Consider the following 57,671-nt stretch of genomic DNA (forward strand, 5'->3'; position numbering starts at 1 on the left):
GACCAGGGCACCGGCGCGGGCGACGCGGACGCCGACTACGGCCGCCCGTTCAGCGCCGCCCAGTCCGTCGACGGCGTCGCCGACACCGGCTGGGAGAACCTGCGCGGCAACTACAACCAGCTGCGCAAGCTCAAGGCGAAGTACCCGAACCTGAAGGTGCTCATCTCGCTCGGCGGCTGGACCTACTCGAAGTACTTCTCCGATGCGGCCGCCACCCCGGCCTCGCGGGAGAAGCTGGTGCGCTCCTGCATCGACATGTACCTCAAGGGCAACCTGCCGACCTACAACAACGCGGGCGGCGCGGGCTCGGCCGCCGGCATCTTCGACGGCATCGACCTGGACTGGGAGTGGCCCGGCGCCGAGGGCCACGCCGGCAACCACTGGGGCGCGCAGGACAAGGCCAACAACACGCTGCTCCTCGCGGAGTTCCGCAGGCAGATGGACGCGCTGAGCGCCACCTCCGGCAAGCGCTACCTGCTGACCGCCTTCACCCCCGCCGACCCGGCGAAGATCGCGGCCGGCTGGGACATCAGCCGCACCGACGGCACCCCGAGCGTCTTCGACTACATGGACTTCGCCAACGTCCAGGGCTACGACTTCCACGGCGCCGGCAGCGACAACTCCTGGGAGCCCAACCGGACGGGCCACCAGGGCAACCTGTACGGCGACGCCCAGGACCCGTACTCCTTCACCTTCAGCGTCCAGAACGCGGTGGCGGCCTACACCTCCGCAGGCGTCAACCCCCGCCAGCTGACCGTCGGCTTCGCCTTCTACGGCCGAGGCTGGCAGGGCGTCGCCGCCGGCTCCACCAACGGTGAGTGGCAGACGGCCACCGGGGCCGCACCCGGCCAGTTCGCCGAGGAGGCCGGCACCCGCGGCTACGCCAACCTCCTGGCGATGGTGCCCAACTGCACCGTCTACCACGACGTGCAGTCGATCGCCACGTCCTGCTACACCGGCCCCGGCGGGCAGTGGTGGACCTTCGACGACACCTGGTCCATCGCGCAGAAGACCGCCTGGGTGAAGCAGCAGAACCTGCTCGGCGGCATGATCTGGGAGATGTCCGGCGACACCACGTCCGGCACCCTGATGACCGCGCTCAACTCGGGCCTCTGACGCCCGCGACCGGCCCGCGGAGAGCGCGCTCCCCGCGGGCCGGTCGTAACACGCCGATAACGGGGCGGGGTTAGCGTGGCGCATGCCCGGACCCCGGCGTCGGTCGGCGCTGATCTCGCGGCTCGCGGGGAAGCCGGCGGGCAGCGGCCTCGGCGACTTCGAGCGGCCATGACCCGTCAGGCCGGCACCTTCGGCAGCTGCGCCACGGCGGCGGCGACCGCGTCGTCGGAGAGCTCCTTGTCGACCATGTCGCCGGCGAGGTAGCGGCCGTAGGCGGGGAGGTCGAGGTGGCCGTGGCCGCACAGGGCGGTCAGGATGACCTTCTCCTCGCCGGTCTCCTTGCAGCGCAGCGCCTCCTCGATGCAGGCGGCCAGGGCGTGGGTCGGCTCCGGGGCGGGGATGATGCCCTCGGTGCGGGCGAAGCGCACCCCTGCCTCGAAGCACTCGCGCTGGGTCTTGCTGGCGGCCTCGATGAGGCCGAGGTCGTAGACGTGCGAGATGAGCGGCGCCATGCCGTGGTACCGCAGGCCACCGGCGTGGATCGGGTCGGGGATGAAGTCGTGGCCGAGGGTGTGCATCTTCATCAGCGGCGTCATGCCGGCGGTGTCGCCGAAGTCGTAGGCGTAGACGCCCTTCGTCAGCGACGGGCACGCGGCGGGTTCGACGGCGCGGATGACGGGGGCCATCCGGCCGGCCAGCTTCTCGCGCAGGAACGGGAAGGCGAGGCCGGCGAAGTTGGAGCCGCCGCCGGTACACCCGACGATGACGTCCGGCGTGGCACCGACCTTCGCCAGTTGGAGCAGCGCCTCCTCGCCGATGATCGTCTGGTGCAGGAGCACGTGGTTGAGGACGCTGCCGAGGGCGTAGTTGGTGTCGGGGCGGGCGGCGGCGACCTCGACCGCCTCGCTGATCGCGATGCCAAGGGAGCCGGGCGAGCCGGGGTCGGCGGCGAGGACGCGGCGGCCCGCCTCGGTGCGGTCCGAGGGGGACGGGTGGATCGTGCCGCCGAACGTCTCGATCATCATCTTGCGGTAGGGCTTCTGGTCGTACGACGCGCGCACCTGCCAGATCTCCACGTCGAGGCCGAACTGCGCGCCCGCGAACGCCAGAGCCGTGCCCCACTGGCCGGCGCCGGTCTCGGTGGTGAGCCGGCGGATGCCCGCGGCCGCGTTGTAGTACGCCTGCGGGACGGCGGTGTTCGGCTTGTGCGAGCCGGCCGGCGACACGCCCTCGTACTTGTAGTAGATCCGGGCCGGCGTGCCGAGCGCCTTCTCCAGGCGGTGCGCGCGGAACAGTGGCGACGGGCGCCAGAGGCGGTACACCTCCAGCACGTCGTCGGGGATGTCGACGTACCGCTCCTGGGTGACCTCCTGCTCGATCAGCGCCATGGGGAACAGCGGCGCCAGGTCCTGCGGGCCGACCGGCTCCAGCGTGCCGGGGTGCAGGACCGGCGGGGGCGGCGCCGGCAGGTCGGCCATGAGGTTGTACCAGCGACGCGGCATCTCGTCCTCGTCCAGCATGATCTTCGTGGCGGTCATGCCGTCGAAGCTAAACCGCACCGCCGGCGCCGAGGGCCGCTTTCACCCGGCCGTCACCCGGGGCAGGCGCGGCATCAGAGATGACACGATGTAGCCTGTCAACCGCTGTCGCCGTAAACTCTGCGAAGTCTGTGCAGTGTCCTGTCGCGTCGCGGCGGCCCGGGTGCGCCGAGGCAGAATCCTGGGATGGTGACGACGCTGACGATCGACTGCGGGGGCGGTGGGCTCAAGGCCGCCGTGGTCGACGACACCGACACGCTGTGCTGCGAGCCGGTGCGGGTGCCGACGCCGTACCCGCTGCCGCCCGCCCGCCTCGTCGAGGTGCTGCTCGGCATCGCGGAGGGCCTGCCGGCGGCGGACCGGGTCACCGTCGGGCTGCCGGGGATGATCCGGCACGGGGTCGTCGTCGCCACCCCGCACTACGTCAACGAGGCCGGCCCGCACACCCCGGTCGACCCGGAGCTGTTCGCGCTGTGGAAGGGGTTCGACGCGCGGGCCGAGCTCGGGCGCGCCTTCGCCCGGCCGGTCCTGGTCCTCAACGACGCCGAGGTGCACGGCGCGGCGCTCGTCGAGGGGCGCGGCCTGGAGCTGGTGCTCACGCTCGGCACCGGGCTCGGCAGCGCGCTGTTCGACGAGGGGCGGCTGGCGCCGCACCTGGAGCTGTCGCACGCGCCGTACTCGAGGGGCCGCACCTACGACGACTTCCTCGGCGAGCTGGAGCGCCGGCGGCTCGGCGACCGGCGGTGGTCGCGGCGGGTGCTGCGGATCGTCGACGGGCTGCGGCCGGTGTTCCGCTGGGACCGGCTGTACCTCGGCGGCGGCAACGCCGAGCGTCTCGTCGTGGCGATGCCGGACGACGTGCGGCTGGTCGCCAACCAGGCGGGGGTCCGCGGCGGGTCCCGCGCCTGGACGCTCATCGGCGTGTAATGCCGGTTATGCCCGAAAGGTACCGTACCGTGATGCGGTGACCACGGTATGTGACGATGTGCTGGAGACCGCCCGGGGTGCCGTGTCGGCGCTGCGCGCGCTGCCGCCGCCGGCCGCCGACACCGGCGTCCCCGTCGTCCTGTGCCCGGGCCTGATCGGCTCCAAGGAGGACTTCCTCCCGCTGCTGCCGGCCCTGGCCGCCGCCGGCTACCGCGCCTACGCGTACGACTACCGCGGCCACTATCACGACGACCGCACCGACGACCACAGCATCCGCCGGCACGCCGAGGACCTGATCGCCGTCCTGGACGCCGTCGGCGGCGCCGACCCGCCGCACGTCGTCGGGCACTCGTACGGCGGGTTCGTGGTCCGGGCCGCCGCGCTCGCCCAGCCGCGCCGGCTCGGCTCCGCCGCGTTCATCGGCAGCGGCCCCGGCATGGACGGCCCGAAGCACCGCAAGATCCTCGGCGGCTTCGACCACACGCTGTCGCTGGAAGGCAACGCCGTCATGTGGCCGGTCGTGCGGCGGCTCGTCCCAGAGGACGACGTCGCCCGGCGCGAGTTCTGGCGGACCCGGCTGCGGCTGATGCGCCCCGCGTTCGTCCGCGGCGCCCTCGCCGCCCTGGCCGGGGAGTCCGACCGCGCCGGCGAGCTGCGCGCCACCCGGCTGTCGCTGCTGGTCATGCACGGGCACCGGGACCGGAAGCTGTGGTCGGCGGCCGAGTTCGCCGGTTACGCCGAACGGGCCGGCGCGACCCTCGCGGTCATCGACGGCGCCTCGCACAGCCCCAACCTCGAGCGGCCCGGCGTCACCGCCGAGGCGCTGCTGCGGTTCTGGGCCGGGACCGACCGGCGGCGCGCCCTGCGGACGTTCGTGGACCTGGTCCGCCCGTCCGCGCACGCCGACCCGTACCCGGCCTACGAGCGCCTGCGCCGGGTCGCCCCGGTCCTGCCCGTGCAGCTGCCCGGCAAGACGGAGGCGGTGGTGCTCACCCGGTACGCCGACTGCGCCCGCCTCCTGCAGGACGCCGCGTTCGTCAGCGCCGGCGAGGCGCCCGAGCTGCTCACCCCCACCTGGCGCGACCACCGGCTCGTCCGCTGCCTCTACCAGTCGTTCGGCTGGCGGGAAGGCCCCGCGCACCTGCCGCTGCGCACCGCCCTCGCCCGGCGGCTCACCCCGCGCCGCTGTCCCGTGCAGCAGGCCGACGTCGTCGCCGTCGCCGCGTCGGTACTGGACGACTTCGCCGCACAGTTGGCGGGCGGGGCGACGGTCAACCTCGCCGACGCGGTCGCGGTGCCGTTCGCCTCGCTGGTCACGGGGCGGCTGCTGGGCATTCCGGACGCCGACGCGCTGCGCCTCGGGGCCGCCGCCCGCGCCGGGAGCGCCGCGTTCGAGCCGTTCATGACGCCCCGGCAGCGCGCCGCGATGGCCGCGGCCGGCGACACGATCATCGACACCCTGTCGTCGCTCGCCGGCGACGGGCTCCCCGGGCCGGCCCACGAGCAAGGGCTTCCCGGGTCGGTCCGCGAGCAAGGACTTCCCGGGTCGGCCCACGAGCAAGGCCTCCTCGGGCTGGTTCGCGAGCACCGGCCGGGCGGCGGGGAGCAGTACCAGGGCGACCTCGCCCTGCTCTACGGCGCCGCCTACGACTCCCCGGCGAGCCTCATCACGCTCGGCGCGCGGCTGCTGCTGGAGCACCCCGCGCAGGCGGCGGCGCTGCGCGACGACCCGGCGCTCGCCGACCGGGCCGTCGAGGAGATCCTGCGCTTCGACCCCCCGGTGCAGGTGGCGGTGCGGATCGCGACCGAGCCGTGCGAGTTCGGCGGCGTGCCCGTCCCGCCCGGCACGGCGCTGCTCGGCATCCTCGGGGCGGCCAACCGCGACCCCTCGTACACCGGGAACCCCGACGCGTTCGACATCACCCGGCGCACCGCCCGGCCGCCGCTGTCGTTCGGGACCGGACGGCACTACTGCCCCGGCTCGGCCCTCGCCCGCACGCACGCCCGGGTGCTGTTCCCCATGCTGCTGCGCCGCTTCCCGGGCCTGCGCCTGGCCGGCCCGCCGCGCTTCCGCGCGCCCGGCACGATGCTGCGCGGCATCGAAGATCTCCCCGTCGTGAACCGAGAGGCATGCTGATGCGGGTGCTGTTCACCATCAACCCGGCGCCGGGGCACCTGTACGCGCTGGCGCCCCTGGCGTGGGCGATGCACCTGCGCGGCCACGACGTCCTCGTCGCCGCGCCCCAGTCGATGGGCCAGCAGATCCGCCGGGCCGGGCTCAGCCACGTCGTCGTCGGCGGCGACGCGTCGTTCTTCGAGCTGTGGCCGCCGCACCTGCGCCTCGGCGGCAACGACACCCTCGACCTCGCCGTCTTCGCCGCCATCGCCGAACGCACCGGCCCCGACGTCGTCGCCCTCGCCCGCGCGTGGCGGCCCGACCTCATCGTCACCGAGCCCGTCGAATACGCCGCGCCCCTCGCCGCCACGCTGCTGCGCATCCCGTGGGTGCTGCACCACTGGGGGCTGCCCGTCCCCGACGCGGTCCACCGCGCCGCGCTCGCCGACATCGCCGACCCGCTGCTGCGCCTCGCCGACACCCTCGGCGTGGCCCAGCCGACCGACGCGCCCCTGGCGACCGTGGACACCTGCCCGCCGTCGCTGGGCCCGTCGTCGGCGGATCCCGGTGTACGGCTGCCGATGCGGTACATCCCGTACAACAGCGCCAGCACGCTGCCGGAGTGGCTCTTCGCGCCGCGCGTGCGCCCCCGGGTCTGCGTCTCGATGGGCACCGTGCCGATCCCGGAGGGCGTCGACGGGCTCACCGCCGCCGTCGAAGGCATGCGGGACCTCGACATCGAGGTCGTCGTCAGCGGCGCCGGCGTGCACGGCATCGAGGACCTGCCGGCCAACGCCCGCCGCGCCGGCTGGCTGCCGCATCACGTGCTGCTGCCGACCTGCGACCTGTTCGTGCACCACGGCGGCTCGGGCAGCTCGATGGCCGCGCTCGGTGCGGGCCGTCCGCAGCTGGTGCTGCCGCAGATGTGCGACCAGTTCAGCATCGCCGACCGGCTGACGGCCGCCGGGGTCGCGCGCACCGTCGCCTTCGCCGACCGGTCCCCGGCCGCGGTCCGCGCCGCCGTCCGGGCGCTGCTCGCCGACTCCGCCGTCACCCGCCGCGCCGGGCGGATCCGCGACGAGATCGCCGCCATGCCCGCGCCGCCGGACGTCGCCGCGACCCTGGCGGGTCTGACGGCCGGCCCGCGACCTGGCATGGTGGAGGCATGTGCAGGAACATCCGGGTACTGAACAACTTCGAGCCGCCGGCGACCGAGGACGAGATCGAGGCCGCCGCCATCCAGTACGTGCGCAAGGTCGCCGGCATGACCCGCCCCTCGCAGGCGAACCAGGCCGCGTTCGACGCCGCCGTCGCCGCCGTCACGGCCGCGACCCGCGAGCTGCTGGGCCAGCTCGTCACCAACTCGCCGCCGCGCGACCGCAAGATCGAGGCCGCGAAGGCGAAGGTCCGCGCCGCCGAGCGCTACGGCCCCCGCTGAATCCTGTTCGACCGGCCGCTTTGGCCGGTCGCGCGGCAGTTCCAACGTTGACATAGGGGCGTCGCAAAATTTCATAGGGCAGTCAGCATCTTGCGGTGAAGGATCGACCAAGTTACGGTTCGATCCTTCATCGTTGCCGTTCCCCGCCAGGAGCGTGTCATGCGTCGTGCCCTCATCCGCCTTCTGCCGGCAGCGCTGACGCTGTCCGCATTGGTGGTCATCGCGCCCCAACCGTCCAATGCCGACATCACCACCGTCTCGGTCGACAACCTGCGCACCGGCTGGGACAGCAACGAGCCCGGCCTGGCGCCGTCGGCCGTGTCCGCCTCCGACTTCGGGCAGCTGTTCTCGGCGACCGTCAACGGTCAGGTGTACGCGCAGCCGATCGTCGCCGGTGGCACCCTGATCACCGTCACGGAGAACAACTGGGTCTACGGGCTCAACCCGGCGACCGGCGCCGTGAACTGGTCGCGCAGCGTCGGGCCGGCGTGGCCCGCGTCGGCGATCGGCTGCGGCGACCTGGTGCCCAACATCGGCATCACGAGCACGCCCGTCTACGACCCGGCGACCAACGCCGTGTTCTTCATGGCGAAGGTCAACGACGGCCCCGACGCCGACCACCCGCACTTCTACCTGCACTCGGTCAACCCCGCGACCGGCGTCGAGCGGGCCGGCTGGCCGGTGACGATCCAGGGCTCGCCGACCAACGACCCGGGCAACACGTTCAACCCGAAGACCGCCGCGCAGCGCCCCGGCCTGCTGCTGCTCGACGGCGTCGTCTACGCCGGGTTCGCCAGCCACTGCGACTACGGCCCGTACGTCGGCTACGTCGCGGGCGTGCGCACCACGACGCCGCAGATGACGACGCTGTGGTCCACCGAGGCGGGCCGCAGCAACGGCATGGCCGGCATCTGGCAGTCCGGCGGCGGCCTCGTCTCCGACGGCCCCGGCCGGATCATCGTCTCCACCGGCAACGGCGTCTCGCCCGCGCCCGGCCCCGGCACCAGCCCGCCCGGCACCCTCGCCGAGTCGATCATCCGGCTGCAGGTCAACGGCGACGGCTCGCTCACCGCGAAGGACTTCTTCAGCCCGTTCAACAACAGCCGCCTCGACCAGGACGACACCGACTTCGGCTCCGGCGGCCCGATGGCGCTGCCCGCCGGCTTCGGCACCCCCGCCCACCCCAAGCTGCTGGTGCAGACCGGTAAGGACGGCCGCGTGTACCTGCTGGACCGCGACAACCTGGGCGGCAACGCGCAGGGACCGGGCGGCGGCGACGCGTCCGTCGGCCCGCCGGCCGGGCCGTACAACGGCGTCTGGGGGCACCCCGCGTTCTGGGGCGGCGACGGCGGCTACGTGTACCAGGTCGAGAACCAGGGCTTCCTGCGCGCGTTCAAGTACGGGGTCAACGGCGCCGGCCTGCCCGTGCTCACCTCCGCCGGGACCAGCGCGTCGACCTTCGGCTACACCTCGGGCTCACCGGTCGTGACGTCCACCGGTACCACCTCCGGAAGCGCCGTCGTGTGGGCCGTCTACAGCGACGGGTCCAGCGGCGCCAACGGCCAGCTGCGCGCCTACGACGCGCTGCCGGTCAACGGCCGGCTCAACCTGCGCTACAGCGCGCCGATCGGGGTCGCGACCAAGTTCGTCACCCCGGCGACCGACGGCGGGCGGGTCTTCGTCGGCACCCGCGACGGGCACCTCATCGGCTTCGGCCGGCCGACCACGGCGGCGCTGACCAGCGGGCCCACCGACTTCGGCAGCGTCGAGGTCGGCAGCACCGCCACCGCGACCGTCACCGTCACCGCGACCCGCGCCGTCTCGATCACCGCGATCGCGACCGCCGCGCCCTTCGCCGCGACGGTGCCCACGCTGCCGGTGAACCTCACGACCGGCCAGACCCTGGCGGTGCCGGTGCGCTTCACGCCGACCGCGACCGGCGGCGTCAACGGCAGCCTGACCTTCACCACGAGCGCCGGCACGGTCCCGTTCGACCTGCACGGCGTCGGCACCCGGACCGGGCTCGGCGCGACCCCGTCGACGCTGTCCTTCGGCACCGTGCCGACCGGGGCCAACAAGACCCTCGGCGTCAGCGTGACCAACACCGGCACGTCCGCGGTGACGATCACCGGCTTCACGCCGCCGGCCGCGCCGTTCACCGCCACCGGCGTCCCCGCCACCGGCACGACCCTCGCCGCGGGCGCCTCCGTGTCGGTCTCCGTCCGGTACGCGCCTGTTGCTTCTGGGGCGGCGAGCAGCACGTTCATCGTCACCAGCAGCGCCGGCTCCGTCACCGTCCCGGTCACCGGCACCGCCGTCACCGGCGCGCCGCAGCTGACGATCACGCCCAACCCGGTCCAGTTCGGTCAGGTGCCGGTCGGGCAGACGGCGACCGCGGTCTTCGACATCGCGAACACCGGCAACATCACGCTGACCCTGACCAAGGCGGCGCCGCCGGTCGGCGCGTTCAACACCACCACGCCCGTGTCCGAGGGGCAGCAGCTGTCGCCCGGCGACATCATCCACCAGACGGTGACGTTCACGCCCACTACGCAAGGGGCGCAGTCGGCGGTGTACTCGATCACCGGCGACGACGGGCAGGGCGCGGTCCTCGTGCAGCTCACCGGCACCGGCGTCACCGCCGGCACCACGAATCTGGCGCTGGGCAAGCCGGTGACCTCGTCGAGCGCGCAGGGCGGCTACCCGGCGACCAACGCGGTCGACGGCGACGTCAACTCGTACTGGGAGAGCGCCAACAACGCGTTCCCGCAGTGGATCCAGGTCGACCTCGGCACCACCTCGACGGTCGGGAAGGTGACGCTTCGTCTTCCGCCCGCCGCCGCGTGGGCTGCCCGGCGGCAGACGGTCGCGGTCCTCGACGGCGCCACCGGTGCGATCCTCCGGCCCGCGGCTGACGTGGTGTTCGACCCCGCTTCTGGGAATATGGCGGACATTCCGGTCACCGCCTCGGTGCGCTACCTGCGGCTGCAGGTCACCGGGAACACCGGCTGGCCGGCCGGGCAGGTGTCGAGCCTGGAGGTGTACGGATCCGGCGGCGGGACCCCCGCGCTGACGCTCAGCCCGACGTCGCTGTCGTTCGAGGACACCACGGTCAACGACAACAGCGACTGGCAGACGGTGCTGGTCACCAACACCGGCACCGGCCCGGCGACGGTCTCCGGGATCACCGCCACCGGCGACTTCACCCGGACGACCACGTGCGGCGCGGTCATCGCCGCCGGCGCCAACTGCACGGTCACCGTCACCTTCCACCCGGCCGCGGCCGGCAACCGGACCGGTTCGCTGACCGTCGCGTACGGCGGCTCGTCGGCCTCGGTGGCGCTGTCCGGCAAGGGCGTGTCGGCGGGCACGGCGACGCTGACCGCGAACCCCGCGTCGCTCAGCTTCGCCGCCACGACCGTCGGCTCGTTCAGTGGGGCGCAGGCCGTGACGATCAGCAACACCGGCACCGCCGCGGCGTCCGTCGCCTCGATCACCGTCGCCGGCGACTACACGATCGCGAGCGGCTGCGGCACGTCGATCGCGGCCGGGGCGAACTGCACCGTCAACGTCACCTTCCGGCCCACCGCGACCGGCACCCGGACCGGCTCGCTGACCGTCACCTACGGCACGTCCACGCTGAGCGTGGTCCTGTCCGGGCAGGGCGCCTCGGCGAGCGGGCAGAACCTGGCGCTGGGCCGGCCGACCACGCAGTCGTCCAACACCCAGGCGTACGGCTCCGCCAACGCCGTCGACGGCAACGCCAACACCTACTGGGAGAGCGTCAACAACGCCTTCCCGCAGTGGATCCAGGTCGACCTCGGCTCGTCCGTGTCCGTCGGCAAGGTCACGCTGCGCCTGCCCCCGTCGACGGCGTGGGCGGCCCGCACGCAGACGGTGACGATCACCGACGGCGCGACCGGCGCGATCCTCCGGAGCTCGGCGGTCGTGGCCTTCGACCCGGCGACCGGAAACACCGCGATCCTCTCCTTCCCGGCGGGGAACGTGCGGTACCTGCGGATCACCATCACCGCGAACAGCGGCTGGCCCGCCGGCCAACTGTCCGAAGTGGAGGCATACAGCCTTTAGCCCACTGCTGTTTGCCATCTGGCACGAATAGCCCGAGGTCGTGGTCTGACCTCGGGCTATTCGGCGGATCGAACCATACTTTGGGTTGTGATATAAGTCATCCGTGCGTCCTGGGTTATCCCCCGGATGACGCAGTTGATCGAACCGGACGTTCATCACCAAACGACTTCCGTGAGCACTAGGTTCACTCGACAACATGAGTGACCCGGATTCGCCCGCCAGCGAGGCCACGGAGGTTCGACGTGTGGAAGGGCCGCCTGGCCATCATCTCGCTGCTCGTCGTGTCATTGCTCGCGTCACTGTCGATGTTCACCGTCGGCGGTGCGAGCGACGACCAGCTCGAGGTCTACTCATGGTGGACCGGACCCGGTGAGGAGGAGGGCCTGGCCGCGATGGCCGAGGCCTTCGAGGCTTCCAATCCCGGCATCCGCTTCGTCAACGCCGCCGTCTCCGGCGGTGCCGGCTCCAACGCCAAGGCGATTCTGGCCAGCCGGCTGCTCGCCAACGACCCGCCCGACTCCTATCAGCGCCACGCCGGGCTGGAGCTGCTCGACGACGTCCGGTCCGGCAAGGTCCAGGACCTGACAACGTTGTACGAGGAGCAGGGCTGGCGGAAGGTCTTCCCGAAGGGCCTGCTGGACAACCTGACCATCGACGGCAAGATCTACGCCGTCCCGGTCAACATCCACCGCGCGAACCTCATCTGGTTCAACCCGCGCGTCCTTCGCGAGCTCGGCCTGGCGGGTCCGCCGAAGACGTGGTCGGACTTCCTGACCCAGGCCGCCGTCATCAAGGGCAAGGGCAAGGTGCCGCTCGCCGTCGGTCCTGAGTGGACCCAGAAGCACCTCATGGAGACCGTCCTGCTCGGCGAGCTCGGCGCCGACTCCTACGAGCGGCTCTTCTCCGGCGACCTCAGGTGGACCTCGCCCCAGGTCACGTCGGCGCTCGACATGTTCGGCAAGGTCCTCGCCAACTCCGACGTCCGCTCCGCGGCCGGCGAGTGGCAGCCGCAGCTCGACAGGGTCATCGAAGGCTCCGCCGTCTACGCCGTCATGGGGGACTGGAGCTCCTCCTACCTGGAGCAGTCGAAGAAGCTGCAGTGGCGCGAGGGCTACGACGTGGCCACCTCGCCCGGCACCGAAGGCGTCTACGACTTCCTCTCCGACTCCTTCACCCTCCCCACCGGCGTCCGCAGCCCTTCGTTGTCACGCAAGTGGCTCATCGAGTGCGGCTCCGCCGACGGGCAGAACCTGTTCAACCCCCTCAAGGGCTCCATCCCCGCCCGCACCGACGCCTCGGCCGATCTCTACAAGGGCTACCTCGGCTGGACCCTGCAGCAGTGGCGCGACCCGAAGACCCGCATCGTCGGCTCCCTCGCCCACGGCGTCGTGGCAAACAACGCCTACAACGCGGAGATCGACTCGGCGCTCGGCCTGTTCGTCCAGCACGGCGACCTCGGCAAGTTCGCCAGCACTGTGCAGCAGCAGTTCCAGGAGACGCGATGACCGCCCCCGTCCACGTGCCGCGGCACTCCAACGCACCGCCGCACGTCCCCTTCGTCCCGCCGCCGATCCGCCGCCGCAAGCACCGCGGCCCCGCGTGGCTGGCCGGGCTGCTCCTCGTCTCGCCGTCCCTGATCCTCATCGGCATCTTCGTCTACGGCTTCCTGGGCTGGAACGTCCGCGTCTCCTTCACCAACTGGCGCGGCCTCTCGCCCTCCTACCACTTCGTCGGCCTGTCCAACTACTCACGGTTGCTCCGCGACGAGCGCTGGCACGCCGACGTGCGCAACCTCGTCGTCTTCACCGTCGTCTTCGTCGGCGGCTCCCTCCTGCTCGGCTTCCTCATGGCCATGCTCCTGGACAAGGGTGTGCGCGGCGAAGGCTTCCTCCGCGGTGTCTTCCTCTTCCCGATGGCCATCTCCTTCATCGCCACCGCCATCGTCTGGCGCTGGCTGCTCGACAACGGCTCCGGCGGCGACACGGCCGGCCTCAACAAGCTCTTCACCGTCATCGGCCTCGACTTCCTGCGCAGCGACTGGCACAAGTCCGACTCCGTCTGGGCCATCGCGGCCGTCGCCCTCCCCGCCGGCTGGGCCCTCTCCGGCTACGTCATGGCCCTCTTCCTGGCCGGCATGCGCGGAGTCCCCGAGGCCCTCCGCGAGTCCGCCCGCCTCGACGGCGCCAGCGAGACCCAGGTCTTCTGGCACGTCGTCCGCCCCGCGCTGCGGCCCGTCACCTTCAGCGCCCTGCTCATCATGGTCCACATCTCGCTGAAGACCTTCGACCTGCTGTACGCCCTCGACCAGGGCAACCTCCGCATCGACACCCCGTCGCTCTACATGTGGTTCACCACCTTCGACGGCGGCTTCTACGACCGCGGCGCCACCATCGCCACCGTCCTCCTCGTCGGCGTCACCCTCGTGGTCGGCCCCTACGTCTGGTACGCCCTCCGCACGGAACGGCGGTGACTTCCATGCCAACCACTGCTCTGGGGCACGTCGTCCCGCTCCTGGTCCCGCTTCACGTCTCGCTTTTCGTCCTGCCTTTGGAACGGGGGTAGTCCGCATGGTCCGCGCCACCGCCACGGTGCCCCGGCACGTGGTCTCCGACCCGATCCCGCCCGCCACGTCGAAGGCCGCCGCCGGCAGCCGCAGCGTCGTGCGGTACGTCGTGCTGTGGGCCCTCGCGTGCTTCTTCCTGCTCCCCGTCTACGTTCTGGTGGTCACGTCCTTCAAGGACCCCGTCGACGTGTCGGCGACGCGGATCTGGGAGCTGCCGACGAGCCTGTCGCTCGACAACTTCGGCCTCGTCTGGCCCAAGCTCGCCTCCGGCTTCCGCAACAGCCTCTCCCTCGCCATCCCCGCCAGCCTGCTCTCCGCCCTCCTAGGCTGCGCCAACGGCTTCGTCCTGTCGAAGATCCGCTTCCCCTTCGCCAACGTCGTCTTCCCGCTGATCCTGTTCGGGATCTTCGTGCCCTACCAGGCCGTGATCATCCCCGTCTCGCAGACCATGACGGCGGTCGGCCTCCGCGGCGGCAACGACCCGACCGGCGGCCTCGCCGGCCTCATGCTCATCCACATCATCTACGGCCTGCCGATCACCACCCTCATCTTCCGCAACCACTTCGTCGCCATGTCCAACACGCTCCTCGAGTCCGCCCGCCTCGACGGCGCCGGCATCCTGCGCAGCTTCGTCGACATCGGCGTCCCCCTCGCCAAACCCGCCTTCGCCGTGGCGATCATCTGGCAGTTCACCTCCTCCTGGAACGACTTCATGTTCGGCGCCATGATGACCAGCCGCGACTCCTGGCCGGTGACGATCGCCCTCAACAACATCGCCGGCGGCCAGTCCGTCCCCTTCGGCCAGGCAATGGCCGGTGCCCTGCTCGTGAGCCTGCCCACACTCGCCCTCTACGTCATGCTCGGCCGCTTCTTCATGCGGGGCCTGCTCGCCGGCACCCTCCAGGACTGAACATGGGTGCCCCCGCCGCAGTTCCCCAGGCAGAATTCCCGATGCGCCACCCCCCGCCCAGCCGCGATGCTTGCCTCCGACCGGTTTCCGACCCAAGGAGGTCCCGAGATGAACGCCACCACACGCGGCTGGGCAGGCCCAAGCCTCACCACCGCCCCTGGGTGACCACGCTTCACCCCCGGCCGCGCCCCGGTCGACACACCCTTCGCCCCCGCGCCGCCAGGCCATCTCCGTGCCGCGGCCTGACCGGTGCGGCGCTAGAACCACGGCGCCAGCCCGGCTCATGTCGCGGCCCGGCCGGTACGGTGCCCGGACGACGGCGCCAGGCCAACACTCACCACGGCCTCGCCGGACCACAGTCGTGCCCCGGGGTTTGGCGCCTGGATCGTGGCGCCAGGCCGGCTTATGTGGCGCCCGCGCCGGTACGGCGCCTGTGCCACGGTCGCGGCCCGGGTCTGACGTCTGGGCCGCGACCGTAGTCCGACTCGTGTCGCGACCCCAGCTGGCGCGGCGCCCGGATCGCGGTGGCAGGCCGTTTGCTCGTCGCGGGCCCCAGCCGGCATGACGCCATCCCGCGGTTGCGACCCCAGGTCTGGCATCTGGATCGCGGTGGCAGGCCGTTAGCTCGTCGCGGGCCCCGGCCGGCATGACGCCATCCCGCGGTCGCGACCCCAGGACTGGCGCCTGGATCGCGGTGGCAGGCCGACTCTCGTCATGCCCCGGCCGGAATGGCGTCCCGACCCGCGGTGGCAAACCACCCCCGTCCCGGCCCGCGGTGGCAGACTCACCCCCTTCCGACCGCGGTGGCGGGCCCACCGTCGTCCCGGCCCGCGGTGGCAGACTCACCCCGTTCCGACCGCGGTGGCGGGCCCACCCCCGTCGTGGCCCGCGGTGGCAGACTCACCTCCTTCCGACCGCGGTGGCGGGCCCACCGTCGTCCCGGCCCGCGGTGGCAGACTCACCTCCTTCCGACCGCGGTGGCGGGCCTACCCCCGTCGTGGCCCGCGGTGGCAGACTCACCTCCTTCCGACCGCGGTGGCGGGCCTACCCCCGTCGTGGCCCGCGGTGGCAGACTCACCTCCTTCCGACCGCGGTGGCGGGCCTACCCCCGTTGCGGCCCGCGCTGGCAGGCCCATCCCCGTTCCGGCTGCGGTGGCGGGCCCATCCCGTCGCGGCCTGGTCGGCATGGCACCTGGCCGCGGGCGCTGCCGACTCCCTCGCGGCGCGGCGCGGCCGGCACGGCGCCCCGACCGCGGTCGCAGCTCCACGGCCGGCCGGTCGCCGACGCCCGCGGTGCTCAGGTGAGCTGGCGGGACTGGGCCGCATGACCGCACTCGCAACGGAACCCGAAGATCGCGCCTCCCACGCCGCCGAACTCGCCCGTCTGGAGCTGCCCGACGAACCACATCGGCCGGCCACAGCAGTCCGGCCACTGCGGTGACGCCTGCGACCACGCGGGCCGCCCACCGAGCCGCCCCACGTCGTCCCACCGGCGCTCGCCGGCCGGGGCGAGCCGCAACCGCGGCGGCTCCGGACTGCCGTCGGGCGGATAGCCGGGGCACGACTCGACGCGCTCCTCGTCGAACATCCCGGACGCCCAGCCGTAGCCGGCCCGCACGTCCTCGTCGGCGTCACACTCCGAGCAGAGGCTCATCACGAACGCATGCCCGCCGCCCCGCACGGCCGCCGGCAGCAGCGCGTCGCTCACCAGCAGCGGCACCGAGAGCGGCAGCGCGCAGCCCAGCCCGCGCGGATCCCCGAACACCGCTCCCGGATCGACGAACGCCTCCAACCGCGGATCCGCCGTGCGGGCCGTCACGATCGTCCGTGCCTGCGGCAGGTAGCGCCGCCTCGCCGGGCCGTCCGCCGGCACCCACACGCCCCGCGCCCCGCACATCTGGCGAACCGCGCCCGACGACCGGGCCAGCTGCCCCAGACGCGCCAGCGACCGGTCCGTGTCGGCCCCGAGCAGCAGCTCCACGCGCGCTGCGTCGAGGTCGGCGCGCGGCCGGTGCCGCCACGGCTCGACCGGCGGCGACCCGGCGACCCTGTCGGCGAGCCGGTCCACGAGCTCGTCGGGGGCGTGCTCCGAGGTCCGCCAGAACCCGGCCCGGTCGGCGGCGACGAGCCGGGCGACGGCCGCATCGGTGAAGTCCTCCAGCACCGCGCCGCGGTAATGCCCGCTCATGCCACGAACCCGATCTCCGGATACCGCGGCGACGCCGCGTCGAGCAGCCCGCAGTCAGCGCCGGATCCGCGCAGGTGCAGGCCGAAGAACGCGCCCACGTACGCCCTGACGACCGCGGCCACCCGCGGCCCGTCGATCGTCCCGTAGGCGTCGCCGGTCTGCGCGCCCGGCAGCGCCGCGAGCGTCGGGATCATTAGCACCGAGTCGTGGAACGCCAGGTGCCGCGCGCCGGGCATCCTCAGCTCGCGGTGCCAGCCGCGCAGGTGGTCGGCGAACACACCCCAGCCCGGCGTGTTGCCGCGGTCGGTGTCACCTGCCGCGAACAGCAGAAACGGCCGGTCGAGTCCCGCTGCGGCGTCTGTACCGTAGAAGGCGCCGTCGAGATTGACTCCCGCGCGGATCCGACGGTCGTCGTGCATCGCCTGGGCGGCGGTGGCGCCGCCGAGCGAGTGGCCGAGGGCACCGACGTGCGTCAGGCGCAACGAGCCGCGGGTCCCGGCCGGGAGGCGGCGCCGCTCGACGTCGGGATTGCCGCCGTCGTCGAGGGTCGCCAGACGGTCCAGCACGAACCGCAGGTCAGCGGAGCGGACCGCGACCATCTTCGCCGCGAACGTGTCGAACTGGGCCGGGTCCTCGATCTGCGCGATCAACGCCGTGATCGTGTTGGGCTCGACGCGGCCGCCGGGGAACTCGACGGCGATCGGGTCGTGGGTGTGGTCGACGGTCACCACGACGTGGCCGCGGCTGGCGAGGTCCTCCACCAGTGCCGCGCTGGAGTTGCGCCCGGCGCCATACCCGGGTGAGAACAGCACCACCGGCCAGCCGCCACGCCGCGCGGCGATCGGTGCGCCCGTGTGCGCGTGGGTGCGGACCGCTGCCAGGCCGGGCAGGTCCCGCTGGACGCCGCTGACCGTCTCGGCGAGGTCCCGGCCGACGGGCCCTGCCTCGGCCGGGGTCAGCCATGGTGCCGGTGGGCCGGCCGGATATGCGGCCGGATACCACAGCTGCACCATGAGCTCCCTGGGCCGGGCGGGCGCCATCCAGGGGTCGGTCCTCGCCGGGTCGACGAGATGCAGCGGCACCGTCCCGATCGGGTGCGGGCCGGTCGGCGCGGGCAGCCGGAACGCGGGCTTGGCGCCTCGCGGCGCGGCGACGGCGGGCATCGCGGGCAACACGGTCAGGCCGGCGCCCGCGGCGGCAGCCCCCAGCAGTCGGCGGCGGGACAAGTACAGGTGGCGCATGGCGAATCCTCTCGCTCGGTGCCGCCGAAGTTAGCCCCGCCCGCGCTGCCGTGTCGTCCTCCCGCGGGCCGACCCGAAACTGCCCGTGTCCGACCTGAGTAGGACAGCCATGGTGTGCTTGACGACGACGACGCGGCACCCGCGCCGCGCCTACCTTGCCTCCCATGACAACGACGCTCGCGGTCGAAGTGACCGACCTCGTGAAGGTGTATGGAACAGGCGACACCACGGTGCGCGCCCTGGACGGCGTCGGCGTCGCGTTTCCCGCCGGCGAGTTCACCGCGATCATGGGCCCGTCCGGGTCCGGCAAGTCCACGCTGATGCACTGCCTCGCGGGGCTGGACACCGCGACGTCCGGCTCGGTCCGGCTGGGCGGCACGGAGCTGACGGGCCTGTCCGACAAGGCACTGACGCTGCTGCGCCGGGAGCGGGTCGGGTTCATCTTCCAGTCCTTCAACCTGCTGCCGACGCTGACCGCCGAGCAGAACATCCTGCTGCCGTTCGACCTCGCGGGCCGCAGACCCGACCAGCGGCGGTTCGCGCAGGTGGTGTCGGTGCTCGGCCTCGGCGAGCGGCTGCGGCACACGCCCAGTCAGCTGTCCGGCGGTCAGCAGCAGCGGGTGGCGTGCGCCCGGGCGCTGCTCGGCCGGCCCGACGTGGTCTTCGCCGACGAGCCGACCGGCAACCTCGACTCCCGCGCCGGGGCCGACGTCCTGTCCGTCATGCGCCGCAGCGTCCGGGAGCTGGGTCAGACGGTGGTCATGGTGACCCACGACCCCGTCGCCGCCTCCTACGCCGACCGGGTCGTCATGCTCGCCGACGGCCGCATCGTCGACGAGCTGCGCGGCCCCACGCCCGAGGCCGTGCTGGACCTGCTCAAGCGGCTGGGGGCCTGACATGCGACGCACCGCACTGTCCGGGCTGCGGCCGCGCCGCCTCGTGCCCACCGCGCTGGCCATCGTGCTCGCCGTCGGGTTCGTCGCCGGCATCATGATCTTCGGCGACACGACCCGCGCCGCGTTGCTCGACGAATACGCCCGCTCCGCCCGCAACGTCGACCTCGCCGTCACCGCCGCCGACCGCACCCGCCTGCCACTGTCCACAGTGGAGGAGATCGGTCGGCTGGACGGCGTCACCGCCGTCGAAGGCCGTATGGCGGAGCAGGCACCGCTCATCGACCGCGACGGCCGTCTCGTCACCGAGTTCGGCGTGCCCGGCCACGCCGTCGACGTCGGTGACCGCGCCGAGCTGCGCCCCTTCGACCTGCGCACGGGCGGGTTGCCACAGGGCGACGGCGACGCGGCGCTCGACGCCCGCAGCGCCCGGCGCACCGGCTACCAGGTCGGCGACACCATCGCGCTGGTGGGCGCCGACGAGCAGCGGCACGAGTTCCGGCTCGTCGGCATCGTCGACATCACCGGCGTCGACGGCGGCAACGCGTCCACGGTCGTGCTCACCCGGCCGGCGCTCGTGCGGCTCACCGGCGCCGCCGGCTTCCGCGAGGTCGTCGCGACCGTCGCCGACGGTACCGCACCCGCCGCCGTCCGCTCGCACGTCACGGCGCCGGGGAAGGTGCGCACCGGCGACCAGCTGCGGCGCGACCTGGCCCGGGAGGCGTTCAGCCAGATCGACGGCCTGCTCATCGGGTTGCAGCTCTTCGCGGTCGTCGCGGTGCTCGTCGCCGCGCTCGTCATCGCCAACACGTTCAACATCCTGCTCGCCCAGCGCATGCGGGAGACGGCGCTGCTGCGGTGCGTCGGCGCCACCCGCGCGCAGGTGTTCCGGCGGGTCATCGCCGAGGCTGCCGCGGTCGGGTTCACGGGCGCCGCGCTCGGGATCGGTGTCGGCCTCGCGATCGGCTTCGGACTGTCCCGCGGTGGGGCACTGCCGGGCATCGGGCTGCCCACCGGTCGACTGGTTGTCGGTGTTTCGCCGGTACTGGTGGCGCTGCTCCTCGGTGTGGTCCTCACGACCGTGTCGGCGCTGGTGCCCGCGATCCGGGCGACCCGGGTGCCACCGATCGCGGCGCTGCGGATCACGCCGTTCGGGCGCGGTGGCAGCCGGCGCGGGCGGGTCGTACTGGTCATTTCCGCGGCGCTGCTCGTCGTCGCGGGGGTCGCGCTGACCGTGGCCGGGATGCGCACCGGTGATCCGCTGACCGCGATGGTGATCGTCATGGTGGGTGGCACGAGCGTGTTCCTCGCGGTGCTGCTGCTCCTGCCGTTGTTCATCGGGCCGCTGGTGTCCGCGGTCGGATGGCTGCCGGGCCGCCTCGCCGGCGCGCCGGTCCGCCTGGCCGTCGCCAACGCCAGGCGCAACCCGGGCCGCACGGCGGCGACCACGGCCGCGCTGCTCGTGGGGGTCGCGTTGATGGCCGGCGGCAGCACCATCGCCGCGACCGTCAACCGCACCGCCGAAGCTCAGCTCGACAAGGCGTTCCCCGTCGACTACCTGCTCACGCCCGCGGTCACCGGCGGCGACCGGCCGGCGACGGTCCCGGCGGCGGTGACCGCGGGACTGCGCGCCGATCCCGCCTTCGACCTCGTCGTCGCGGTCAGGCAGGACAATGCGAAGAGCACCGGCGGCGGGCTGCTCGTCGGGACCATCGACGAGGCGGCGATCGGCACGGCGTTCCGGCCCGTCGTCGCCGCCGGGCGGCTGACGGACCTGCGGCCCGGGACCGCCGTCGTGGCCAGCGGCTCCGACGCCCTCGCCGGGCGGCGGGTCGGCGACCAGCTCCGGCTGACCGGTCCCGGCGGCCACTCGATCACGGTGACGGTCGCCGCGACGGTCCAGAGCGCGACGCTCGTCGGCGACGTCATGGTCACCGACACCGACTACAGGGCGCTGTTCCCGGCGGCCGTCGGGGACTCGCTCGTCATGGTCCGCGCCGCTGGTGGCGTACCGGCGACGACCGCACGCCACCAGATCGACGCCGCCCTCGCGGCGCACCCGCTGGTCCAGGTCGGCGACCTCAAGGAGTTCCGCGACGAACGCAACAACGCGATCGACCAGATCGTCGCCGTGATCGCCGTCCTCCTCGCGCTGGCGCTGATCATCGCGCTCGTCGGCATCGCCAACACGCTGTCGCTGTCGGTACTGGAGCGGACCCGCGAGTCCGCGTTGCTGCGGGCGCTCGGCCTGACCCGCGGGCAGCTCCGCGTGACGCTGCTCGCCGAGGCGGTGCTGATGGCCGCGGCCGGCGCCGTCGTCGGGGTGGCGTTCGGCCTCGTCTACGGGTTGCTCACCGCGGATGCGGGGTTCGGGGAGGTCGACACCCTGCTCGCGGTCCCGGTCGGGCAGCTGGGAGCGTTCGTCGGGCTCGCGGCGCTCGCGGGCACACTCGCCGCAGTCCTCCCGTCACGCAGAGCGGCAAACGTCGCAGTCGTCGTAGCACTGGCAGATTGAAGACCTATCGTGGACGACGTGTGGAACGGCGAACACCTCCGGCGCATCAGGACCTGGCTGTTCGACGGGGGCCTCGCAGGATCCGTGCTGTACGTGACGGTGATGGAGCGCGGGCTGGAGCCGCCCGTCGTCGCGATCGGGCTCGTCATGGCGGTCGCCATGCTGGCCCGTCGCCGCTATCCGTTGGTCGTCGCCTGCATCGTCTACACGGCGGCGCCGCTGCACCTGCTGTTCGACGACGCGATGCGCCTCTATGACATGGCGGTGCTGATGTCCATGTTCGCCGTCGTCAAGTACCGGCGCCAGCTGTTCTGGGGCATCCTCGCCGGCGTCGGCGCGGGCATCGGCGTCGTCATCGGCGCCGCCGTCGAGGCCCGCAGGACCGACAACTTCGGCACCATCACGTGGATCATCGGCACGCTGACCATCGCTGTGTGGTTCTCCGCGTACGGGGTGAGGACCCGGCTGCTGTACGTGGCGAGCCTCGAGGAGCGGGCCGCCACCCTCGAACGCGAGCGCGACCACCTCGCCCGCCTCGCCGCCGCCGACGAGCGCGCCGCGATCGCCCGAGAGCTGCACGACGTCGTCGCCCACAGCCTGAGCGTGATGATCGTCCAGGCGGACGGCGCCGGGTACACCCTCGACCCGTCCGCGTCGCGGGCCCGCCACGCCCTCGACACGATCGCCGCCACCGGCCGCGACGCCCTCGAGGACATGCGCCGGGTGGTGAGCGTCCTGCGGGGCGCGACCCCCGGCGCGGGGGACGTGTCCAGGCGGCGCGTCGGCCTGGCGGAGCTCGACCGGCTCGTCGAGCGGGCCGGCCTGCGGGTCGAGCTGGAGACGGTGGGCACCCCGGCGGGGTTGAGCGTGGCGGAGGAGCTGACCGCGTACCGCATCGTGCAGGAGTCCCTGACCAACACCCTCCGGCACGCGGGCCCGGACGCGAAGGTGACCCTGCGACTGGAGTACGCGCCCGAGCACATCGTGATCGAGGCCACGGACGACGGCGGCGGCCGGCTGCCCGCCGCCGCGAAAGGCTCGGGCGGTCACGGCCTGATCGGCATGCGGGAGCGGGTCGCGCTGCACGGCGGGACGGTGAGCGCCGGTCCGCGGTTCGACGGAGGGTGGACCGTCACCGCCACGATTCCCAGGACACCACCGCCGGCCGTACCGCAGAGCGAGCCGCCAACGCCTCCGGCAGGCGCGGCCGACGGCGACAGCGCTCCGGCGGCCGACGCCCCAGCGACCGCAGCACGAGCGGCCGGCACCGCGGGGGACACGGCCCGCGCCGATGGACGTCAGGCGGATGCGGCGCGCACGGATGAGGCCGGGACGGACGTAGTGCGTGCGGATGGCGTTGCGGTGGACGCGGCCCGCGCGGACGGAGCTGGTGCGATGCGCGCGGATTGGGTCGAGGCAGATGCAGTGCGAGTGGATGGCATCGTGGTGGACGCAGCGCGTGCAGACGGAGCTGGATCGGACGCGGGGCGCGCGGATGAGGTCGGGATGGGCGTTGTTGGAGACGGTCACCGAGGAGACGGGCGCGGTGGTCGGCAGGGCCGGGGCGGCGGGCTGGGTGTGCTGAAGGTGGGCGCGGTGGGTGGTGGAGGCGCGGTCGGGATGGTGGCCGGGGGCGGGTGGGGCCGGTGATCCGGGTGGTGATCGTCGACGATCAGGAGCTGATCGTCGCTGGGTTCAGGATGGTGCTGTCGGCGCAGGAAGACATGGTGGTGGTGGGGGAGGCGGGTGACGGGGCCGAGGCGTTGCGGTTGCTGCGGCGGGTGGAGGCGGACGTCGTGGTGATGGACATCCGGATGCCGGTGATGGACGGGATCGCGGCGACCGAGGCGCTGTGTGCGCGGCCGGGTGGGCCGCGGGTGCTGATTTTGACGACGTTCGACACGGATGAGGACGCGTTTGCGGCGTTGCAGGCGGGGGCGAGCGGGTTTCAGCTGAAGAACGCGCCGCCGGGGGATCTGCTGGCGGCGATCAGGGCCGTCGCGGGTGGTGAGGCGATGGTGGCGCCCAGGGCGACGCGGAGCCTGCTGGACCGGTTCGCGGGGAAGTTCGTGACGGCGCCGCCGGCGGTTGAGGACCCCGAGGTGTTGCGGCGGCTGGCGAGCCTGACGGACCGGGAGCGGCAGGTGCTGCTGCTGGTGGCCGAAGGGCTGTCCAACCCGGAGATCGGGGAGCGGCTCAACGTGGCGGAGACGACCGTGAAGACGCACGTGGGCCGGGTCCTGCTGAAGCTGGAGGTGCGCGACCGGGTGCAGGCGGTCGTGTTCGCGTACGAGGTCGGGTTGGTCCGGCCGCCCTGATCGGGCGGGGAGGGCCGGGTGCGCCCGAGGTCGGCCCCGCCGACCCGATCGGAGCGGAGAGGGCCGGGTGCGGGCGAGGTCGGGGCGGAGAGGGCCGGGTCCGCGCGTGGTCGGGGCGGAGAGGGCCGGGTGCGGGCGTGGTCGGGGCGGTCGACCTGATCGAGCGGGGAGGCCGGTCCGCGCGTGGTCGGGTCGGTTGACCTGATCGGGCGGGAGGGCTGGATGCGGGCGAGGTCGGGTTGTTCCGAGCCGCCCTGATCGGGCAGGGAAAGCCGGGTGCGCCCGAGGTGGACGCACCCGGTCGGAGCGGGGATCAGGCCGGCAGGCTAGGGGCGGGCGGCCCAGCGTTGGGCGCCGGTGCCGTTGCAGGTCCAGAGCTGGACCTTGGTGCCGTTGGCGGTGCCTGAGGCGTTCACGTCGACGCACTTGCCGGAGCCGGTGCCGGTGATGGAGCCGTTGGCGTTGAAGGTGAACTTCTGGGCGGCGGTGCCGTTGCAGTCCCAGATCTGGATCTTCGTCCCGTCGGCGGTGCCGTTGCCGTTGACGTCGAGGCAGCGGTTGCCGTACACGCGGATCTCGCCGGCGGCGGTGCGGGTCCACTTCTGGTTGGTGCCGCCGTGGCAGTCCCAGATGTGGATCTGGGCGCCGGCGGTGGTGCTGGCGCCGGCGACGTCCATGCAGCGGTTCGACTGCGGGTTGACCAGTGAGACGGCGGTGCCGACCGGTGGGATGGTCGGGGTGAGGCTGCCGGGGACGGACTGGAGGGCGGAGAACCAGCGCGCCCCCATCTTGTCGTAACCGGTGGCGTTCGGGTGCACACCGTCGGCGAGGTCGGCGGTGGTGATGGCGGAGTGCATGTCGACCAGGTGCGTCATCGGACCCTTACCGGCGACGATGCCGGGGATCGCGGCGTTGTAGGCCTGGACGCGGGCCTCCTGCGTCGCGTTGGTCTCGGGGGTGATCTGGGCGACGAAGAGCTCGACCGACGGCGCGTTCGCACGGATCTTGTCGATGAGGGCGGACAGCCGGGCCGGGGCGTTGGCGACGTCGTAGTTCTGGTTCATGTCGTTGGTGCCGATGTGCAGGAGGATGGTGCGCGGCGAGGTCGCCTGCAGCCAGCCGACGATGTTGGCGTCGAGCTGGTCGATCCGCCAGCCTGAGTGGCCCTCGTGGTCGTGGTCGCCGAGGGACGCCGGGCCGTTGAAGCCCGACCCGACGAAGTCGACGGTGTACCCGCCGGCGGCGAGCCGCTGCCACAGGTTGATCCGGTAGCCGCCGGGCACGTTGAACCCGTCGGTGATCGAGTCGCCGAGCGGCATGACGCGGACGCCGCCGTTCGACTCGGCCTGGGCCGGGGCCGCGGGGGACAGGACGAGGCTCGCGAACAGGCCGAGCGCGAGGCCGGCGGCAAGAGCGAGTTTGCGTCGCATGTACTGGTTCCTCTCGTCTGCCGTCCGAGGGCGGTCCACAGCACGGGATGAACCGGGCCGAGCTGCGGCAGCGGACGGTCGCATCGAGTGTTGGCGATGTGGTGACGGTCAGGGGAGCCCAGTGGCGCGGTGGAGCGCCGAGCGGTCGCGCGGCAAAGCCAAGCGGAACGTGAGCGGATGGGTGCTCAAGCCTTGCAAGAACACGTTCGAAAACAGCAAAGATGTGTCTGGATATTGCGCAGCGGTGTTGGTGGAGTTACGGTCCCTCTTGCACCGCCCCGCCAACCGGTGTACAAAAACCCACCCCGCCGTTCGATCGTCACCACCAGCGCCGACCAGCCCGACACCGCCAACTCGCGGCCGGCCGGCTGATGCTTGCGCGGCACGGCCCCGTCGAAAGCGAGCAACACATGTTCCGGTCCACTCGAGGTGCCAGGCGGAAGGGGCGTTTCGTTGCCCTGACCGCGGGCACCACCCTCGCTGCCGCGGGCGTCGTCGTCGGTCTGACGATGTCGCCGGCCGCGGCGGCCGCGACCGGCGGCGTCGGTGCGACGCTGCCCTTTGTCGAGGTGCAGGCGGAGAACGCCACCACCAACGGCACCGTCATCGGCCCGAGCGCCGCCTACAACACCCTCGCCGGTGAGGCGTCCTACCGCAAAGCCGTCACGCTGCAGGGCAGTGGCAAGTACGTCGAGTTCACCACGCCGGTCGCGACGAACTCGATGGTGTTCCGCTACAGCATCCCGGACTCCAGCAACGGCTCGGTGTACACGGCGCCGATCTCGCTGTACATCAACGGGGTCCGGTCCAACAACTTCACGCTGACCAACGCGTACAGCCACTACTACAGCAGCTACCCGTTCAGCAACCAGCCGGGCAGCAACCACCACCACTACTACGACGAGGTCAACCGCCTCTTCCCGCAGGTCTACCCGCAGGGGACGAAGTTCCGCCTGCAGGTCGACGCCGACTCGACCGCCTCGTCGTACACCATTGACCTCGCGGACTTCGAGAACGTCGCCGGTCCGCTGTCGCAGCCGGCCGGCTCGGTGTCGATCACGAGCAAGGGTGCCGACCCGAACGGTGTCAACGACTCCACGTCCGCGATGAACCAGGCGATCGCGTCCGCGGGCGCGGGCGGCACGGTGTGGATCCCGCCGGGCACGTTCAAGATCCAGGGCCACATCGCGGTCAACAACATCACGATCAAGGGTGCCGGCATGTGGCACTCGAAGACGACCGGTGACCGGATCGGGTTCTACGGCAACTACGCGCCGACGCCCAGCTCCAACGTGCACCTGTCGGACTTCTCGATCTTCGGCAACGTGCAGGAGCGCAACGACGCCGACCAGGTCAACGGCATCGGCGGTTCGCTGAGCAACTCCACCGTCACCCGGGTGTGGATCGAGCACACCAAGGTCGGCGCCTGGATGGACGGGCCGTTCACCAACCTGGTGTTCGACCAGATGCGGCTGCGCAACTACAACGCCGACGCGATCAACTTCCACAACGGCGTGACGAACTCGAAGGTCACCAACAGCCACGTCCGCAACCCCGGCGACGACGGCCTGGCAATGTGGGCCGAGCAGAACGCCGACGTGAACAACTCGTTCGACCACAACACGGTCGAGCTGCCCATCCTCGCCAACGGCATCGCGATCTACGGCGGCCACGACAACTTCGTGACCGACAACAGGGTCATCGACGCCGGCCTCAGCCAGGGCGGCGGCATCCACGTCGGGCAGCGCTTCGCGTCCACCCCGATCGGCCGCACCGACGTGCTGCGCAACACCATCATCCGGTCCGGCAACCTCGACCCGAACTGGCAGTTCGGCGTCGGCGCGCTGTGGTTCGACGCCCGTGACGGCGTGATGAACGGCCTGACCAACGTCGACAACATCCTGATCCAGCAGAGCCCGTACGAGGCGATCCAGTTCGTCTCGGGCTCGCAGATCAACAACGTGAAGATCAACAACGCGACGATCCAGAACACCGGCACGTTCGTGGCGCAGCTCCAGGTCGCCGGCGCGGCGACGATCACGAACAGCACCGCCACCGGCACCCAGGGCCCCGCGCCGATCTACAACTGCGGCGCCGGGTTCAACCTCACCGACGGCGGCGGCAACTCCGGCATCTTCGGCTCGACCGCCTGCACGATGCCGACGCCGACGTTCCCGCCGTACCTGCCCGACAACGGCTCCAACATCACCGTCAGCCCGAACGCGCTCGGCTTCGGCTCGGTCGCGACCGGTGGCGCCAGCGCGGCCCAGGCCGTGACCGTCACCAACAGCGGCACCGCGTCGGCCCCGGTCGGCACGATCGCCGTCAGCGGCGACTTCACCCAGACGAACACCTGCGGCACCAGCATCGCCGCCGGCTCGTCCTGCACCGTGAGCGTGACGTTCCGGCCGTCGGCGGCGGGCACCCGCACCGGCAACCTGAGCGTGACCGCCGCAGGCGTCACCAGCACCGTCCCGCTGTCCGGCACGGGTGTGGCACCCGGACCGGTCATCAACGCCGACCCGGGCTCGCTGTCCTTCGCCGGTACGGTGGTGGGCGCGTCCGCCCCGACCCAGACGGTGACCTTCACCAACTCCGGTACCACGGCGGCCACGGTCTCCGGGGTCACCACCAGCGGTGACTACAGCCAGACCAACAACTGCGGCTCCCTCGCGGTCAGCGCCTCCTGCACGGTCACCGTGAAGTTCACCCCGACCGCCTCGGGTGCCCGCACCGGCACGCTGACGGTCACCAGCAACGCCAACAACAGCCCGGCCACGGTCGGCCTGTCCGGCTCCGGCATCGGCACCAACACGAACATCGCCCTCAACCGGCCCGCCACCGCCAGCAGCCAGGTCAACGGCACGCAGGCGGCGACCACGGTCACCGACGGCAACGCCGCCACCTACTGGGAGAGCACCAACAACGCGTTCCCGCAGTGGGTCCAGGTGGACCTGGGCGCGACCACCAGCATCGGCAAGGTCACGCTGAAGCTCCCGCCGGACGCCGCGTGGGCGACCCGCCAGCAGACGCTGTCGGTCCAGGGCAGCACCGACGGCTCCAGCTTCAGCACGATCGTCGGCTCCGCCGCCCAGACGTTCAACCCGGCCAGCGGCAACACGGTCAACCTGACCTTCGGGGCGACGAACACCCGGTACGTCCGCGTCAACATCAGCGCGAACACCGGCTGGCCCGCCGGCCAGGTCGCGGAGCTCGAGGTCTACCCGAGCGGCGGCACCACGCCGACCGCGCCGGTCCTCAGCGCCAACCCGACCGGCCTGACCTTCGCGTCGCAGGCGCTGAACACCACCAGCGGCTCGCAGGCGGTCACGATCAGCAACACGGGCACCGCGGCGGCCACCGTCTCAGGCGTGACCGCCACAGGTGACTACCAGCAGACGAACAACTGCAGCTCGATCGCGGTCGGCGCGTCCTGCGTCGTCAACGTGACCTTCCGGCCCACCGCGTCCGGCACGCGGACCGGCACGCTCACGGTCACCAGCAACGCGCAGAACAGCCCGACCACGGTCTCGCTGACCGGCACCGGCGCCGGGGGCACCACCCCGACCAACCTCGCCGCGGGCAAGCCGACCAGCGAGTCCAGCCACGTCCAGGTGTACGGCTCCGGCAACGTCACCGACGGCGACCAGAACTCCTACTGGGAGAGCAACAACAACGCCTTCCCGCAGTGGGTCCAGGTCGACCTCGGCTCCGCGCAGAGCATCAGCAAGGTGGTCCTGCAGCTGCCCACCTCGTGGGGCGCCCGCAACCAGACCATCCAGGTCGTCGGCAGCACCAACGGCTCGAGCTTCTCGACGCTGAAGGACACCGCGTCCTACGCCTTCACCGGCGGGGCGGGCAACACCGTCACGATCACGTTCCCGGCGCAGACCCAGCGCTACGTCCGGCTGAACATCACCGCCAACTCCGGCTGGCCGGCGGGGCAGATCTCGTCCTTCCAGGTCTGGAACATCTGATCCGCCCGTAGTTCAAAGAGGGGGTGCCGCCGGTCCGGCGGCACCCCCTGCTATTTGCGCTCGCTCAGCAAACGGTCGAGGTCGGACCGCGACGCCGGGGCGCCCTGCCAGCCGTAGTCCATGACCGCCAGGACCGTGTCGCCGCGCCGGACCAGCGCGATGAGGAACGTCTGCTCGCCGAGGTCCGTCTGGTACGTGCGGCTCAGCAGCACCGACTCGTCGCCGCCGAGCTCGCCGATCGAGACCAGCCGGTACCGCAGCGTCAACGGCGCGGAGCCGGGGCCGGCGCGCTCGACCGACGGGCAGCGGGCCAGCATCGCCCGGACCTCGGCGAGGTACTCGCCCGCCCCGCCGGGTCGGTAGGCCGACTCCGTCACACCGGCCCGGGTGGTCGTGGGCGGCGGCGGGACGTACAACGTGAACACCTGAAGCCCGCTGCTACGGCCGATCAGCTTCGCCTCGCTGGGGTGGCGCGTGTCGGGGCACGGCGCGGGCAGCCGCTCGGCGTAGACGCTCACCTCAGGCGGGAAGCAGCCGGCGAGGTGGATCTCGCACGGTTCCCTCGGGACCGCCGTCCGGGAGCCGGCCGGGGTCGGCGGCGGCGCCTGGCCCGCCGGCCGAAGCGCGACGGCGGTGCCGCCGAGCACCGCGAGGACGGCAAGGGTCACCGCGGCGAGTCGCCTGCGGTTGCGGCGGGTACCGGCGCGGCGAAGGTCCGCCGGGTCGGCGAGGACCACCCGGTCGGCGTCCGCACCGAGCGCCGCCAGCCGGTCGATGATCTGGTCATGCATCGCGCTCACCACTCTCCACGGTCAGGGCAAGGGCGGAGCGCCCCCGGGACAGCCACGACTTGACCGTCCCGACCGGCACCCCGGTCTCCGCCGCGATCTCGTCCACCGGCCGGTCCAGCAGGTAGTGCAGGACCAGCGCCCGCCGCTGCGCCGGCGGCAGCTCCCGCAGCATCGCGACGACGAGCAGCGTGTCCTCGCTCGGCGCCGGCGCCACCCCGGCCGGCGGCACCTTCGCCGCGAACAGCCGCCGCACCGCCAGCCGCCGCCACCGGTCCGTGGCCAGCCGGTAGATCACCGAGCGCAGCCAGGCCTCCGCCGAGTCGTACTCGCGCAGGCGGTGCCACCGCTGCCAGGCGCGCACGTACGCCTCCTGGGTCAGGTCCTGGGCGTCGCCGAGGTCACCCGTCAGGCCGAACGCGTAGCGCATCGTGCGGCGCGAGGTCCCGCGGTAGAAGTCGTCGTACGCCTGCCGGGCGTCGCTGCTCATGCCAGTGAACACGGCCGGGCCTGCGGGAAGGTTGCATCGCCTACAGTGCGGTGATGAGGCTCGTCCCGGTCGTGGAGATGGCGACGTCGCAGGCCACGTATCTCAACCTCGACCACGCGACCCTGGTCGCGCCCGTGCACCTCGACACGAAGGCCCGCATGCTCCGCCGCGACCAGGAGACCTGGGCGGTCACCTTCGTGGTCACGGTCGGCGACACGGCGACGGTCTACGCGACGCGCCGTTCGTTCGCTGCCGAACAGGACGCGCTCGCGTGGATCGCCGCCGTGACCGATGTCGTGCGCTGAGCCGGCGCCGCGGCTACCGGCGCCGACCGGCACCGCGGCCACCGGGTTGCCGGCCGGCACCGCAGCTGACCGGTGCCGCCCGGCACCGCAGCTAGCCGGTGCCGCCCGGCAACGCGGCTGCCCGGTGTCGGCCGGCAACGCCGCTAGCCGGTGCCGGCCGGTAACCAGGTCGCCTCGGCGACGGCGCGGGTCGCGGCGTCGGTGTAGACCGCCGTCGCCAGCCACGCCTGGGCGAACGCGCTGCCGTCGTCGCCCGACAGCCGGCCGAACGCGTCCCGGGGCCGGGTGCACGCCGCCTCCGTCAACCGGTCGAGCAGCGCCGCCCCGGCGTCGAACCTGGCCCGCCGCAGCCTCGTCGCGTCGGACGGTCCCCGCCCCGCCGCGAACGTGTGCACGGTCCGCCCGCCCGACACCGTCCGCTCCACCTGCGCCGCCAACAGCCGGAGCACGGGATCACTGTTGGTGTTCGCGGCAGGTGTACGACCGGCGCCCGCCTCCGGAAGCAGCGGGTGGGACTGGGGAAGGTGACTGCTGTGGAGCCGGTCGAACGCCAGGTCCACGTGCCCGCCCTGGCCCGCGGGCAGGTTCCAGCCGGTGCCGTCGACCGGGGCGACCGCGAGCGGCAGCACCGTCCCCGGCCGCGACGGGTCGGGCCGCGCCACCACGAGCAGCTCGAGGCCGGCGGCGCGGCCGAGCAGCCGCAGGTTGTCGCGGTACCCGAGCGCCGGCGAGTCGTCCGCGACCCGTAGCGTCAACGCCGTGCCGTCGGAGGCCGCTGCGCCGCCGGAGGCCGCCGTGCCGCCCGTGGTCGTGGCGTGCACGGCGTCGCCGTCGGTGCCCTCGACGCGGACCGTCAGGAACACCAGGTCGTCGCCGGCCCGGCGGTCCGTCACCGGCTGGCCGAGCGCCGCGAACGCGCGGTGCACCTGCTCGGCGAGCGGCACCGCCCACAGCCCCGCGAGGGGCTCCTCGTGCCAGCCGCACCCGGTCGCCGTCACCGCCCGCACCGACCTGCCCGCACCCAGCTGCCGGGTCGCCGACGCCGTCGCCCCCGACACCACGAGCCCCGCCCGGGTCAGCGCCCGGTGGCTCAGCGCGGTCTCCCCGAGCGCGACGGTCGCGTTGCCCGCCTTGGCGGCCCGTTTGGCGTCGCCGGGCATCAGGTCGGCGATCATCCAGAGCCCGCCGTCGCGGTCCACGACGTACGTCACGACCCCCGCATACCCCGAGTCGGCGAGCACCGCCGTCGTGCACAGCCCGTGCAACCTGAGGCTGCCCTGCAGGTCGTACGCGCGCCGCGCCGCCCCGAGCAGCCCTCCCGACGGTGCGCCCTCCGACCGCAGGCGTTGCAGGACCCCGATCAGCTCCTGCAGCGCGGCCGTCAGGTCGCCGAGCCGGAAGTCGGGGTCGCCGGTCCGCGCCGCCTGGAGCATCGTGGCGACGACCCGCGCGGCGGCCGCCGGCCGGTACACCTTGCACGCCTGCCCCTCGTGCGCCGCCCGCAGCAACGCCGTCCGCGCGACCGTCCCCGACCCGGTGAGCCCGGCGGCGAGCACGTCGACGGCAGCCCGCCACAGGTGCTCGACCGCCGCCCGCTGCTGCACCGTCAACGCCTCGCCCGGCTCCTCCACCTCCGGCACGACCACCGCCTGCGCCGCGACGGCCTGCCCCGCGACGGCCTGTTCGGCGTCGGCCCGCCCCGAGACCGTCTGCCCCGCGACGGGCTGTTCTGCGTCAGCCTGCCCCGCGGCCGCCTGCCCCGCGACGGGCTGTGCCGCGTCGGCGTCGGGCGCCGCTTCGCCGGCCGGGGCCGGATCTCCTTCCACGTGGGAGGGAGCCAGCGCCAGCACGGCCGCCCGGTGCAGGCAGTTGGGGGCGAGCAGGCAGCTGCACGTCGCCCCTTCCGCCGACCGGACGACCCCGCCGTCGGTGACCAGGGTGACGGCGGTCGAGTCGTCGACGGCGACGACGAACGTTCCGTCCGCCTCGGTCACCGGAAGCGCCGCGAAGCGGGTCACCGCCTCGTCGACCTTCTTGCGCAGCCTGGCCGGCAGCGCGTCGACCGCCGCCACCAGCACCGCCTCCGCCACCGGCGGCAGCCCGCCGCTCGCCGTGGTCATGCGCGCACCTTCTCCCCGACCCAGCGGGCCAGCTCCAGGGGGCTCAACGCGGCGACCGGCATGCCGCACGCGACCAGCTGCGACGCCACCGACACCGAGTACCGGGGCCGGCCCGCGTCGTCGAGGCTCGCGCAACCCAGCACGGTCGCCCCCGACTCGACCAGCGAACGCGTCTCCGCGAGCAGCCCGCCGAGCGGGTACCCCTCCTCGAAGTCGCTGACGACCACGACCAGCGTGCGCGACGGCACGGTCACCAGGGACCGCGCGTGCCGCAGCCCGGCCGCGATGTGGGTGCCGCCGCCGACCTGGACCTCGAGCAGCAGCCCCAGCGGGTCGGTGACCCGATCCGTGAGGTCGACGACCTCGGTCGAGAACGCCACGAAGTGCGTCGTCAACGCCGGAACCCCGGCGAGGATCGCCCCGGTCAGCGCCGACCAGATGACCGACGCCTCCATCGACCCGGACACGTCGACCACGAGGACGAGCCGCCAGTCGACGCCGCGGCGCGCCTTGGTGCGGAACACCGGCCGCTCCGGGATGACCTGCACCCGGCCGTCCTCGTCGCGACGGGTCGTGGCCAGGTTGGCCCGCAGGGTCCGCGGCAGGTCGAGCGGCCCGCCCGGCCGGCGGGTCGGCCGCGGCGTTGTGATCCCCGCCAGCGCCGGCCGCAGCCGCGTCGCCAGCTGGCGCGTGAGCTCCTCGACGATCCGCGCGACCAGCGGCCGCAGCCGCGCCACCGACGACTCGGGCATCGCGCCGACCAGCGACAGCACGGTCTGCAGCAGCTCGACCGACGGCGTCACCGCGTCGGGGTCGAGCAGCAGCGCCGCCTCCCGCCGCCCGGACTCCGCGGCACGGGCGAGGACCTCCTCACGGATGCCCGGCCCGAACAACGCCGTCAGCTCCTCCGCCCACTCCCGCACACCGGGGAACGGCGCCTCCCGCCCCGCCCGCCCAGCGGCATCGGCCCGCGCCCCTTCGCCGGTACCGGCACCGTAGAGCTCGTCGAGCGCGGTGGCGTACCGCGCGGCCCCGGGCCCGAGCGCCTCCGACCGCCGCCCGAGCAGCAACCGCCACCGGTCCACTGTGGACAGCGTGCGCCCGCTGTGCTCCGCGGCCTGCCCCGTCTCGGCACCGCCGGCCGTCTCAAGCTGCCCCGTTTCGAGGCTGCCCGTCTCCTCGGGCCGCCCCGTTTCGAGGCTGCCGGTGTCCGCGGGCTGCCCCGTGTCGGACTTCGGGGGCTCCGTGTCCTGCGCCGGTTCGGTGCTGCCGGACTTCGCGGGCTCCGAGGCCGGCGCCGCGGTGGGGACCGTCAGCCCGTACGCGGCGAGCGCCGCCGCTCCGGCCCGGTCGGCGAGCAGCCGTACCAGCAGATCCTCGGCGGACGCGTCGCCGATGTCGCGGGCCGACCCCGCGTCGCCGAGGCGCTGCTCGACGACGGCCAGGAGCCGGTCCCGCCCCGCGGGGCTGACCGCCTGGAAGCCGCCGCGCAACGCCGGCAGCCGGGACAGGAAGTCGTCGTCGGGCAGGGTCTCCACCCGGTCGAGCAGCCCGCCGAGAATCTCCTCACCCGCTTGCAGCAGCGGCTCGGCCGCGGTGAGCAGCCCGCGGAGATGCCCGAGCAGCTTGCGGCGGCCTTCGTCGGCACGAGCGGCGTCGACCCACGAGGCCAGCCGGACCCCCAGCGCCGGCGGCTCCTCGAGGCCGAGCATCACCTGTACCGCACCCGCCGCCGCCGACATGACCGGGCTGCCGTCAGCGACGAGCCGCTCGACCGCGCCGGCGAGCCGCAGCCCCACCCCGGCCGCGTCGGCCCGCTGGGCCAGCGCCACGAGTGCCCGCACGTCGTCGACGGACTCCGAGCCGGCGAGGCCGTCGACCTGGCGTACCGCGGCGGACTCCAGCGACTCGATCACCTGCCCGAGCCCGTCGAGCACGCCGGCGGGCATGCCCGGGACGTGCCCCCGGTCGAGCCGGTCGACGAGCGCGAGCGCCGCCATCAGCTCGTCCAGGCTCGCCGCGGCCGGGACCTCCGCCGCGACCTCCGCCACCCGCTCCCGCGCGAGCGCGACCAGCCCGCACCCTGCCGCGACCGCCAGCCCGTCGATCAGCTGCGCCGACGTGGGCCCGTTGTCGTCCTGCTCGGTGCGGCGCCGGTGCCGCAGTGTGCCCTCGGCCGCCTGCGCGAGGGTGACGCCCCGCATGCCGGCGAGCTCCAGCATCGCCTCGGTCCCGGGCACCCACTGCACCGTCCACCGGGTCGTCAGCGCGTCGGCGCCGCCGGCCCCTTCGACGGCGACCCGTTCCCCGTACGGCACCCGGCACACCTCGAGCTGCCGCAGCGTCACCTCCCGCCGCCGGTCGAGGTCGGACCGCAGCGAGTCGAGCCGCATGTCCCGCGCCTTCTCACCCGCGGCCGGCAGCCGGAGCTCCTTGACGAGCGCCTCCACCGCCGGCCGCAGCCCCGACCTCGGCGTCCCGGGCGCGAGCACCCCCCGCTCGTCGCCGACGAGCACCTGCTCCATCGCCGTCGCGACGACCCGTCCCCGCCCGAGTACCTCCCCGTGCGCGATGACGCTCTGCAGCGCCTCGACGATCTCGCCCCGGCCCGGCGCCGGCAGCGCCCGCAGCCGCGCGAGGTCCGTCGCGAGCCGGAACGCCTCCCGCGCCTCCGCCGGCCCGCTCGGGTGCCCCGCCGCCCGTACCCTGGCGCAGACCTCGACGATCGCACTCAACGCCGCGTGCTCCACCGCCTCGGGCCGCCCGCCCGCCGCGACGACCGCCTGCTGCCACCGAGGGTCCCGGATCCCGGCCGGATAGCCGGATCTGGCGTCCAGCAACGAGAACGCGTACGGCACCAGCGACGTGACGACCTCACGTCCCTTGCCCACCCGCCGCGCGCGAGGAACCGCATCGACGCCGGGCGCCTCCACGGAAGCGCTCCGTGGAGTGGCGTCGGCGACCCCCCGAGGCGCGTCCGAGCCTTCGACGGGAGTGGCCCGAGGCGTGTCCGAACCGTCGATGTGGACGGTCCGGGACGGGACCGAGCCGTCGAGGGTCCGGGTGTGGCCCGGGTCGTCGACGGACTTGTCGACGTCGAGCAGCGCCCATGCGTGGAACGACCCGACCACCGCGGCGACCCGACGTCCTTCGAGCGCCACGAGGTGCCGGCGCATCCACGCTTCCCGCCGCAGGTCGAGCGGCGTCACGTCGCTGCCGGTGTCGTGCCGCATCGCCCACCCGACGAGCAGCGCGGCACGCCGCACCGCCTCGGGCGCCGCGCCGGGGGACCGGGCCTCGACGACCCGGTCCCACATGTCCTCGTCAGGCCGCCCCGTCGCGGCCCGCCGAAGGGCATCCCCGAGGAACCGCATCCCTTCGGGCGCGACAGCGGCGACCACCGGCCGTCCACCCGCAGCAGCCCCGCTCGGAGCCACCCCATCGATGGTCGCCCCGTCCGCAGTCGCTCCGTCCGGAGCAGCCCCGTCGAGGGTCGCCCCGCCTGGAGCCGTCCCGTTTGGAGCTGTCGCAGGTGGAGCGGACCCGGGCGGAGGTGGGCCGTCCGAGGCGGGAGCGTCCAGACCGGGGACCTCGGGGGCAGGGTCGTTGCCCGGGAGGTCCTCGTGCCAGGCGCGGTCGGCGAGGGGCAGGTCGCAGGGGATGACCTCGACGCCGTTGCGGGCCGCCCAGCGCACCGCGACCAGCTCCGGCGAGAAGTCCGCGAACGGGTAGAACGCCGCCGACCCGCTCGGCCCCGCGACCCCGGCCAGGGCGACCGGCGCCGTGGTGGCCGGGTCGGCCAGCCACGGCAGCCAGTCCGCGAACTCCGCCGGCAGCTCCAGCAGCAGCACCTCCGGCCGGGCCGCGTCCAGGAGGTCGTCCATCACGGCGGACAGCGCCGGCGAGTGGTGCCGCACCCCGATGAGGTACGGCGCCGTCGACTCGGCGAGCGCCCGCAACGCCCCGTCCGGCGCCCCGTCCGAAAGCCCGTGCTCCGGAAGCCCGGCCGCGACGCCCTCGCCCGGAAGCCCGCCGCCGTCCGGAAGCGCGCCGCTGCCCGGGAGGCCGTCGTCGGGAAGACGGTCAGGACTGGAGGACATCGCGGAGCTCCCAGAGCTGGGTCCACAGCCGGGACCCCTCCTCGGCGCGGCGGCGGACGGCGCCGTCCCAGTACCCGAGGAGCTTCGCGCCGTCGGCCGGGTCGTCCTTGCACACGACGCCCTGCAGGTGGGCGGGGAGCAGGGACAGGACGTCGCGGTCGCCCGGGAAGTAGGCGGCGGCGAGGCCCAGGGAGGTGGCGACGGCGACCGCCTCGGCGGTGCTCATGACGGTGGAGGGGCGCTCGACCTCCCAGCCCTCCACCGACCGCCCGGCCCGCAGGTCGCGGAACGCGGTGACCAGCGCCTCGAGGACCGCCTCGTCGACGGCGAACGGCGTGCGCACCCGGTCGAGGGCGGCCCTCGCCTGGCGGCCGACGAGCGCGGTCTCCGCGGCCAGGTCGGGGATCGGGCCGACCGTCTCGAAGTTGAAGCGGCGCTTGAGCGCGGCGGACATCTCCGACACGCCGCGGTCGCGGAGGTTCGCGGTCGCGATGAGGGTGAAGCCCGGCGCGGCGTGGATGGTGGCCCCGGCGGTGCCGGACAGCTCGGGCACCGCGATCCGCCGGTCCGACAGGATCGACACCATCGCGTCCTGGACCTCGGGCAGGCAGCGGGTGATCTCCTCGACGCGGGCGACGGCGCCGGCCCGCATCGCGGTGAGGATCGGTGACGGCACGAGCGCCTCGGGGCTGGGGCCGCCGGCGAGGAGCAGCGCGTAGTTCCACCCGTAGCGGAGCTGGTCCTCGGTGGTGCCCGCGGTGCCCTGCACGACCAGCTCGCTGGTGCCGCAGACCGCCGCGGACAGCAGCTCCGACAGCATCGACTTGGCCGTGCCGGGCTCGCCGACGAGCAGCAGCCCACGCTCGCCGGCGAGGGTGACGACGCAGCGCTCGACGAGCGCCCGGTCACCGACGAACTTCCGGGCGATCGCCAGCTTCGCGGGCAGCCCGTCGCCGCGGGCGCCCTTGGGCAGCGTGAGCTCTTTGCCGTCGCTGCCGACGATGAACGTGACCACGGCCCGCGGCGTCAGCCGCCAGCCGGGCGGCCGGGCGCCGTCGTCGTGTGCCGCCAGGAACGCCAGCTCGCCCGCGTGCGCGTGCTCGGCCGGGTCGACCTGCCGGGCGGGACCTGCACCGAGCCCCGCGGGGGCCCCGGTCTCCAACGTGGTGCTCATCGACGCCCTCTCGTGGTGAGTTCTTCGAAGCGGGGGTGGTCGCCGCCGGTGACCCTGGACCAGGCGACGGTGAACAGGTCCGGCGCCGGGGCGACGGGGATGATCGCGCCCAGGCCGGTGACGTCGTCGCCGTCGCGGATGAACAGCGGCAGCTTCCACAGCTCGAACGGCAGGTGCGGGCTGGACAGCGCGACCCAGCCGCCCGGCAGGAACAGCGACCGCCCGGCCCGCGCCCGCTTGGCCTCCACGACCAGGTCGGTCGCGGCGAGCTCGGCGCGGGCCTTCTTCAGGCGGGCCGGCTTCCAGCCCGTCCAGGCCGCGACGTTGCGGTCGGTCGGGTCGGGCAGGGCGAGCAGCTGCAGGTAGAGCGTGGCCGCGTCTGCGCCGAGCCCGTGCTTCGCGGCGACCTCGGCGACCAGGTCGGGCGCGGAGCGGGACGGGTCGTGGTCCGCCTCGGCGCCTTCGGTGACGGTCGACACCGCCGCCGTGGCCCACGCGTCGAGCTGCCCCTTGAGGATCGCGCGCATCGCGACGATGAAACGCGGCGAGCTGCCGAGCTCGGCGAGCAGCGCCGCCAGCCGCGGGTCGTCGGGGCCGGCGAGCCGCGCCGGCCGCAGCAGGATCCGCGGCCAGTGCCGGTCCTGGACGATCGTGTAGAGGCCGGCGTCGCGGACCGTGCCGTCGGTGGTGACCGGCAGCCCGATCTTGGCGATGAACTCGGTCAGGTCGTCCTCGTAGACGGTGCCGAGCGGCACCTCCAGGGCCGGGTCGGCGAGGCGTTGCTTGACGAGGTCGAGCACCCGGGGCAGGTTGACGCGCAGGGCGTGCCCGGCGGGGAGCCGCCGCACCAGCCACGGGATGCTGCGGGTGACGGCCTTGAGCAGGTCGTCGAGGCTGACCTCGTCGGCGGCGCCCTGCAGCCAGCGGCACGTCTCGGGGTTGGCGAGCCCGTGCACGAACGCCGACGCGCGGACGCCGGAGGTGATCCGGGCCTTGCGCACCTCGACGATGAGCGCGTCGTCGAGCGGGGTCCGGGTGCCGTGCCGCGCCACGTGCCACGCGCCGATCGACTCGACCGACGGCCCCTCGGCCCACAGCAGGGACGGGTCCGAGGGCAGCATCGCCATGGCGAGCGTGCGGCGCTCGGCGCGGGAGAGGGCGTCGCGGTCGCTGACGGCACCCTCCATCGCGTCGTCGGTCAGGGCCGGGTCGATCTCCCACTCGGCCGGCTGGTCCTCCTGCCAGTACTTGGCCGAGATCGGGTCGGCGAGCAGGACCGCCGCGTCGGCGAGGGTGACGCCGGCCGCCGCGGACACCGCCGGGACGAGCTCGGGACGCCACGGCAGCCGGCCGCGCTCCCGGGCCGTCGCGACGAACGCGGTGAGCCGCTCGGTGTCCCACCCGCCCGGGTCGAGCACGTGCTCGGCGGTGATGGCGTGGCCGGCGACCGCGCCGAACCGTCCGCCGGGGGAGTACTCGACCGCCTGGACCTCACCGTCGGAGGTGTCGGTGCGCAGCACGACCAGCCGCCGGTCGCCGGAGTCGATGACGTCGCCGACCTTCGGCATCGCGGCGCGGTCGTCGGCCTTCAGCCAGAGCCGCCGCAGCCGCCCGCCGGGTGCGAGCAGCCCCGACTCGGCGATCACGTCGAACAGGCCGAGCAGGTGGGTGTGACGCTCGGCGGAGATCAGCGGCGCCACGGCGCGGTACAGGACGGCGGGCAGCGCCCCGACGACGTAGAACCAGTCGAGGTCGGCCTGCTGCGCGATCGGTGCGATCGGCCGCTGCGGCTCCCGGCCGACGAGCACGGCGCCGACGTTGCTGAACAGGTTGGCCGCGACGTGGCTGTAGTCGTAGCAGCTGGGGATCAGGCCATACAGCGCCGCGTTGAGCGTGCGGTCGTCGGGCAGGTGGGCGTCGGGGTCCTCCTGCACCGGCTGGCCGGCGATCGCCGCGGTCGCGGTCGTCAGCTCGACGAGCCGTGCCGTGGAGCGGGCCGCCTGCTTGACGATCCCGGCGATCCCGGCGACGAGCTGCGCCGCGGCCACCTCTGGGAAGGCCTCGCCGACGAGCTTGCGCGCCGCGTCGGCGTCGACCTTCGCGTCGGGGCCGACGAGGTCGACGACGGCGGCGAGGAGCCGCGCCGCCTGCTCGTCGGTGACGGCCCGCAGCGCCGCCGAGCCGGCCTCGTCGCGGACCCGCAGGTAGTGCCAGTAGGTCGGCGGGGGCATCAGGCGGGTGCCCTCCCGGAACGGGTCCTGCTTCAGGTTGGTCTTCAGGGTGGCGATCTCCGCGCCGTCCTGGGCGCAGAGCACGATCCTGTTGTCCCGCCACGACTCCTGGTACACCATGCCGTAGACGGTGTCGGAGCCCGGGAACCGGATCGCGCCGACCTGCCGGCCGTGCCGCCGGTTTCCCCGCTCGAACTTCTCGGGCAGCGTGAACGTGCGGCCGTCGACGCCCGTGCCGACCTCCGTGCCGGACCCGGTGGTGCGCACGCGCCAGCCGACGAGGCCGTCGCGCTGCCCGAGCGGGCTGGACGCGGCCTGCGGCGGCGCCGGCATCAGCCGGGACCGGCCGTGCTGCAGGGACTGGCCGTCGACGGCGTCGGCCTCGAAGAACGCCGGCAGCGACTGCCGGCCGACGGCGCCGGTGGCCGGGTCGAACTCGTGCCAGCGCCAGCTCTCGTCGGCGACCTGGGCGAGCGTCCAGTAGTGCTGGCCGTCGCCGCAGATCCCCGACCGCTCCTGCGCGGACCGGTCGCCGACGCGCAACGGCCGGCCACCGGCGGTGCGGCCGCCGCCGGGCAGGGCGAGCGACAGGTACGTGTTGGCGTTGAACGCCTCGTCGGGCGTGGTGAACACGTCGTCGGCGGTGCCGCTCCAGTAGCCGGCGCGCTCCTCGCCCTTGTCCCAGCTGACCAGCAGCTGGCCGTCGACGAAGCGCAGGACCGTGCTCCACTCGTAGCGCCGCTGGTCGGCGGGGATGCGCAGCGTGTGCTCCAGCTCGACGCCGTCGGGGCCGACGACGGCGATCTGGTCACCGGCGCGGACCACCAGCTGCGGCCACTGGCGCAGCAGGCGCACCTTCGCGTCATACGTGTCGTCGTCGGACTCGATCGCGCTGTCGCCGATCAGCGACTCGACGGCGGCCTCCAGGGCGGGCCAGCCGAACTCGTCGAAGACCCCGGCGCGCAGCGTGGCGGCGAGGACGGGGCCGAGGTCGTGCTCGGTGATGCGGCGCACCGCCTCCGGGTTGACCGCGAGACCTTCCGGGCAGGCGACCAGCGAGAGCCGCTTGAGCTGGTCGTCGATGCCGGGCAGGCCCTGCTCGACGACGCTGTCGGCGAGCCCGTCCATCCACCAGTGCAGTGCGGTGCGCAGCCCCGGCACGGCCACGACCGCCGCGACCTCCTCGGGCTGCGTGGTGCTGCTGCGCCAGCTCGGGCGCAGGTGGTCCTCGATGCTGGCCGCGACCTTCGGCAGCAGGTCGGGGTGCGCGACGACGTGGGTGAGGTCGCGGCGGCCCGCGGCGTCGTCCTTGAGCCACTGCTCGACGGCGCAGCGGGCGTTGGCGGTGACCTCGCCGAGCGGCACCCCGAGCTCCAGGCACAGGTCGGCGACGTCGAGGTCGACATAGTGCGAGGAGAGCAGGTCGACCGGGGCGCCGTCGGCCTTGAGCCGCTCGGCCATCCGGGTCACGAGCGCGGCCTGCGCCGCCAGCCGCTTGCGGCGCCAGCCGGAGCGGTGCCGGTCGAGCCGGGTCAGCCAGCCGGCCGGACCGTCGGCGGGCTCGGCCTCGGCCGGCGTGCTGCCGGCGGGGCCGGTGAGCGCCTCGGTCGCGCCGGACTCGTCGAGGATCTCCAGCCAGGTCTCGTCGGGGCAGTTGCCGGGGAACATCGTCAGCAGCTGGCCGCGGACCGCCGGGTCCTGCCGGGCGACGGAGACGAGCGTCGCACGGTACGCCGTCCAGAAGCCGCCGGGCGCGCGGACGATCGACGTGGCGGTGAGCAGGATCCGCAGCAGCGCCTCCTCCTCGTCCTGGCCGAGCTTCGCCGCCTTCGCGAGGCGCCGCAGGTCGGTGTGCATCGACGCATAGGGCGGCATCCCGCCGAGGGTCCGCTCCACGCACAGGCGGCGGAAGCGCTCATACGCCGTCGCCGCGTCGGCGCGCGCCGCGAGGTCGCGGGCATAGGCCGACAGGGCCTTCGCGGTCAGCGCGCCGGCGAGCGCGAACTCCAGGAAGACCGTGTGCTGCCGGTCCTCGTCGATCTTCAGGGCGAACGCCCGCTCGGCGTCGCGGGCCTTGCCGAACATCGACGCCGCATAGGTGGGGCTGTCGGCGGCGAGGAACGCCCGCGCGGCCTCCTCGTAGAACGTCGGCAGGAAGTGCGGCACCGAGCGGGCGAGACGGTCGCCGAGCTCGACGAAGCCGTCGCGGGCCGGGCCGATCCGCGACTTCGCGATCCGCACGAGCCGCTCGATGTCCTTCACGAGGGCCAGGGCGTGGTGCCCGTTGGCAGGGTCGTTGACGAGCGCCCACGCGGGGAACCCGAGCGCCTGCTGGCGCACGACGCCGACCTCGGCGACGGACTCGGGCGCGGCGAACCCGAGGAACTCCATGGTCAGGTCCTCGGCCGCGCCGAGCGTGCCCGGGACCAGCCGCACCACGGTCCGGTCGCCGAGCACGGGGTGCCGGTAGGCCCGGGTGGTCAGTGTGTCGATCGTGTCCTGCGCCGCGCCCGCCGCGGAGGGCAGCACCGCGCCGGCATCCAGCAGAGCCTCGTCGGTCATGCCGTCACCTCCGCTTCGCTCCGGCGCCGGCCTGACCCGACACCGCGTCCATGATTCGCGGCTCCTCCGCTGCGCTCCGGCCCGCTCATGCCTGCTCCTCTTCCTTGGTCTCCTCGACGACCCGGCCCGCATACAGCGCCGCGGCCATGCGCATGCCCTCGGACCAGGCGACCGGCCCGACCTCACCGAGCGGCACCGACGTGCCGTCCTCCCGGACGAACACCAGGTCGCCGGTCTCGGTCTCGTAGTAGGGGTCGTCGGAGCCGACCCAGCTGCGCGCCTCCACCGTGCGCCCGCCCTCGAACACGCGGCAGATCGCGGAGCCGCCCTTCACCGGATAGCCCAGCGAGGAGGACCGCGCCGTCAGGTGCCGCAGCTCGGCGAACTTCCCGCCGGCATAGTCGGAGACCCGGGTCGCGGTCGGCTCGACGTCGGCGCCGCGCTGCCACGTCTGGCGGAACAGCTGGTCGACCGACTGCTTCACGCCCAGGTCGGCGGCGAACTCGCGCAGGTCGTCGAGGTCGGCGAGGGTCACCGGGTGGGGGATCGCGACCCGCGTCGCGGGCAGGCGCACCGTCTCACCGTCGAGGTTGACGATGCCGATCGTGCCGCCGCCGTCCCCGGACGCGTCGCGCAGGAAGCCGACCTCGTCGGGGTCGAAGGCGCCCTCGTCGTCGAGGACGGCGACGACGAGGTCGGTCAGCGCGGCCCGCCACACCTCGTCGGCCCAGACCCGCGCCAGCACCTCGGCGGGCACAGGCAGTGACCGGACCATCCACCGGTCGACCTGCTCGCGCACCTGCGCCTCGTGCCGGCCGAGCCACTCCTGCAGCTGCTTGAGCCCGAACACCACGGCGTCGTCCTTCAACGCCGGCGGAACGGATTTGAGCAGCTTGCCCTTGGCATTGCGGCACGCTATGCGCCCGCCATCGAGGGTGACCTCATAGCCACCGCCGGCGGTCAGCCACGTCATGCGATCCCTGCCTCATCGGGGTCCGAATGTCCCTGCGTCATCTTGACCCCCGGCACGTTAGTCACCGGGTGCGACATTTTTTGCGTCCGTGGGACCGGCCGGTGACCGGGTATGACCGGGACGTCCGGATAGATACCTGAAAGTTCCCCGCAAGAGTCCACAGTGGACGAACGAAAAGCGTGTAGATTTCGCCGGGAGCCACCGGCCGAACAAGTTCTGTCAAGAGCTGACAAATACCGAAGCTGCATACCGGTTTGGGGCGATAGTTTCAGTAAGTCCTTGACAGAACACGCGAGTCCGATGAGGATTCCGCCGTGGTGGCCCAGCGCATCGACCCTCACACCCTCTGGCACCCCGACACCGGCGGCGCCGGCCGGAGGGTGGCCGAGACGCTGCGCCTGTACGGGCCACGCACCCGCGCGGAGCTCGTCCACCTCAGCGGCCTGTCCCGCCCGACGGTCTCCTCGGCCCTCGCCGACCTCGGCGGCGCCGACCTCGTCAGCGAGCAGGTGGGCGCCGCGGCCAAACCCGTCGGCGGCAGGCCGGCCTCCGTGGTGCGGCTGACCCGCCGGGCGGGGATCGCGGTCGGCGTCGACGTCGGCCGTAGGCACGTCCGGGTCGCGCTCGCCGACCTCGGCCACGCCGTGCTCACCGAGCGGCAGTCCCGCACCGACTTCGACATCGACGACCGCCCCCGCGAGGCGCTCGACCTCGGCACCACGCTCGTCGACGCGGCTCTCGACGGCATCGGCGCCACCAGGGCCGACGTGGTGGGCGTCGGGCTCGGGGTGCCGGCGCCGATCACCCGCGACTGGCGCATAGGGTCCCCCGGCATGCTGCCGGGATGGGCGGACGTGCTGCCCGCCGACGAGCTCACCGATCGCCTTTCGCTGCCGGTACGGGTGGACAACGACGCCAACCTCGCCGCGCTCGGCGAATACGTGTGGGGCGCCGGCCGCGGCTGCGCGGACCTCGTCTACGTCAAGCTCGCCACCGGCATCGGCGCGGGCATCGTGCTGGACGGCCGGCTCTACCGGGGCGCCGCCGGGACGGCGGGGGAGCTCGGCCACGTGACCCTCGACGCCCGCGGGCCGGTCTGCCGGTGCGGCAACCGCGGCTGCGTCGAGCTGTCCGTCGGCGGGCGGGCGCTGCTCAGCCACGCCCGGCTGTCGCACCCGGAGCTGACCGACCTCGCCGGGCTCATCGCGCTCGCGCAGGCAGGCGACCCGGGTTGCCGCAGGCTCCTCGCCGACGCCGGCACCCAGCTCGGGTACGCGCTGGGCAACCTCGTCAACCTCATCAACCCGCAGCGGGTCCTGCTCGGCGACGAGCTCGGCGCGGCGACCGACATCCTGCGCGAGCCGCTCCAGCGCGGCCTGGCCGAGACCGCGTTCACGGCCGCCGCGGCGTCGGTCGAGGTCGCCCAGAGTGCGCTGTCGTTGCGCGCCGCCGCCCTCGGCGGGGTCGCGCTCGCCCTGGGCGTCGACACCGTCCCCTTCGCCGCGGCAGCACCCGCCCTCTGAAGTCCGACAAGCCGGACGCGGCTGACGAAAGCCGACAACGCCGCGCCGTCAAGCAGGAAACCGTCGCAGCTGAAGGCAAGTGATCCAAAGCACGAAGCCGCCTCCGGAAACCTTCTTTAGCGGTAACGTCCAAGCTCGTGGTAACGAGCACACTGGCCGACGCCCCTGTCAGCAAGGCCCCCAAGGTCCTGGTGCCGCTCGGCGTGATGTTCCTGTTCGTGGGCCTGTCCACGTCGATCGTCGGCCCGTTCGTGTCGCTGTTCCTCAGCACCGCCGTCAAGGCCGACCCGGTGCACGTCGCAGCCTTCCTCGTCGCCGGCCCGGTGTCGATGATCGTGTCCTCGACGGTCGTCGGCCGCCTCTCGGACAGGAAGGCCGTGCGGCGGCAGGTCCTCGCCGTCGCGGCCGCCGCCGGCGGGGTCAGCGCCACCGCCACCGCGTTCGCCCGCGACTACTGGGTGCTGCTCGCGCTGACGGTGACGGTGACCGCGATCAGCGGCTCGCTCTTCCCGCAGGCGTTCGCCTACGCCCGGGAGGCCCTGGAGCAGCGCGGCTCCACCCGTGCCGCGATGACGATCAGCACGCTGCGGATGCTGTTCTCGATCGCGTGGGTCGCCGGCCCTCCCGCCGCCGCGTTCCTCGTCGAGCTCGGCGGCTTCCGCGTCCTGTACCTGAGCGCGGCCACCATGTACGCCGCCGCCGTCCTCGTCGCCGTGTTCGTGCTGGGCGACGTCGCACCGACGCCGAAACCGCAACGCGAGGCGCCGGAGCACGCGCCGTCCAGGGTGCTGCAGGTCGTCGCCGCGCTCACCCTGGTGCAGGCCGCCGGCGTGCTCGGGGTCCAGGCGCTGCCGCTGTTCCTCAGCCACGACCTGCGCGGCTCGGTGCGCGACGCCGGCCTCGTCCTCGGGCTGTGCGCGGCGCTGGAGATCCCGCTGATGCTCGGGTTCGGCGCGTTGTCGACGAGGTGGCCGCTGCGCCGCCTGGTCGTCATCGGCGCCGGCCTCGGCGTGCTCTACTACGTGCTCGTCACGGCGTCCGTGCACACCTGGCAGGTCGCCGCCGCCCAGCTGGTCAACGCCAGCTTCATCGCCGCCGTGCAGGGCCTCGGCATCTCGTACGTGCAGGAGATGCTGCCCGGTGAGCCCGGCCGCGCCGCGACCCTCGCCGGCAACGCCTACCCGATGGCCGCGATCCTCGTCGGCCCGCTGTTCGGCCTCGCCCAGCACTTCGGCTACCGCTACGCCTACGCCGCCGCCGCGACCCTCTGCCTCACCGGCGCCGTGCTGCTCCTGACCGCCCACCGCAAACCGCAAACCCACCGCAAACCGCAAACCGACCCCGCACCGCAAACCGACCCCGCACCGCAAACCGACCACACACCGCAAACCTGACAGCGCACCGAAATCCTGACGCGTGACGGCACACTTGAAGTAATGACCACCATGCGGTTCGACGGCTGGATCGCCGGCGTCGGCACCGGCGGTGGCACCCGGCTCGTCCTCGGGCACTGGCCCCGCTCCCCGTTCGGCCCGGTCAGCGACGTCATGGTGGAGCGCCCCGACGGTCACCGGGTCCTGCTGGCCGGCACCGCGGACCTCGCCGCGTTCGTCGCCGGAACCTACCGGTTCGACGACGTCCAGGTCGTTCCCGTCGCCGTTCTCCGCGTCGGTACGACCTGGGCCGCCGACGCCGGACCGCTCACCCTCCGGTTCACGACCGGGGGACGCGGGTGGCTCGGCACGCTCCTGCGCTGCGTCCCGCCGGCCCTCGCCCGGCACCCGCGCTGGGTCGCCGCGATCGACCGCCCCGCGCGCCTGCTCCAGCCGGGCGTGCGAACTCACGGCAGCGCCGGCAACGACCGGCACGAGTGGTACGGCGTCCAGGACCTCCACCGCATCGTCGCCGCCACCGCCACCTGGGACGGCGCCGACCTGGGCCCTTTGACGGCCGTCGACCCACCGGTGCGCTTCGGCTTCGGCTCCACGCCCAGGACACCTTCGCTGGTCAGAGTGACGACGACGGTCACGACGACGGTCGGCCCAGCTTCGCTAGGTCGTAGCCGTCGGGGTAGGACTTCGTGACGATCCCGTCCGCGAAGAGCGGCGTCGTGCGTGGTCCCGCCAGCCGCAGCAGCAGCGCCCGCGACCGCAGCACCGCGTGCAGCCCGATCCGCGCCCACGCCGGCGGGTCCGGCACCGCGTACGCGCGGCGCAACGGCGGATCGTAGAGGCTCGCGATCAACGCGTCCGCCACCCCCCGCAACGGCTTCGGGATCCGGCCGCGCAGCAGCTCCCGGGTGACGCGCTCGATCCGCTCCGCCTCCGGGGTGTGCCGCAGGTGGGCCGCCTCGTACGCGTCGAACCACGCCTCGAACGCGGCGTAGCCGGCCGGGATGTCGCGGATCCCCATCCGCAGTCCGACCTCGCGGTAGTACCGGGCGGCCGCCTCGCGCTCCTGCCCGGCGGGGGCGCGCCAGCCGTACCGCCGAAGCCACCGCATCGGGACGACCACCAGCGCGGCCAGGACGTAGACGCTGTCGTCGTTGCCGGCGGGGACCTGCCGGTGCGCCTCGTTGAGCAGCCGCAGCGCCAGCCGGCCGCGGGGGTGCTCGAAGCCGTGCATGAGGATCTCGTACATGATGATGCCGGTGTCGTCGGCGCGCCGGCGCGGCTCGGTCAGGACCCGCCCGGTCCGCACGAGCTCCGCGGCGACGCGGGGGAGGGCGAACGACCGGTTGAACGCCAGGTTGAACGCCATCCGCATGTCCCAGGGGAACTCCTCGCGGAGCGTGAGCTGGTGGATCAGCAGGTAGTCGGCCTCCGGGTCGCTGTCTTCGATGCGCCGCAGGTTGTCATATCGACCTCTCCTGATCCCCCGCATGGTCGAGCAGTCTAGGAGACTCCGCCGCGGCGGGTTCGAGCCGGTCCAGCATCTCGGCGAGCACACCGGGGCCGGTGGCGAAGTTGAGCCGGACGAACCCGGCGGTGTCCACGGCCGTGCCCGCGGAGAAGTCGGCGCCCGGGCTCAGCCTGACCTTCGCGGCCCGCTCCAGGTGCCCGGCCGGATCGGTGCCGCCCCAGGGGATCCAGCTCAGATAGGTGGCCTCGGGCGCGCGGTGCGGGAGGCGGGCGGCGACGGTGTCACGGTTGCGCCGCAGCAGCTCCCTGGTGCGGTTCAGCCAGGTGTACGACTCCCGCCACGCCGCGACCGTCGCGACCCTCCCCGCGATGCCGGGCGTGCCGTAGAGGTCGATCGGCTGCGCGTCGAGCGACCGCCACACCGCCGGCGGGCCGACGTGCGCGACGGCGAGCCGCAGCGCGGCCAGGTTGAACGCCTTCGTCGCCGACGTCGCGGTCACCGTGCGGGCGGCGGTCTCCTCGCTCAGCGACGCGAACGGGGTGTGGCGGTGCGGCTCGTACGCCAGGTCGGCGTGGATCTCGTCGGTGAGCACGACAAGATCCAGGCGCTCCGCCACCTCCGCGACGGCCGCCAGCTCGGCCCGGTCGAACACCCGGCCGGTCGGGTTGTGCGGGTTGACGAGCACCAGCAGCCGGCAGCCGGCGAGCCGTTCGGCGAGCCGCCCGGTGTCGAACGTCCACCGCGCGCCGTCGTCGAGCATCGGCAGCGGCACGATCCGCCGCCCGGCCCGCTGGATGCTGGCGAGGAACGGCGGATACGCCGGGACGTGGATCGCCACCCCGTCGCCGGGCGCGGTCGTGTGCTCGACCATCACCTGCAGGATCTGCAGCACGTCGGTGAAGACCCGGGTCCGGCCGGGGCGCGGGCTCCAGCCGTGCCGCTGCCGCATCCAGTCCTCGAACGCGGTGACGACCGGGTCCTCGCCGCGCCAGAACGGGTAGCCGAAGTCCTCGCGGTGCACGAGGTCCAGCAGGCCGTCGCGGATCGCGGGGGCGACGCCGAGGTCCATGTCGGCGACCCACGCGGCGATGGTGTCCGGCGCGGTGGAGCCCCACTTGACGCCGCTGCCTCTGATGGCGTCCGGGCGTCGCGGTGCGATGCAGTCGCGCAGGATCTCCATCTGGCCGTGGTGCTGGGCGAGCTCCTCGAAGACGTGCTGGAGCGCGGCGCCCTGGGTGCCGACCCGGTCCGGCCCCTGGAACCCGGCGGGTGGCGTGCCGCGGATCGGCTCGCCCGGCGCGGCGGCGCGCACGTCCTCGGCGAACTGGGCGCGCACCGCCTCGACCCTCTGGAGGAGGTCCTCGACCCGGCCCTCCGCGGTGAACTCGGCGTCGCGGTCGCGCTGCGACGGGCGGCCCGCGACGAGCGTCCCGGCCCAGAACTCGACCACGCCCAGGCAGTGCGTCAGCAGCGCGAACGGCGAGTTGGCGCCGGGCAGCGGCCGCCGGCCCGCCCGCTCGTCGCCGAGCTCGGTGACGATGCGGACCATGCCGTCCAGCGCGCGGTCGGTGTAGTACAGGTACTCCTCGGCGCTGATCATGCCCGTCCCTCTCGCGTCACCTGCTTGACCGGTGACGCCAACCTTGCGCCGGGCGCGCGTCACCTGTCAAGGTGGTGACGTGACGTTCGTGTTCGTCAGCGGTGACCTCGCGCTCGACTTCGCCGGCACGCTGAAGTGGCGCCGCTCGGCCGCCCCGGAGGAGCTCCTCACCGGGCCGGCCGAGGCGGCTCGATGGGCGGTGGCGGCCGGTGTACTGTCCACCGCACCCCGACTGTCCACTGTGGAGTTCGCGGGGTTGCTGGAGCTGCGGGAGGCGGTCTACCGGCTCGCCGTGGCGGGGCTGGCGGGGCAGCCGTGGCCGCCGGCGGACCTGCGTGCGCTCAATGCCGCGGCCGCGGCGCCGCCGCCGCGGGTGACGCTCACCGCGGGCGGGGTCCGGCGGGCGGGGCCGCCGTCGGCGGCGGGCGCGTCGATCGGGGCCGCCGTCGCGGTCGCCGCGGTCGAGCTGCTCGGCTCCCTCGGGTCCCTCACCGTGCGGGAGTGCGCCCTCGACGAGTGCACGAGGTTGTTCGTGGACCGGTCCAGGGCCGGCAACCGCACCTGGTGCGGCATGGAGGAGTGCGGCAACAGGGTCAAGGCGGCCTCGTACCGCGCCCGCCGGGCCACCGGTGCCGACGCTGCTGGCGCTGGCGGTGGCGCGGGTGGTGCCGACGGCGGCGCAGGTGGCGCCCGGGGTGGCGTTGGTCGGGGCGCGGGTGGCGCCCGTGGTGGCGCTGATCGCGTTGGTGGTGGCGCGGGTGGTGGTCAGGCGGTCGGCGGGATGGCGGTGTCGGCGTCGCGCCAGGCGATGCGGTCGTAGCCGAAGGCGAGGCAGGCGTCCCGGGTGCGGCCCGGCACCGTCTGGGCCTCGGCGCGCAGGACGATCTCGCCGTCGACGTTGTAGAGGGACAGCAGGACCGTCGGGCCCGGCGGCGGGGGCTGGACCGGCACCTCGACGCGGGCGTGGCCGTGGGTGCCGATCAGCAGGGTGCCGGCCCAGTAGGGGCCGGGGTCGGCGGTGGGGATGCCGAAGATGATGAGCCGCCGCAGGTGCCGGCCGTGCAGCAGGTCCAGCCGGAGCCGCTGGTGCCCGGCCCGGCGGTCCATGGTGAGCGGGCCGAAGGTCTCGCCGGGCCTGAGGACCGACGACGTGCCTGAGTCCAGCTGAAACGCGCAGCCCAGCGCGAACCCCTCGTCCGGCGACCACGCGGCCTCGAAGGTCAGCGCGCCGATCCCGGACTGGAGCCGGCTCAGCATGACCGACGGGTGCCGCGGCCCCAGCACCGTCGGCGCCGACGGGTTCGTCCGCGGCGGGGTGAACGCCGTCGCGGGCGGGGGAGCGGCCGGCACGGGCGTCCGTGGCGCGGCTGGCCCGGACAGGTCGAGCGACGTCCCCCCGTGCTGCACGGACGGCGGCGGCGCGCCGCCACCGGACAGGTCGAGGGAGGTGCTGCCGGAGCGCGCGGCCGGGGGCGGCGTGGGTCCGGACAGGTCGAGCGAGGTGCCGCCGGACTGCGCGGCCGGGGGCGGCGTCGGCCCGGACAGGTCCAGCGACGTGCTGCCGGACGGCGGGGGCGGCGGCGCGGCGGGCGCTGACAGGTCGAGCGAGGTGTTCCCGGGCGGCGCGGGCGGTGCGGCCGGCCCGGACAGGTCCAGCGACGTGCTGCCGGACTGCGGCGGCGCGGCGGGGCCGGACAGGTCCAGCGAGGTGCTGCCGCCGTCCCTGGCGGGCGCCGGGGGAGGCGTGGCCGGTCCGGAGAGGTCCAGGGACGTGCTGCCCGACGGGGCGGGAGCGGCCATCTCCACGGACGAGGCGGCGGCCGGGGCGGCGGTCGCGGGGAGGCGGCGGTGGCGGATCCAGGACAGGTCTTCGGTGGCGCCGGTCCGGGCGGGAACGGCGCGGTGGCGGATCCAGGACAAGTCGTCCGAGCCGGTCACAACCGGATCCCGTAGTCGGCCGCGAGCGCGGTGACGCCGTTGGCGTAGCCGTCGCCGAGGACCTTGAACTTCCAGCCGCCGCTGTGCCGGTACAGCTCGCCGAGCGCCAGGCCCATCTCCAGGTCCAGCGCGGGGGCGAGGTTCTCCGACCGGATCAGCTCCGCGTTGCCGTCGAGGTTGAGGACCCGGATGACGCAGGTCTTCAACCGGCCGAGGGTGCGGCGGACCGCGTTGCCCTCGTTGACGTACATGACGATGACGATCCGCGTGACCTCGGCCGGCGCGGCCGACAGGTCGACCTCGATCTGGTCGTGGTCCTCGCCGACGACCTCGCGCAGCTGCTGCACCGACAGGTCCGGCGAGGAGAGCTGGTTGAAGTACACGAAGTGCCGGTCGGAGACGGCGTCCCCGTCACCCCGGCACAGGATCGCGGCCACCACGATGTTGTCGGTGAGGACGTGCTCGAGGCCCGCGCTGAACTGCACACCCAGCACCACCCCGCGCAGGTCGGGGATCTCACGCGTCAGGGTGACGTTGGCGCCGCGCTTCATCTCCTTGGTCATGGCAGGTCCAGGTCGGAGCCGGAGAACTTGGTGCGCAGGAAGTTGCCCTGGGTGGTGAGCGCGTCGCGGTCCTGGGCGCGCACGGCGACCAGGATGTTGGACGTCGCCTCCTGCAGCAGGTCGAGCTGCGCGAGCAGCTCGGGCACCGGGGCGGGCCGGTCGCGCATCGACGCCTCCAGGGTCAGGTAGCTGCGAAGGGTGGTCGGCAGGAAGTCCTCGACGGTGTTGCGGACCAGCAGCACCGCGTGGATGTCGAGCGGCCGGGTCGCCGACGTGTCCAGGATCTCCCGGAGCGTGTCGGTGAGCCAGCGCGACCGCACCACGGCGGCCGCCGGCAGCCTGGCCGCCTGCTGGTTGACGAAGTGCTCGGCGTCGGTGATCCGCTTGAGGATCTGGGTGGTGTCGCCGACCGGGTCCCCGGAGGAGTCCGCGGTGGGGGCGGCGGCAGGGGGCGGCGCCTCGTCGTCGTCCCCCCACCAACGTAGCCAGCGCACGGTGGGCTCAGCCGGTCTGCTGGCCGCGCAGCGTGCGCTCGAGATACGGCTTGGCCCGCTCGATCTGCCCCTCCAGGGCGTGGACCGTCTGCGCCATCGAGTCGACCGCCTGCGCGCGGAAGGTGTCGACCGCGTCCATGGTGGCGAAGACGTTGTCGAACGCCGCCTGGAGCTTGTTGATGTCGATGGTGGCCGACGCGGCCTGCTGGTTGATCGCCGCACCCTGCGTCTTGAGCTGCTGGGACGTCGCCTCGATGAGGTTCGAGGTCACCGTGTTGAGCTGGGTGATCTGGTCCAGCACGAGCTTCTGCCGGGCCAGGGCCTGCGACACGATCACCGCGATGCGCAGCGCCGCGACGGTGGTCGTCTGCGCCCGGTCGACGCCCCGGATGAGCTCCAGGTTGTTGCGCCGGACCAGGTCGAGGGCCATGTAGCCCTGCACGTTGACCGCCATCTGGGTCATGATGTCCTGCCGGCGCTGCCGGACCGGGAACAGCGCGTCGGAGCGCAGCGTCGCCGCGGCCTCCGTCTGACCCGAGGCCTCCAGGGCCGACACCTTCGCCGCGATCGCCTCGTCGAGGGCCGCGGCGAGCTCGTTGTACTCCGCGAGGCGGCCCATCGTGGTCCACATGTTGACCTTTTCGGTCTCGATGGCCGCGTTGTCCTTGCGAAGGTCGTTCTGACCGGACTCCAGCGCGACGATGATCGCGTTGAGGTGCGACTGGGCCGACTTGTACTTGGCGAAGTACCGGTCGATCTTGTCGCCACCCGGCAGCCACTTCAGGACCTTCTGCACCCCGGTCAGGTCGGCCCGGTTGGGGTCCAGCTCGGTGATCGTGCTGCGCAGGTCGACGAGGGTGTTGGCGACCCTGACCTGGGCGTCGTCGGTGGCGGCGCGGCCGCGGCCGCGGCCCATCGCGGCGGCGGGACGCTCCAACATGCGGTTGGACATCCCGGCCGCCGCGCGCATGTCCTGCTCGCCCATCGAGGTGATCGAGGCGACCTTCTGCTGGAAGGCGGGCGAGTTGGTGTCGATCGCGGCGAGCTCCTCGACGAAGGCGGCCGCCTTCTGCCGGAGCTCGAGCTGCTTCTCCGTCTGGACGGGCACGGCACCGGCCGCCTGCTGCGGCTCCACCACCACGACGGGCGCGGGGGGCGTCAGCACCAGTGCGCCCTGTTGCGGGGCGCCACCGAGATCGAGTTCGGACATCGCAGGAACCCTTCCCATCAACTCGCGTTGGAGCAGCTCAGCCGACGTTGACGCCGAAGTCGCGGGCGATCCCGGCGAGGCCCGAGGCATACCCCTGACCGACGGCCCGGAACTTCCACTCGCCACCGTGCCGGTACAGCTCGCCGAAGATCATCGCGGTCTCGGAGGAGGCGTCCTCGGTCAGGTCGTAGCGGGTCAGCTCGGCGCCGCCGTCCTGGTTGACCACCCGGATGAAGGCGTTGCGGACCTGGCCGAACGACTGGCCGCGCTGCGGGGCCTCGTAGATGGAGACCGGGAACACGATCTTGTGGCACTGGGCGGGCACCGCCGCGAGGTCCACGAGGATCTTCTCGTCGTCGCCGTCGCCACCGCCGGTGAGGTTGTCGCCGGTGTGCTCGACCGAACCCTCGGGGCTCTTCAGGTTGTTGAAGAAGACGAAGTGCTGGTCGGACAGGATCTTGCCGTTCTCACCGAGCATCAGGGCGCTGGCATCCAGGTCGAACTCGGCGCCGGTGGTGGCCCGCTCGTCCCAGCCGAGGCCGATCATCACCGCGCGGAGATTCGGCGCCTGCTTGGTGAGCGAGACATTGCCGCCCTTGGTGAGGGTGACGGACATGGAACTCTCCTCGCGCTCTCGTTATGGTCGTCAACCATGTCCGATCGGCCTGTCGGATATATTCATCCGGCTGATCGACGACACCGGAGCCGCCTTCAAAGCTAACGCGCTTCCGGCTACTGTCGAACATTGATCGAACAAGCCGGAGCCTACCCCAACCCTTCAAGCGGACGCGCCCGTAGGAACGGTGAACGCCGGCCCTTGCTGGCGGGCGGGCGATACTGTCGGGCGGGCAACATCATGATCAGCCCTTGGCGCCGCCTGACGCCGGGGGAACCGCAGGCAAACCTGTAGTCAACACTGAATGACTGGGAGATCGGTATGGGCATCAGCCTGACCAAAGGTGGCAACGTCTCACTGACCAAGCAGGCGGGTCCCGCCGGTCTGACGGCGGTGACCGTCGGCCTCGGTTGGGATGTCCGCACGACGACCGGCACCGAGTTCGACCTCGACGCCTCCGCGATCGCCACGAACGCCGAGGGCCGGGTCTACTCCGACAAGCACTTCGTCTTCTACGGCAACCTCGCCACCCCGGACGGCCACATCCAGCACACCGGTGACAGCCTGACCGGTGAGGGCAGCGGCGACGACGAGCAGATCAAGGTCAACCTGGCCGGCCTGCCCGCCGATGTCGACAAGATCGTCTTCCCGGTGTCCATCTACGACGCCGACACCCGCTCGCAGTCCTTCGGCCAGGTCCGCAACGCCTTCATCCGCGTGTTCAACAGCGCCGACGGCGTCGAGCTCGCGCGGTACGATCTCAGCGAGGACGCTTCCACCGAGACCGCGATGGTGTTCGGCGAATTGTACCGCAATGGCGAGGAATGGAAGTTCCGCGCCGTCGGTCAGGGATACGCATCCGGCCTGCGGGGCATCGCCGGGGACTTCGGCGTCAACGTCGGATAGTAAGGTCGGCGCACCGCAACTTCCCTGATGAGCCCGAAACGGTGTGACAGATGTTCCTGAAGACATTCGGCTGGTCGCTGGCGGTCACCGTGGCGACACTCATTGCCGCCTTCTTCCTCGGCGGGCCCTCCGCGTTCCTGATCGTCGCGATCCTGTGTGTGCTGGAGATCTCGGTGTCGTTCGACAACGCCGTGGTCAACGCGACCGTCCTCGGGCGGATGAACGCCTGGTGGCAACGGCTGTTCCTCACCGTGGGTGTGCTCATCGCCGTCTTCGGCATGCGGCTGGTCTTCCCGCTGCTGCTGGTCGGCATCACCGCCCAGCTCAACCCGGTCGACGTCGTCCGGCTCGCCCTCGAGGGCGGGTCGGTCGACGAGCCCGGCACCTATGCCGCGCTGCTGCACGAGGCGCACCCGAGCATCGCCGCCTTCGGCGGCATGTTCCTGCTCGTGCTCTTCCTCGACTTCATCTTCGAGACCCGCGAGCACACCTGGCTGACCTGGCTGGAGAAGCCGCTCGCGAAGATCGGCAAGCTCGACCAGCTGTCCGTGGTCATCTCCCTGGCCGTCCTCGTCATCGTGGCGGAGACCCTCGCCAAGGACGTCGGCACGGTCATGGTCTCCGGCGTGCTCGGTATCGCCGTGTACATCCTGGTCAACAGCCTCGGTGAGCTCTTCGAGAACGCGGGCGGCCTCGGCGACGACGAGGAAGAGGACGAGGACGAGAAGGCCGCCGCGGGTATCCACGGCGACGCCGGCGACATCGACAAGGGCAAGTCCGGCGGCCCGAACGCCGTCGTGCAGGTGGCCGGCAAGGCCGCGTTCTTCCTGTTCCTCTACCTCGAGGTGCTCGACGCGTCGTTCTCCTTCGACGGTGTCATCGGCGCCTTCGCCATCAGCCAGAACATCTTCGTCATCGCCGCCGGCCTCGGCGTCGGTGCGATGTACATCCGGTCGCTGACGGTCTACCTGGTCCGCAAGGGCACCCTGAGCGAGTACGTGTTCCTCGAGCACGGCGCGCACTGGGCGATCGGCGCCCTCGCCGCGATCCTGCTGGTCGGGATCAAGTTCGAGGTGCCCGAGGTCATCACCGGCCTGATCGGTGTCGGCTTCATCCTCGCCGCGTTCCTGTCCTCGGTGGTCCTCAACCGGCGCAACAGCGCCGCCGAGGCGGCCGAGGAGCGGGCCGAGAGCCTCGCCGGCCGTTCGTAACCCCCCGCAACTCAAACCCGCGTACCCCGTCCGGGAAAGGCAGGCAACGCCGTGACGAATCCGAACAACCCGGTCTCGCTGTCCAAGGTCACGCTGACCAAGGCGGCGCCGGCTGTCTCGCTTGCCAAGCAGGGCGGGGCCGCGGGCATCCTCCGGGTCAACCTCAACTGGGCGCAGCCCGCCGCCAAGGGCGGGCTGTTCAGCCGCAAGCCGAAGGGCGTCGACCTCGACCTCGGCTGCCTCTACGAGTACAGCGACGGCTCCAAGGGCGTGGTCCAGGCCCTCGGCGACTCGCTGCGTGACGTGCACACCCTGGGCCGCGACCCGATCTGCCGCCTCGACGGCGACGACCGGAGCGGCACCAGCACCGGCGGGGAGAACCTCTTCGTCGACCTGCGGTATGCGGCGAACATCCGCCGCATCCTGGTGTTCGCGTTCATCTACGAGGGCACCCCCAACTGGGCCGCGGCCCAGGCCGTGGTGACCTTGTTCCCGGTCGCCGGCCCCCAGCTGGAGATCCACCTCGACGAGCCGGACCCGGCCGCCATGATGTGCGCGATCGCCATGATCGAGGGCAACGGCAACGACGTGTCGGTGCGCCGTGAGGTCCGCTACATCCGCGGCGGCCAGCGCCTGCTCGACGAGACCTACGGCTGGGGCATGCGCTGGGCGGCCGGACGGAAATGACAGCTTCGCCGACAGCAATCGGGAAGGCATACGTATGGGTGTGAGTCTGAGCAAGGGCC

General features: G+C 73.0%; 42 protein-coding genes (2 of these 42 running past the window's edge). 24 read left to right on the forward strand and 18 right to left on the reverse strand.

Going from position 1 to position 57,671, the window contains the following annotated elements; all coding sequences use genetic code 11:
- A protein-coding gene (locus tag ABD332_RS25320) for a glycosyl hydrolase family 18 protein (protein ID WP_344504587.1) crosses the window boundary here: on the forward strand, positions 1-1,116 show its 3' portion. Its footprint begins 1,167 nt before the window's first position; the window shows 1,116 of its 2,283 coding nt (coding positions 1,168-2,283); the start codon falls outside the window, past its left edge; it ends in the stop codon at positions 1,114-1,116.
- A 176-nt stretch (positions 1,117-1,292) separates the two neighbouring features.
- On the opposite strand, the gene ABD332_RS25325 is transcribed toward ABD332_RS25320, so the two are convergent.
- Positions 1,293-2,654, reverse strand: coding sequence for a TrpB-like pyridoxal phosphate-dependent enzyme (locus ABD332_RS25325; RefSeq protein WP_344504588.1), 1,362 nt, complete (start codon positions 2,652-2,654; stop codon positions 1,293-1,295).
- A gap of 186 nt (positions 2,655-2,840) precedes the next feature.
- Between ABD332_RS25325 and ABD332_RS25330 the strand changes: the two genes are divergently transcribed.
- The 8 genes from ABD332_RS25330 to ABD332_RS25365 all read left to right on the forward strand — a co-directional run bounded on the left by ABD332_RS25330 (position 2,841) and on the right by ABD332_RS25365 (position 14,697).
- Positions 2,841-3,581 carry an ROK family protein gene (locus ABD332_RS25330; protein ID WP_344504589.1) on the forward strand — a complete coding sequence of 247 codons (741 nt, stop codon included), beginning with the start codon at positions 2,841-2,843 and terminating at the stop codon, positions 3,579-3,581.
- Between the two features lie 37 nt (positions 3,582-3,618).
- Entirely contained in the window at positions 3,619-5,718 is a 2,100-nt protein-coding gene (locus ABD332_RS25335; protein ID WP_344504590.1) for an alpha/beta fold hydrolase, read from the forward strand.
- A gap of 5 nt (positions 5,719-5,723) precedes the next feature.
- The gene (locus ABD332_RS25340; RefSeq protein WP_425552282.1) at positions 5,724-6,887 is read left to right on the forward strand and encodes a nucleotide disphospho-sugar-binding domain-containing protein; all 1,164 of its coding nucleotides are present in this window, start codon (positions 5,724-5,726) and stop codon (positions 6,885-6,887) included.
- Entirely contained in the window at positions 6,863-7,135 is a 273-nt protein-coding gene (locus tag ABD332_RS25345; RefSeq protein WP_344504591.1) for a DUF2277 domain-containing protein, read from the forward strand. Before ABD332_RS25340 ends, ABD332_RS25345 begins: the two co-directional genes overlap by 25 nt.
- A gap of 159 nt (positions 7,136-7,294) precedes the next feature.
- Complete coding sequence (locus ABD332_RS25350) at positions 7,295-11,224, forward strand: choice-of-anchor D domain-containing protein (protein WP_344504592.1); 3,930 nt, start codon at positions 7,295-7,297, stop codon at positions 11,222-11,224.
- A 242-nt stretch (positions 11,225-11,466) separates the two neighbouring features.
- Entirely contained in the window at positions 11,467-12,729 is a 1,263-nt protein-coding gene (locus ABD332_RS25355; protein WP_344504593.1) for an ABC transporter substrate-binding protein, read from the forward strand.
- Positions 12,726-13,694, forward strand: a complete 969-nt coding sequence (locus tag ABD332_RS25360) for a carbohydrate ABC transporter permease (protein ID WP_344504594.1) — start codon at positions 12,726-12,728, stop codon at positions 13,692-13,694. Before ABD332_RS25355 ends, ABD332_RS25360 begins: the two co-directional genes overlap by 4 nt.
- 97 nt (positions 13,695-13,791) lie before the next feature.
- A complete protein-coding gene (locus ABD332_RS25365; RefSeq protein WP_344504595.1) occupies positions 13,792-14,697 on the forward strand; it encodes a carbohydrate ABC transporter permease in 906 nt (301 codons plus the stop codon).
- Positions 14,698-15,994: 1,297 nt separating this feature from the next.
- Here the strand turns inward: ABD332_RS25365 and ABD332_RS25370 are convergent.
- Together ABD332_RS25370 and ABD332_RS25375 are read right to left on the reverse strand one after the other, a co-directional pair.
- On the reverse strand, positions 15,995-16,885 hold the full coding sequence (locus tag ABD332_RS25370) for a hypothetical protein (protein ID WP_344504596.1): 891 nt from the start codon (positions 16,883-16,885) through the stop codon (positions 15,995-15,997).
- The gene (locus ABD332_RS25375; RefSeq protein ID WP_344504597.1) at positions 16,882-18,126 is read right to left on the reverse strand and encodes an alpha/beta hydrolase family protein; all 1,245 of its coding nucleotides are present in this window, start codon (positions 18,124-18,126) and stop codon (positions 16,882-16,884) included. Before ABD332_RS25375 ends, ABD332_RS25370 begins: the two co-directional genes overlap by 4 nt.
- A 164-nt stretch (positions 18,127-18,290) precedes the next feature.
- Here ABD332_RS25375 and ABD332_RS25380 point away from each other — a divergent pair, with 164 nt between their 5' ends.
- The 4 genes from ABD332_RS25380 to ABD332_RS25395 are packed head-to-tail and all read left to right on the forward strand — an operon-like array spanning position 18,291 to position 23,852.
- The gene (locus ABD332_RS25380; RefSeq protein ID WP_344504598.1) at positions 18,291-19,022 is read left to right on the forward strand and encodes an ABC transporter ATP-binding protein; all 732 of its coding nucleotides are present in this window, start codon (positions 18,291-18,293) and stop codon (positions 19,020-19,022) included.
- Between the two features lies 1 nt (position 19,023).
- Complete coding sequence (locus ABD332_RS25385) at positions 19,024-21,534, forward strand: FtsX-like permease family protein (RefSeq protein WP_344504599.1); 2,511 nt, start codon at positions 19,024-19,026, stop codon at positions 21,532-21,534.
- Positions 21,535-21,543: 9 nt separating this feature from the next.
- A complete protein-coding gene (locus tag ABD332_RS25390; RefSeq protein ID WP_344504600.1) occupies positions 21,544-23,184 on the forward strand; it encodes a sensor histidine kinase in 1,641 nt (546 codons plus the stop codon).
- On the forward strand, positions 23,181-23,852 hold the full coding sequence (locus tag ABD332_RS25395) for a response regulator (RefSeq protein WP_344504601.1): 672 nt from the start codon (positions 23,181-23,183) through the stop codon (positions 23,850-23,852). Before ABD332_RS25390 ends, ABD332_RS25395 begins: the two co-directional genes overlap by 4 nt.
- 326 nt (positions 23,853-24,178) lie before the next feature.
- Here ABD332_RS25395 and ABD332_RS25400 read toward each other — a convergent pair whose 3' ends face one another.
- Positions 24,179-25,282, reverse strand: a complete 1,104-nt coding sequence (locus ABD332_RS25400) for an RICIN domain-containing protein (RefSeq protein ID WP_344504602.1) — start codon at positions 25,280-25,282, stop codon at positions 24,179-24,181.
- 410 nt (positions 25,283-25,692) lie between these two features.
- Between ABD332_RS25400 and ABD332_RS25405 the strand changes: the two genes are divergently transcribed.
- On the forward strand, positions 25,693-29,259 hold the full coding sequence (locus tag ABD332_RS25405; RefSeq protein WP_344504603.1) for a choice-of-anchor D domain-containing protein: 3,567 nt from the start codon (positions 25,693-25,695) through the stop codon (positions 29,257-29,259).
- Positions 29,260-29,309: 50 nt separating this feature from the next.
- On the opposite strand, the gene ABD332_RS25410 is transcribed toward ABD332_RS25405, so the two are convergent.
- Positions 29,310-30,050 (reverse strand): hypothetical protein, encoded by a 741-nt coding sequence (locus tag ABD332_RS25410; RefSeq protein ID WP_344504605.1) that lies wholly within the window; start codon positions 30,048-30,050, stop codon positions 29,310-29,312.
- Positions 30,043-30,537 carry a SigE family RNA polymerase sigma factor gene (locus ABD332_RS25415; protein WP_344504606.1) on the reverse strand — a complete coding sequence of 165 codons (495 nt, stop codon included), beginning with the start codon at positions 30,535-30,537 and terminating at the stop codon, positions 30,043-30,045. The genes ABD332_RS25410 and ABD332_RS25415 overlap by 8 nt, the downstream gene beginning before the upstream one ends.
- A gap of 53 nt (positions 30,538-30,590) precedes the next feature.
- Between ABD332_RS25415 and ABD332_RS25420 the strand changes: the two genes are divergently transcribed.
- Complete coding sequence (locus ABD332_RS25420; protein ID WP_344504607.1) at positions 30,591-30,842, forward strand: hypothetical protein; 252 nt, start codon at positions 30,591-30,593, stop codon at positions 30,840-30,842.
- A gap of 143 nt (positions 30,843-30,985) precedes the next feature.
- Here ABD332_RS25420 and ABD332_RS25425 read toward each other — a convergent pair whose 3' ends face one another.
- The 5 genes from ABD332_RS25425 to ABD332_RS25445 form a co-directional block, all read right to left on the reverse strand.
- Entirely contained in the window at positions 30,986-32,962 is a 1,977-nt protein-coding gene (locus tag ABD332_RS25425; protein WP_344504608.1) for a hypothetical protein, read from the reverse strand.
- Positions 32,959-37,062: a vWA domain-containing protein gene (locus tag ABD332_RS25430; protein WP_344504609.1), complete on the reverse strand. Its 4,104-nt coding sequence runs from the start codon at positions 37,060-37,062 to the stop codon at positions 32,959-32,961. The genes ABD332_RS25425 and ABD332_RS25430 overlap by 4 nt, the downstream gene beginning before the upstream one ends.
- The gene (locus tag ABD332_RS25435) at positions 37,046-38,236 is read right to left on the reverse strand and encodes an ATP-binding protein (protein ID WP_344504610.1); all 1,191 of its coding nucleotides are present in this window, start codon (positions 38,234-38,236) and stop codon (positions 37,046-37,048) included. Before ABD332_RS25435 ends, ABD332_RS25430 begins: the two co-directional genes overlap by 17 nt.
- Complete coding sequence (locus ABD332_RS25440) at positions 38,233-43,029, reverse strand: hypothetical protein (RefSeq protein ID WP_344504611.1); 4,797 nt, start codon at positions 43,027-43,029, stop codon at positions 38,233-38,235. Before ABD332_RS25440 ends, ABD332_RS25435 begins: the two co-directional genes overlap by 4 nt.
- 85 nt (positions 43,030-43,114) lie before the next feature.
- Positions 43,115-44,002 carry a DUF4132 domain-containing protein gene (locus tag ABD332_RS25445; RefSeq protein ID WP_344504612.1) on the reverse strand — a complete coding sequence of 296 codons (888 nt, stop codon included), beginning with the start codon at positions 44,000-44,002 and terminating at the stop codon, positions 43,115-43,117.
- Positions 44,003-44,316: 314 nt separating this feature from the next.
- Here ABD332_RS25445 and ABD332_RS25450 point away from each other — a divergent pair, with 314 nt between their 5' ends.
- From ABD332_RS25450 to ABD332_RS25460, 3 genes are all read left to right on the forward strand, one after another.
- Positions 44,317-45,525 (forward strand): ROK family transcriptional regulator, encoded by a 1,209-nt coding sequence (locus ABD332_RS25450; RefSeq protein WP_344504613.1) that lies wholly within the window; start codon positions 44,317-44,319, stop codon positions 45,523-45,525.
- Positions 45,526-45,662: 137 nt separating this feature from the next.
- Entirely contained in the window at positions 45,663-46,919 is a 1,257-nt protein-coding gene (locus ABD332_RS25455; RefSeq protein WP_344504614.1) for a sugar efflux transporter, read from the forward strand.
- A gap of 42 nt (positions 46,920-46,961) precedes the next feature.
- A complete protein-coding gene (locus tag ABD332_RS25460; RefSeq protein WP_344504615.1) occupies positions 46,962-47,609 on the forward strand; it encodes a hypothetical protein in 648 nt (215 codons plus the stop codon).
- Here ABD332_RS25460 and ABD332_RS25465 read toward each other — a convergent pair.
- Together ABD332_RS25465 and ABD332_RS25470 are read right to left on the reverse strand one after the other, a co-directional pair.
- Positions 47,551-48,408 carry an oxygenase MpaB family protein gene (locus tag ABD332_RS25465; protein ID WP_344504616.1) on the reverse strand — a complete coding sequence of 286 codons (858 nt, stop codon included), beginning with the start codon at positions 48,406-48,408 and terminating at the stop codon, positions 47,551-47,553. The two genes, ABD332_RS25460 and ABD332_RS25465, sit on opposite strands and share 59 nt — an antisense overlap.
- Entirely contained in the window at positions 48,380-49,987 is a 1,608-nt protein-coding gene (locus ABD332_RS25470) for an aminotransferase class I/II-fold pyridoxal phosphate-dependent enzyme (RefSeq protein WP_344504617.1), read from the reverse strand. The genes ABD332_RS25465 and ABD332_RS25470 overlap by 29 nt, the downstream gene beginning before the upstream one ends.
- Before the next feature lie 79 nt (positions 49,988-50,066).
- On the opposite strand from ABD332_RS25470, the gene ABD332_RS25475 reads away from it, so the two are divergent.
- Positions 50,067-50,807, forward strand: coding sequence for a CGNR zinc finger domain-containing protein (locus ABD332_RS25475; RefSeq protein WP_344504619.1), 741 nt, complete (start codon positions 50,067-50,069; stop codon positions 50,805-50,807).
- On the opposite strand, the gene ABD332_RS25480 is transcribed toward ABD332_RS25475, so the two are convergent.
- The 5 genes from ABD332_RS25480 to ABD332_RS25500 are packed head-to-tail and all read right to left on the reverse strand — an operon-like array spanning position 50,753 to position 54,808.
- Positions 50,753-51,925 (reverse strand): hypothetical protein, encoded by a 1,173-nt coding sequence (locus ABD332_RS25480; RefSeq protein WP_344504620.1) that lies wholly within the window; start codon positions 51,923-51,925, stop codon positions 50,753-50,755. The genes ABD332_RS25475 and ABD332_RS25480 overlap by 55 nt on opposite strands.
- Positions 51,922-52,488 (reverse strand): TerD family protein, encoded by a 567-nt coding sequence (locus tag ABD332_RS25485; protein WP_344504621.1) that lies wholly within the window; start codon positions 52,486-52,488, stop codon positions 51,922-51,924. The genes ABD332_RS25480 and ABD332_RS25485 overlap by 4 nt, the downstream gene beginning before the upstream one ends.
- Entirely contained in the window at positions 52,485-52,982 is a 498-nt protein-coding gene (locus tag ABD332_RS25490) for a hypothetical protein (RefSeq protein WP_344504622.1), read from the reverse strand. The genes ABD332_RS25485 and ABD332_RS25490 overlap by 4 nt, the downstream gene beginning before the upstream one ends.
- Positions 52,983-52,989: 7 nt before the next feature.
- Positions 52,990-54,192, reverse strand: coding sequence for a toxic anion resistance protein (locus ABD332_RS25495; protein ID WP_344504624.1), 1,203 nt, complete (start codon positions 54,190-54,192; stop codon positions 52,990-52,992).
- Positions 54,193-54,229: 37 nt separating this feature from the next.
- Positions 54,230-54,808 (reverse strand): TerD family protein, encoded by a 579-nt coding sequence (locus ABD332_RS25500; protein ID WP_344504625.1) that lies wholly within the window; start codon positions 54,806-54,808, stop codon positions 54,230-54,232.
- On the opposite strand from ABD332_RS25500, the gene ABD332_RS25505 reads away from it, so the two are divergent.
- From ABD332_RS25505 to ABD332_RS25525, 5 genes are all read left to right on the forward strand, one after another.
- A complete protein-coding gene (locus ABD332_RS25505; protein WP_344504626.1) occupies positions 54,807-54,941 on the forward strand; it encodes a hypothetical protein in 135 nt (44 codons plus the stop codon). The genes ABD332_RS25500 and ABD332_RS25505 overlap by 2 nt on opposite strands.
- 188 nt (positions 54,942-55,129) lie before the next feature.
- Positions 55,130-55,714: a TerD family protein gene (locus ABD332_RS25510; RefSeq protein WP_344504627.1), complete on the forward strand. Its 585-nt coding sequence runs from the start codon at positions 55,130-55,132 to the stop codon at positions 55,712-55,714.
- Between the two features lie 50 nt (positions 55,715-55,764).
- Entirely contained in the window at positions 55,765-56,925 is a 1,161-nt protein-coding gene (locus tag ABD332_RS25515; RefSeq protein WP_344504628.1) for a DUF475 domain-containing protein, read from the forward strand.
- Positions 56,926-56,976: 51 nt separating this feature from the next.
- Positions 56,977-57,612 (forward strand): TerD family protein, encoded by a 636-nt coding sequence (locus tag ABD332_RS25520; RefSeq protein ID WP_344504629.1) that lies wholly within the window; start codon positions 56,977-56,979, stop codon positions 57,610-57,612.
- A gap of 40 nt (positions 57,613-57,652) precedes the next feature.
- Positions 57,653-57,671, forward strand: partial view of a TerD family protein gene (locus ABD332_RS25525; protein WP_425552283.1) — the 5' portion only. It continues 554 nt past the right edge of the window; only the first 19 of its 573 coding nucleotides appear in the window; it begins with the start codon at positions 57,653-57,655; the stop codon falls past the right edge of the window.

It is taken from the genome of Dactylosporangium maewongense (assembly GCF_039531485.1).
GTDB lineage: Bacteria > Actinomycetota > Actinomycetes > Mycobacteriales > Micromonosporaceae > Dactylosporangium > Dactylosporangium maewongense.

Excerpts from the sequence above, each read along its gene's own strand:
- ABD332_RS25325 (WP_344504588.1), bottom strand. The coding sequence starts at position 2,654 with ATGACCGCCACGAAGATCATGCTGGACGAGGACGAGATGCCGCGTCGC.
- ABD332_RS25330 (WP_344504589.1), top strand. The coding sequence starts at position 2,841 with ATGGTGACGACGCTGACGATCGACTGCGGGGGCGGTGGGCTCAAGGCC.
- ABD332_RS25345 (WP_344504591.1), top strand. The coding sequence starts at position 6,863 with ATGTGCAGGAACATCCGGGTACTGAACAACTTCGAGCCGCCGGCGACC.
- ABD332_RS25350 (WP_344504592.1), top strand. The coding sequence starts at position 7,295 with ATGCGTCGTGCCCTCATCCGCCTTCTGCCGGCAGCGCTGACGCTGTCC.
- ABD332_RS25360 (WP_344504594.1), top strand. The coding sequence starts at position 12,726 with ATGACCGCCCCCGTCCACGTGCCGCGGCACTCCAACGCACCGCCGCAC.
- ABD332_RS25365 (WP_344504595.1), top strand. The coding sequence starts at position 13,792 with ATGGTCCGCGCCACCGCCACGGTGCCCCGGCACGTGGTCTCCGACCCG.
- ABD332_RS25370 (WP_344504596.1), bottom strand. The coding sequence starts at position 16,885 with ATGAGCGGGCATTACCGCGGCGCGGTGCTGGAGGACTTCACCGATGCG.
- ABD332_RS25375 (WP_344504597.1), bottom strand. The coding sequence starts at position 18,126 with ATGCGCCACCTGTACTTGTCCCGCCGCCGACTGCTGGGGGCTGCCGCC.
- ABD332_RS25380 (WP_344504598.1), top strand. The coding sequence starts at position 18,291 with ATGACAACGACGCTCGCGGTCGAAGTGACCGACCTCGTGAAGGTGTAT.
- ABD332_RS25385 (WP_344504599.1), top strand. The coding sequence starts at position 19,024 with ATGCGACGCACCGCACTGTCCGGGCTGCGGCCGCGCCGCCTCGTGCCC.
- ABD332_RS25400 (WP_344504602.1), bottom strand. The coding sequence starts at position 25,282 with ATGCGACGCAAACTCGCTCTTGCCGCCGGCCTCGCGCTCGGCCTGTTC.
- ABD332_RS25405 (WP_344504603.1), top strand. The coding sequence starts at position 25,693 with ATGTTCCGGTCCACTCGAGGTGCCAGGCGGAAGGGGCGTTTCGTTGCC.
- ABD332_RS25410 (WP_344504605.1), bottom strand. The coding sequence starts at position 30,050 with ATGCATGACCAGATCATCGACCGGCTGGCGGCGCTCGGTGCGGACGCC.
- ABD332_RS25415 (WP_344504606.1), bottom strand. The coding sequence starts at position 30,537 with ATGAGCAGCGACGCCCGGCAGGCGTACGACGACTTCTACCGCGGGACC.
- ABD332_RS25420 (WP_344504607.1), top strand. The coding sequence starts at position 30,591 with ATGAGGCTCGTCCCGGTCGTGGAGATGGCGACGTCGCAGGCCACGTAT.
- ABD332_RS25425 (WP_344504608.1), bottom strand. The coding sequence starts at position 32,962 with ATGACCACGGCGAGCGGCGGGCTGCCGCCGGTGGCGGAGGCGGTGCTG.
- ABD332_RS25430 (WP_344504609.1), bottom strand. The coding sequence starts at position 37,062 with ATGTCCTCCAGTCCTGACCGTCTTCCCGACGACGGCCTCCCGGGCAGC.
- ABD332_RS25435 (WP_344504610.1), bottom strand. The coding sequence starts at position 38,236 with ATGAGCACCACGTTGGAGACCGGGGCCCCCGCGGGGCTCGGTGCAGGT.
- ABD332_RS25440 (WP_344504611.1), bottom strand. The coding sequence starts at position 43,029 with ATGACCGACGAGGCTCTGCTGGATGCCGGCGCGGTGCTGCCCTCCGCG.
- ABD332_RS25445 (WP_344504612.1), bottom strand. The coding sequence starts at position 44,002 with ATGACGTGGCTGACCGCCGGCGGTGGCTATGAGGTCACCCTCGATGGC.
- ABD332_RS25460 (WP_344504615.1), top strand. The coding sequence starts at position 46,962 with ATGACCACCATGCGGTTCGACGGCTGGATCGCCGGCGTCGGCACCGGC.
- ABD332_RS25465 (WP_344504616.1), bottom strand. The coding sequence starts at position 48,408 with ATGCGGGGGATCAGGAGAGGTCGATATGACAACCTGCGGCGCATCGAA.
- ABD332_RS25470 (WP_344504617.1), bottom strand. The coding sequence starts at position 49,987 with ATGATCAGCGCCGAGGAGTACCTGTACTACACCGACCGCGCGCTGGAC.
- ABD332_RS25485 (WP_344504621.1), bottom strand. The coding sequence starts at position 52,488 with ATGACCAAGGAGATGAAGCGCGGCGCCAACGTCACCCTGACGCGTGAG.
- ABD332_RS25495 (WP_344504624.1), bottom strand. The coding sequence starts at position 54,192 with ATGTCCGAACTCGATCTCGGTGGCGCCCCGCAACAGGGCGCACTGGTG.
- ABD332_RS25505 (WP_344504626.1), top strand. The coding sequence starts at position 54,807 with ATGGAACTCTCCTCGCGCTCTCGTTATGGTCGTCAACCATGTCCGATC.
- ABD332_RS25500 (WP_344504625.1), bottom strand. The coding sequence starts at position 54,808 with ATGTCCGTCACCCTCACCAAGGGCGGCAATGTCTCGCTCACCAAGCAG.
- ABD332_RS25510 (WP_344504627.1), top strand. The coding sequence starts at position 55,130 with ATGGGCATCAGCCTGACCAAAGGTGGCAACGTCTCACTGACCAAGCAG.
- ABD332_RS25515 (WP_344504628.1), top strand. The coding sequence starts at position 55,765 with ATGTTCCTGAAGACATTCGGCTGGTCGCTGGCGGTCACCGTGGCGACA.